The 57,671-nt window shown below is 56.8% G+C and carries 51 protein-coding genes (2 of these 51 only partly in view); 19 read left to right on the top strand and 32 right to left on the bottom strand.

Annotated elements, in window-relative coordinates:
- Window positions 1–276, bottom strand: partial view of a hypothetical protein gene (locus IC761_RS27520; protein ID WP_246791332.1) — the start only. Its footprint begins 603 nt before the window's first position; only the first 276 of its 879 coding nucleotides appear in the window; the start codon lies at window positions 274–276; its stop codon lies beyond the left edge, outside the window.
- 217 nt (window positions 277–493) lie between these two features.
- Here IC761_RS27520 and IC761_RS27525 point away from each other — a divergent pair, with 217 nt between their 5' ends.
- The gene (locus IC761_RS27525; RefSeq protein WP_195804893.1) at window positions 494–919 is read left to right on the top strand and encodes a hypothetical protein; all 426 of its coding nucleotides are present in this window, start codon (window positions 494–496) and stop codon (window positions 917–919) included.
- Between the two features lie 930 nt (window positions 920–1,849).
- Here the strand turns inward: IC761_RS27525 and IC761_RS27530 are convergent.
- Window positions 1,850–2,248, bottom strand: a complete 399-nt coding sequence (locus IC761_RS27530; protein WP_195799819.1) for a hypothetical protein — start codon at window positions 2,246–2,248, stop codon at window positions 1,850–1,852.
- 170 nt (window positions 2,249–2,418) lie between these two features.
- Between IC761_RS27530 and IC761_RS27535 the strand changes: the two genes are divergently transcribed.
- The gene (locus IC761_RS27535; RefSeq protein ID WP_195799820.1) at window positions 2,419–2,673 is read left to right on the top strand and encodes a hypothetical protein; all 255 of its coding nucleotides are present in this window, start codon (window positions 2,419–2,421) and stop codon (window positions 2,671–2,673) included.
- A 735-nt stretch (window positions 2,674–3,408) separates the two neighbouring features.
- On the opposite strand, the gene IC761_RS27540 is transcribed toward IC761_RS27535, so the two are convergent.
- A complete protein-coding gene (locus tag IC761_RS27540; RefSeq protein ID WP_195799821.1) occupies window positions 3,409–3,798 on the bottom strand; it encodes a hypothetical protein in 390 nt (129 codons plus the stop codon).
- A gap of 539 nt (window positions 3,799–4,337) precedes the next feature.
- Between IC761_RS27540 and IC761_RS27545 the strand changes: the two genes are divergently transcribed.
- On the top strand, window positions 4,338–4,652 hold the full coding sequence (locus IC761_RS27545) for a PilZ domain-containing protein (protein WP_438265056.1): 315 nt from the start codon (window positions 4,338–4,340) through the stop codon (window positions 4,650–4,652).
- A gap of 360 nt (window positions 4,653–5,012) precedes the next feature.
- Here the strand turns inward: IC761_RS27545 and IC761_RS27550 are convergent, their stop codons facing one another.
- On the bottom strand, window positions 5,013–5,300 hold the full coding sequence (locus tag IC761_RS27550; protein ID WP_195799823.1) for a hypothetical protein: 288 nt from the start codon (window positions 5,298–5,300) through the stop codon (window positions 5,013–5,015).
- 152 nt (window positions 5,301–5,452) lie between these two features.
- Here IC761_RS27550 and IC761_RS27555 point away from each other — a divergent pair, with 152 nt between their 5' ends.
- Entirely contained in the window at window positions 5,453–6,337 is an 885-nt protein-coding gene (locus IC761_RS27555; RefSeq protein WP_246791333.1) for a hypothetical protein, read from the top strand.
- Window positions 6,338–6,398: 61 nt separating this feature from the next.
- On the opposite strand, the gene IC761_RS27560 is transcribed toward IC761_RS27555, so the two are convergent.
- Window positions 6,399–6,569, bottom strand: coding sequence for a DUF3606 domain-containing protein (locus tag IC761_RS27560; protein ID WP_195799824.1), 171 nt, complete (start codon window positions 6,567–6,569; stop codon window positions 6,399–6,401).
- A 476-nt stretch (window positions 6,570–7,045) separates the two neighbouring features.
- On the opposite strand from IC761_RS27560, the gene IC761_RS27565 reads away from it, so the two are divergent.
- A complete protein-coding gene (locus IC761_RS27565) occupies window positions 7,046–7,477 on the top strand; it encodes a hypothetical protein (RefSeq protein WP_195799825.1) in 432 nt (143 codons plus the stop codon).
- A 66-nt stretch (window positions 7,478–7,543) separates the two neighbouring features.
- On the opposite strand, the gene tnpC is transcribed toward IC761_RS27565, so the two are convergent.
- On the bottom strand, window positions 7,544–9,130 hold the full coding sequence (tnpC, locus tag IC761_RS27570; protein ID WP_438265151.1) for an IS66 family transposase: 1,587 nt from the start codon (window positions 9,128–9,130) through the stop codon (window positions 7,544–7,546).
- A 913-nt stretch (window positions 9,131–10,043) separates the two neighbouring features.
- Entirely contained in the window at window positions 10,044–10,238 is a 195-nt protein-coding gene (locus IC761_RS35955) for a hypothetical protein (protein ID WP_246791334.1), read from the bottom strand.
- A gap of 382 nt (window positions 10,239–10,620) precedes the next feature.
- Between IC761_RS35955 and IC761_RS27575 the strand changes: the two genes are divergently transcribed.
- A complete protein-coding gene (locus tag IC761_RS27575) occupies window positions 10,621–10,779 on the top strand; it encodes a hypothetical protein (protein WP_438265057.1) in 159 nt (52 codons plus the stop codon).
- A 132-nt stretch (window positions 10,780–10,911) separates the two neighbouring features.
- Here IC761_RS27575 and IC761_RS27580 read toward each other — a convergent pair whose 3' ends face one another.
- The 4 genes from IC761_RS27580 to IC761_RS27595 are packed head-to-tail and all read right to left on the bottom strand — an operon-like array spanning window position 10,912 to window position 16,382.
- Window positions 10,912–12,522, bottom strand: coding sequence for an adenylate/guanylate cyclase domain-containing protein (locus tag IC761_RS27580; RefSeq protein WP_195799826.1), 1,611 nt, complete (start codon window positions 12,520–12,522; stop codon window positions 10,912–10,914).
- A 4-nt stretch (window positions 12,523–12,526) separates the two neighbouring features.
- Window positions 12,527–12,895, bottom strand: a complete 369-nt coding sequence (locus IC761_RS27585) for a response regulator (protein WP_195799827.1) — start codon at window positions 12,893–12,895, stop codon at window positions 12,527–12,529.
- Between the two features lie 24 nt (window positions 12,896–12,919).
- Entirely contained in the window at window positions 12,920–15,697 is a 2,778-nt protein-coding gene (locus tag IC761_RS27590) for a response regulator (RefSeq protein WP_195799828.1), read from the bottom strand.
- A 13-nt stretch (window positions 15,698–15,710) separates the two neighbouring features.
- Window positions 15,711–16,382: a Tll0287-like domain-containing protein gene (locus IC761_RS27595; protein ID WP_195799829.1), complete on the bottom strand. Its 672-nt coding sequence runs from the start codon at window positions 16,380–16,382 to the stop codon at window positions 15,711–15,713.
- A 490-nt stretch (window positions 16,383–16,872) separates the two neighbouring features.
- Here IC761_RS27595 and IC761_RS27600 point away from each other — a divergent pair, with 490 nt between their 5' ends.
- Window positions 16,873–17,166 (top strand): putative quinol monooxygenase, encoded by a 294-nt coding sequence (locus IC761_RS27600; RefSeq protein ID WP_195799830.1) that lies wholly within the window; start codon window positions 16,873–16,875, stop codon window positions 17,164–17,166.
- A 463-nt stretch (window positions 17,167–17,629) separates the two neighbouring features.
- Here IC761_RS27600 and IC761_RS27605 read toward each other — a convergent pair whose 3' ends face one another.
- Window positions 17,630–17,851, bottom strand: coding sequence for a hypothetical protein (locus IC761_RS27605; RefSeq protein WP_246791335.1), 222 nt, complete (start codon window positions 17,849–17,851; stop codon window positions 17,630–17,632).
- A 162-nt stretch (window positions 17,852–18,013) separates the two neighbouring features.
- Between IC761_RS27605 and IC761_RS27610 the strand changes: the two genes are divergently transcribed.
- Window positions 18,014–18,307, top strand: a complete 294-nt coding sequence (locus IC761_RS27610) for a hypothetical protein (RefSeq protein ID WP_195799831.1) — start codon at window positions 18,014–18,016, stop codon at window positions 18,305–18,307.
- 15 nt (window positions 18,308–18,322) lie between these two features.
- Here the strand turns inward: IC761_RS27610 and IC761_RS27615 are convergent, their stop codons facing one another.
- Window positions 18,323–18,559, bottom strand: a complete 237-nt coding sequence (locus IC761_RS27615; RefSeq protein ID WP_195799832.1) for a helix-turn-helix domain-containing protein — start codon at window positions 18,557–18,559, stop codon at window positions 18,323–18,325.
- 94 nt (window positions 18,560–18,653) lie between these two features.
- On the opposite strand from IC761_RS27615, the gene IC761_RS27620 reads away from it, so the two are divergent.
- The 3 genes from IC761_RS27620 (at window position 18,654) to IC761_RS27630 (ending at window position 21,650) form a co-directional block, all read left to right on the top strand.
- Window positions 18,654–19,505, top strand: a complete 852-nt coding sequence (locus IC761_RS27620; protein ID WP_195799833.1) for a YqaJ viral recombinase family protein — start codon at window positions 18,654–18,656, stop codon at window positions 19,503–19,505.
- A gap of 77 nt (window positions 19,506–19,582) precedes the next feature.
- The gene (locus IC761_RS27625; RefSeq protein ID WP_195799834.1) at window positions 19,583–20,338 is read left to right on the top strand and encodes a helix-turn-helix domain-containing protein; all 756 of its coding nucleotides are present in this window, start codon (window positions 19,583–19,585) and stop codon (window positions 20,336–20,338) included.
- 151 nt (window positions 20,339–20,489) lie between these two features.
- Complete coding sequence (locus IC761_RS27630) at window positions 20,490–21,650, top strand: ERF family protein (protein WP_195799835.1); 1,161 nt, start codon at window positions 20,490–20,492, stop codon at window positions 21,648–21,650.
- 1,903 nt (window positions 21,651–23,553) lie between these two features.
- Here IC761_RS27630 and IC761_RS27635 read toward each other — a convergent pair.
- Window positions 23,554–23,919, bottom strand: a complete 366-nt coding sequence (locus tag IC761_RS27635) for a hypothetical protein (protein WP_195799836.1) — start codon at window positions 23,917–23,919, stop codon at window positions 23,554–23,556.
- Window positions 23,920–25,514: 1,595 nt separating this feature from the next.
- Here IC761_RS27635 and IC761_RS27640 point away from each other — a divergent pair.
- The gene (locus IC761_RS27640) at window positions 25,515–25,724 is read left to right on the top strand and encodes a hypothetical protein (protein ID WP_195799837.1); all 210 of its coding nucleotides are present in this window, start codon (window positions 25,515–25,517) and stop codon (window positions 25,722–25,724) included.
- 1,717 nt (window positions 25,725–27,441) lie between these two features.
- Here the strand turns inward: IC761_RS27640 and IC761_RS27645 are convergent.
- Window positions 27,442–28,764 carry a UDP-glucose dehydrogenase family protein gene (locus IC761_RS27645; RefSeq protein WP_195799838.1) on the bottom strand — a complete coding sequence of 441 codons (1,323 nt, stop codon included), beginning with the start codon at window positions 28,762–28,764 and terminating at the stop codon, window positions 27,442–27,444.
- 843 nt (window positions 28,765–29,607) lie between these two features.
- On the opposite strand from IC761_RS27645, the gene IC761_RS27650 reads away from it, so the two are divergent.
- Entirely contained in the window at window positions 29,608–30,156 is a 549-nt protein-coding gene (locus IC761_RS27650; RefSeq protein ID WP_195799839.1) for a hypothetical protein, read from the top strand.
- A gap of 1,771 nt (window positions 30,157–31,927) precedes the next feature.
- Here IC761_RS27650 and IC761_RS27655 read toward each other — a convergent pair.
- The 5 genes from IC761_RS27655 to IC761_RS36200 form a co-directional block, all read right to left on the bottom strand.
- The gene (locus IC761_RS27655) at window positions 31,928–32,134 is read right to left on the bottom strand and encodes a hypothetical protein (RefSeq protein ID WP_195799840.1); all 207 of its coding nucleotides are present in this window, start codon (window positions 32,132–32,134) and stop codon (window positions 31,928–31,930) included.
- 173 nt (window positions 32,135–32,307) lie between these two features.
- Complete coding sequence (locus IC761_RS27660; protein ID WP_195799841.1) at window positions 32,308–32,673, bottom strand: hypothetical protein; 366 nt, start codon at window positions 32,671–32,673, stop codon at window positions 32,308–32,310.
- A 794-nt stretch (window positions 32,674–33,467) separates the two neighbouring features.
- Entirely contained in the window at window positions 33,468–33,812 is a 345-nt protein-coding gene (locus IC761_RS27665; RefSeq protein WP_195799842.1) for a hypothetical protein, read from the bottom strand.
- Window positions 33,797–34,345, bottom strand: a complete 549-nt coding sequence (locus tag IC761_RS27670; RefSeq protein ID WP_195799843.1) for a transglutaminase-like cysteine peptidase — start codon at window positions 34,343–34,345, stop codon at window positions 33,797–33,799. The genes IC761_RS27665 and IC761_RS27670 overlap by 16 nt, the downstream gene beginning before the upstream one ends.
- 305 nt (window positions 34,346–34,650) lie before the next feature.
- The gene (locus IC761_RS36200; RefSeq protein ID WP_195799844.1) at window positions 34,651–35,352 is read right to left on the bottom strand and encodes a class I SAM-dependent methyltransferase; all 702 of its coding nucleotides are present in this window, start codon (window positions 35,350–35,352) and stop codon (window positions 34,651–34,653) included.
- Between the two features lie 302 nt (window positions 35,353–35,654).
- Here IC761_RS36200 and IC761_RS27680 point away from each other — a divergent pair, with 302 nt between their 5' ends.
- Window positions 35,655–36,638 (top strand): cellulase family glycosylhydrolase, encoded by a 984-nt coding sequence (locus IC761_RS27680; protein ID WP_195799845.1) that lies wholly within the window; start codon window positions 35,655–35,657, stop codon window positions 36,636–36,638.
- A gap of 271 nt (window positions 36,639–36,909) precedes the next feature.
- Here IC761_RS27680 and IC761_RS27685 read toward each other — a convergent pair whose 3' ends face one another.
- The 4 genes from IC761_RS27685 to IC761_RS27700 all read right to left on the bottom strand — a co-directional run bounded on the left by IC761_RS27685 (window position 36,910) and on the right by IC761_RS27700 (window position 41,235).
- Window positions 36,910–38,322: a mannose-1-phosphate guanylyltransferase/mannose-6-phosphate isomerase gene (locus IC761_RS27685; protein ID WP_195799846.1), complete on the bottom strand. Its 1,413-nt coding sequence runs from the start codon at window positions 38,320–38,322 to the stop codon at window positions 36,910–36,912.
- A gap of 346 nt (window positions 38,323–38,668) precedes the next feature.
- Window positions 38,669–39,400, bottom strand: a complete 732-nt coding sequence (locus IC761_RS27690; RefSeq protein ID WP_195799847.1) for a hypothetical protein — start codon at window positions 39,398–39,400, stop codon at window positions 38,669–38,671.
- A 156-nt stretch (window positions 39,401–39,556) separates the two neighbouring features.
- Window positions 39,557–39,988, bottom strand: a complete 432-nt coding sequence (locus tag IC761_RS27695; RefSeq protein ID WP_246791336.1) for a hypothetical protein — start codon at window positions 39,986–39,988, stop codon at window positions 39,557–39,559.
- A gap of 989 nt (window positions 39,989–40,977) precedes the next feature.
- Entirely contained in the window at window positions 40,978–41,235 is a 258-nt protein-coding gene (locus IC761_RS27700) for a hypothetical protein (RefSeq protein ID WP_246791337.1), read from the bottom strand.
- 143 nt (window positions 41,236–41,378) lie between these two features.
- Here IC761_RS27700 and IC761_RS27705 point away from each other — a divergent pair, with 143 nt between their 5' ends.
- Window positions 41,379–42,494: a hypothetical protein gene (locus IC761_RS27705; RefSeq protein ID WP_246791338.1), complete on the top strand. Its 1,116-nt coding sequence runs from the start codon at window positions 41,379–41,381 to the stop codon at window positions 42,492–42,494.
- A 398-nt stretch (window positions 42,495–42,892) separates the two neighbouring features.
- Here IC761_RS27705 and IC761_RS27710 read toward each other — a convergent pair whose 3' ends face one another.
- On the bottom strand, window positions 42,893–43,078 hold the full coding sequence (locus IC761_RS27710; protein WP_195799848.1) for a hypothetical protein: 186 nt from the start codon (window positions 43,076–43,078) through the stop codon (window positions 42,893–42,895).
- A 338-nt stretch (window positions 43,079–43,416) separates the two neighbouring features.
- The gene (locus IC761_RS27715; protein ID WP_195799849.1) at window positions 43,417–46,587 is read right to left on the bottom strand and encodes an Ig-like domain-containing protein; all 3,171 of its coding nucleotides are present in this window, start codon (window positions 46,585–46,587) and stop codon (window positions 43,417–43,419) included.
- A 605-nt stretch (window positions 46,588–47,192) separates the two neighbouring features.
- Here IC761_RS27715 and IC761_RS27720 point away from each other — a divergent pair.
- Window positions 47,193–48,296 (top strand): glycosyltransferase family 4 protein, encoded by a 1,104-nt coding sequence (locus tag IC761_RS27720; protein ID WP_195799850.1) that lies wholly within the window; start codon window positions 47,193–47,195, stop codon window positions 48,294–48,296.
- Between the two features lie 13 nt (window positions 48,297–48,309).
- Here the strand turns inward: IC761_RS27720 and IC761_RS27725 are convergent, their stop codons facing one another.
- Both IC761_RS27725 and IC761_RS27730 read right to left on the bottom strand, forming a co-directional pair.
- A complete protein-coding gene (locus tag IC761_RS27725) occupies window positions 48,310–49,275 on the bottom strand; it encodes an NAD-dependent epimerase/dehydratase family protein (RefSeq protein WP_195799851.1) in 966 nt (321 codons plus the stop codon).
- A complete protein-coding gene (locus IC761_RS27730; protein WP_246791584.1) occupies window positions 49,272–50,327 on the bottom strand; it encodes a glycosyltransferase family 4 protein in 1,056 nt (351 codons plus the stop codon). Before IC761_RS27730 ends, IC761_RS27725 begins: the two co-directional genes overlap by 4 nt.
- On the opposite strand from IC761_RS27730, the gene IC761_RS35960 reads away from it, so the two are divergent.
- Complete coding sequence (locus tag IC761_RS35960) at window positions 50,286–50,669, top strand: hypothetical protein (protein WP_246791605.1); 384 nt, start codon at window positions 50,286–50,288, stop codon at window positions 50,667–50,669. The genes IC761_RS27730 and IC761_RS35960 overlap by 42 nt on opposite strands.
- Here the strand turns inward: IC761_RS35960 and IC761_RS27735 are convergent.
- On the bottom strand, window positions 50,624–51,931 hold the full coding sequence (locus tag IC761_RS27735) for an O-antigen ligase family protein (protein WP_195799853.1): 1,308 nt from the start codon (window positions 51,929–51,931) through the stop codon (window positions 50,624–50,626). The two genes, IC761_RS35960 and IC761_RS27735, sit on opposite strands and share 46 nt — an antisense overlap.
- Window positions 51,924–53,165 (bottom strand): glycosyltransferase, encoded by a 1,242-nt coding sequence (locus IC761_RS27740; RefSeq protein ID WP_195799854.1) that lies wholly within the window; start codon window positions 53,163–53,165, stop codon window positions 51,924–51,926. The genes IC761_RS27735 and IC761_RS27740 overlap by 8 nt, the downstream gene beginning before the upstream one ends.
- 99 nt (window positions 53,166–53,264) lie before the next feature.
- On the opposite strand from IC761_RS27740, the gene IC761_RS27745 reads away from it, so the two are divergent.
- Window positions 53,265–54,641 carry a lipopolysaccharide biosynthesis protein gene (locus IC761_RS27745; protein ID WP_195799855.1) on the top strand — a complete coding sequence of 459 codons (1,377 nt, stop codon included), beginning with the start codon at window positions 53,265–53,267 and terminating at the stop codon, window positions 54,639–54,641.
- On the opposite strand, the gene IC761_RS27750 is transcribed toward IC761_RS27745, so the two are convergent.
- A complete protein-coding gene (locus tag IC761_RS27750) occupies window positions 54,620–56,044 on the bottom strand; it encodes a GumC family protein (RefSeq protein ID WP_195799856.1) in 1,425 nt (474 codons plus the stop codon). The two genes, IC761_RS27745 and IC761_RS27750, sit on opposite strands and share 22 nt — an antisense overlap.
- 710 nt (window positions 56,045–56,754) lie before the next feature.
- Between IC761_RS27750 and IC761_RS35965 the strand changes: the two genes are divergently transcribed.
- A complete protein-coding gene (locus IC761_RS35965) occupies window positions 56,755–56,931 on the top strand; it encodes a hypothetical protein (protein WP_246791339.1) in 177 nt (58 codons plus the stop codon).
- A 76-nt stretch (window positions 56,932–57,007) separates the two neighbouring features.
- On the opposite strand, the gene IC761_RS27760 is transcribed toward IC761_RS35965, so the two are convergent.
- Window positions 57,008–57,671, bottom strand: partial view of an Ig-like domain-containing protein gene (locus IC761_RS27760; protein ID WP_195799857.1) — the final stretch only. 4,247 nt of this gene lie beyond the right edge of the window; only the last 664 of its 4,911 coding nucleotides appear in the window; the start codon falls outside the window, past its right edge; the stop codon is at window positions 57,008–57,010.

Consider the following 57,671-nt stretch of genomic DNA (forward strand, 5'->3'; position numbering starts at 1 on the left):
ATAGCCTCCGACCGCCGAGGAGACCATCGCCATCACGATGAAATAAAGACCGGTGCCGATCTCAAACGTCGTCGACGATACCCCCGACCCGGCCCACGGAGAGACCACAGCAAAGCCCAAGCCTGCTCCGAATGAAAGGAGCAGAAGCGTGAGCGCGCAGGATGCCGCGGCGCCCGCAAGAACGGCAGCCCAAGACACGCCAGCAATCGTTGGTTCAACCAATTCCGATTCCGTCCGAACGGATTGAGGCGACATCGCTTCCATCTTCGCTTCCATCTTCGTTTCCTCGCGATTGACTTGATCTGCTCAAAGAATGCGCATCGGAAACAGAAGTTCCAGGACTGAACTCAGGGTGCGCGGCAACGGAAAAAACACAGCGTCAAGTCGACCACGACTGCGGCGCCGCCAACCCTTTAACCATCATCCACGAGCCGCACCCTTGTACAGGCGGAGGCCCGGCTGTGCTGCGGCGCTAAGGGTTTGCTCCTCACGCATGCCACTGCTGAGCGTCATGGCTGCGGAAAACGAAGGTCCGCCGGTTCAAACTTGGCCGGCCAACGACCTCGTACTCGAAGGTGACGCCCTCAAGATCGTTCTCGTCGACTTGCGCTTCCGCCGCAGCGAAAAGGGGAGACACGATTGCGTCGATGACACACCTGTTGTTTCGGAACGGTCGCAGCCGGTCCGCTTGCGCGCGTCGATCGCGTTCAAGAGGAACGCTCCTAGGTTTAAAGGTTTTTATCTTCAATACACGGGAGCAAACATGAGCCAGGAAACACCCAAGGACGATCCGCGGCAACGGGCCGACCAGAAGACGCACAAGCAGACGGATAAGCCATGGAGGGGCAATCCGGAACAAGAGCAACGAAACGAAGCCGACGTCGACCTCGAAAATTGGCAGAAGACCAATACACACTAGGCTAGGGAAGCCATCAACAGAGCTGGAGCTTCACGATGAGTAAACTACTTCCGATAGCAGCCGCATTCTTCGTCCTGTCGATTGTCGGCGCCTCGGCGCAACATGCCGGTACCCCGAGCGGACGAGGAGCAGTCACCGGAGATCCTGCGGCCAGCTCGACGGTACCGAGCAGAGATCCTCGTGGCACCACAGGCTTATCCCCCAGTTCGCGCAGCGGAAGCGGCACCTCCACGTCTGGCGGCAAGGACGACAATGGCGATCAGGGCCGAGACAAAATGCCGGACAGCAACATGACTGTCAGGCCGGAGGGGCAGCAATCGGAAAGGCCCCGCTAACGCCCGTGGCGGTCGTCGCGATTGACTTCGGTTGTATCGATCGCCAACTGATGAGATCGTAGCTTCCGCCCCGTTCACGGACAGGCCAGTAGCAATCTTTGCGGCGAAAGATGCCTTCGCGGTGCACGAGCCTGAAGCGCTTCGAAAACCGCATTGCAGTCTGGACAGACAGATATGACGCGTGTCGGGTCTGAGTTGGAACGGTCGAACCGTGCCATCACCTCCTGCGCGCAAGCGGAGACTAGGCGGTTCGGCGCCAGACTTGGAGAGGCATTAAACCGAAAATGCCTGTACCGGGTGCGTCCATATCGGTTCCCAAGTCAATGCTCTTTTGATTGCCGAAGTTCCGATTTCGCGAAAGGGCCGCCATTGCGGGCCCTTGGCGGCCCTTCTTTCTAATTCCCAAAACGTCGAGGGGAAAGTGGAGGCGCCTTTTCCCTGAGGGCTTTGTCACCGGAATCGTCGTTGTCCGGAGAATCACTGGAGTGTAGGAATGTCCGCAAACGCGGGGGCGTTCCTATGAAGTTGCTAACCGAATATCTTGAGCGCGCAGTCCAGCTTGAACAGATGGCGGCCGCTGAGCCGGATTCGGTGTTCAAAGAGCAGCTTTTGCAACAAGCAAGAGCCTATCGGAAGCTTGCAGCCAAACGGGCGCAAGACTACGGCCTTCCGCCTCCGAGTCCGCCTGCAAAAGGGTAGCGAGGTAGACAGCAGCCTCGTCATTGCGCTGGATAGGCGTGCCGAAGGTGGGGAGGTTGATCGTGTTCTTCGCACCAGGCCTGCTCGCACATTCGCACCTGAACATACGCACTGTTCTCCCGGTAACGGGGTCAAGCATAGCCCGAACGTGTGCGAGCTTCTTTCCACACAGGTTGCAGGATCCGACGCGGCCGGGGTCGTAGCTGGAAAAAACTTCGTTCTTAAATTCGTTGTTCACGGCGATTTCCACAAAGAGGCGCCATTCTATAAGTGACAAAGTGAACATTCGTTCCATCAAAGGCTTCAGAAGCCACAATCTGGGTAGGTCTAGCATGGGCCGGCTGCCGATAGAATTTGCGTCCGAACTGGCTGGATGGGAGCGGATGTTGCAACGTAGTTCAGGCTGGAACGATTTGTCGCATCCGCCCGTTTGCTTTCATCTACAACGTAGCTTGGAGCAGAACGATGAGGAAGTTTTTGTTTGTTGCCGCGCTTGTTAGCGCTGTCGCCGCGCCCGCATTCGCGGAAGAGATAGGGGTCCGGGCGGGTCCGGTTGGTGCAGGCGTCACGGTCGGCGAGACCCGTGATCGCCCAGTCGAGCGTGATCACACCACGGTCGTGAAGGAGCGCGAGCCCACGACTGAGAGTAAGACCGTCATCAAGAAGGAAGACAGTGACGGCAATCGAGAAAAAACCGTCATTCATCACGACAATGACTAAGGCGCAAAAGCCCCGGTTAACCGGGGCTTTTTAGTTATTTGAAGCGCTTGGGCCGCGCGCGCTTAGGATCGTTCATCTCACTTCGCGTCAGCGATCGCCAGCGGACTAAATCATAGCTTCCAATCTCATTCCAGGATCGGCCAATAGCGGGCTTTGCACCGAACATGCCTTTGGCGGATGCGCGAATGAAGTGCCCTGTAAGGCGCAGGGCAGTCTGAACAGACGAATACCACGCGCGCCGCCTCCGGGCTTGACTCTCGTGTCCTACCCACAGCGGAGAGACGGCCCCGGCTGGGGGGCTTTTGGGGGGCTGGAGGCCGGGACCGCTCCGCCAGCTCGGCGGCGAGCCAGCAGCAGAACAAGCACTGCGGCGCGCAGCAGTTCCCACCGCGCGCGGATTGTAGTTGCCCGATGCAGCGGGGCCGCCGGTTCACGTTGGCTGGACTCGTCGGCTCACCAGGTCGGCGGCAATTTCTTTGGTTCTCGGATCGAGAAATACGAAGGCCGCAACGACACGAAATCGTTGCGGCCCGCGCATGATCAAAATGAAACCGGGTAAAAAAGATCCAAGTAAAATATGCAGCCAGCCCCGGTAAGGACGCTTCTAACCGAGCTTCGTTCCCGACGCGAGTCCTTTTCGCAAGTTCCGAAAATGAAACCGCCAGGTCCCTAATGCAGCTTGGACTGAGTGAGGAAAGGCGGCGCCGGGGGGTGGCTTCCGCTGGAGGCTCCATGTTAGCAACTTATCGTGCCGTGCAGATCGCGCGGAACGTCGCGGTGCCGGCCGCAGGAGCTTGTCTCTTCAGCGAACGCCTGCGGTCGTTCGCAGTCACGTATCTCCGGGAGGATCGCCGCCGCGATCCGTTCGGCTGGGTTGTTGAGCACGATCTTTGTCCGCTGGTTGCTCTTGGCCTCGGTCGTCGCGTACAATTCCTTGCTGGGCCCCTGATCGACTCTCAGGCCTCGGCATGCCCGCTTGTCCGCCATGTTTGCCGCCCATGTCCTGGCGGCCTTCCAAATCGTTTTCTTTTGGCATTTTATGCTCCGATGGCTCACGGCGAGATCCTTCGGAACCGCCGGACCGAAGCAAGCTTCGGCGCTTCCCGTGGCACCGACGATCAACATAGCGGTGCGGTCATTGTCCCAAAGCGGGGCGCAGGCCACGGTTCCAAAGTCATAGCGGTTTCAAGGGGTCGTCATCGGGATGCACACACTTGTCCGGGTAATTTGGCGCAATCTTTTTACCCGCCGGCTCCCAGGTCGTCGGGTTACTCACATGGCGTCGCCGATCTCTATGCCGTATCGTGCCGCTAACTGTTTGCATCATTGGGCGCGTTCGTCAGCGGGCCCCGTAGTATGAACTATCGATACGGGTGAGCGTCCCCCCTTGGCATGGGAGCTGCGACGTCGAAGCCAGCCGTTAGGCGTGAAACTTGGTTCAAGTGCTTGTGCATGGAGCGCGACATTCTCAAAAAGTCGATCGCGATCTTTGCCGGAACCCGACATGACCTTCCGCTTCATCGAGGACCAGCGGGACGCCTAACTGAGCGTTCAACATTTGGTCTATGCATGTGAGCGGCTGGGTTCAAAAGTGCACACAAGGGCACGTTTTCCGATCGACAAACTCTTAGCAATTCTCTGCAAAGCTGATGGCGGAGGAGACAATGCCGAACAGAGACCCGCCGCAAAGGGTCGCCTTTGAGCGACCGTTACCTGCTCAAATGATGGCGATCGATGGGACCTGGCAGCGCCCGTGCACAATCAAGGACATCTCTCAGGACGGTGCGACGCTTCTCGCCGAAGCGTCGATCGAAGGGCTCGCTTTGAAGGAGTTCTTCCTCCTCCTCTCTTCCACAGGCCTTGCTTATCGCCGATGTCAGTTCGAGGGGGTGAACGGAGCCGATATCTTGGTGAGCTTCTTGCGACCAAACGACAGGTGCAAAAAGATGACGCGCGATCTGGAGCAATTCGTGCGGTGAGGGTTTTCAGTTCTTTGACCCGCCGTCGTGCCATTGGCGAAGAGTAGGAACCGTGGTGCATCCTTCAATGTTGAAAACCAGCGGTCGTCCCACGGTCGCGGCCTATCATGTTGGAGCACCCAAATGCGATCGCAGGAATTGAAAATTGCGCTGTTCTTTTCCGGGATCATTGCTGCCGCATGTTTCGGCGCAGCGGCGATCGCGGCCCGGCTCCTCTGATTTCGGCTCAACCGGAAAAAAGCCGGCTCTGTTGCGGGCTTCAGACTAGACCAGCAAGCGAGGGTATTATGCATTGGCAGCCTGCAATTCACCAAGTGCGCTCACACGTCGTGCTGCTGGCGCGCGACTTAGACCGAAAGTCTACCCTCCCGTGGCGTCGGTGTGCTGAAGCATGTCTGCCGCTCGACGGCGTTGCCTACGGGCTCGGCAGTCATAGCGTTCCAATGCCGCCAGGCGCCGCACCTGTTCCAGGGACGGCGACTGCAGACCCAGCGTTGCAAGCAAGGTTTTTCGTACAAATGCAACTCGCAGCAACTGCGCTTGGGCTTGTGCAATTTCGAGCACCGCTATCTGCTGTAACCGGCTGGCGCCTTCCGGGGGCATAAGCTGCGCTAACTTGTATTCCTGTATCCCGTCTTCGTCTCTCATGGAGATCGCGCGCTCCGTGGAGGAACCCCTAAGCCCGATTGGCATTGACATCGCGAAGAGGAGGACTCCGCATGGACGGAATCATTTATCTCGTTGGCTTGATCGTTATCGTCATGTTCATCTTGTCGCTGCTCGGTCTTCGGTAAGTCTCAATGACCATTGAACCGCTCGCCACGATCGAAACCGAGACAATGCCTGCAACCGGACTTCCGAAGCCTTGGGGTCTTCAGTGGACACCCATCGTTGTCGGCGCCTTCGTCGCAACGGCGCTCTCGCTGATTTTGGTTTCATTTGGGACGGCGCTTGGGCTTGGCATGGCCTCCGCCGCGCCAACCTGGAGGGATGCCTCAGTTGCTCTATGGCTGCTGTCAGGTGTTTACTTGATCTTTCAGTCCCTGATCAGTTTTGGCTGCGGCGGCTATTTCGCCGGGCGTGTTCGACCACCCTACTCGTCCGCAACCGATGATATTAAGACGCGCGACGGATTGCATGGGGTCGCTGCATGGGCGCTCGCAGTCTTGATAGGAGCTGTTCTGACCGCCTTGATCGCTGGCGTCGCAACTCGGCCGTCATCAACAACGCAGCCGCCCTCTGCCACCGAGCCGTCCGTGCTGAGCTACGAGCTGGATCATCTCTTCCGCGCTCCAAGACGGCCGCAGAACGTTGATCTGACAGGCGAGCGCGCTGAAGCGGCGCGGCTTTTGGCAACCGCTTCGAGCCACACTGGTGTGCTCCCCGAGGATAGGGCTTATCTTGTTCAGCAGGTCTCCGCGCTAACCGCGCTTTCACCAGCCGATGCGGAGAAGCGAGTAGACACCGCTCTAGCCAATGCCAAGACGGCGATCTCAAGGGCTCGCGCGGCAAGCATCATCCTCGCCTTCTCGACTGCTGCGGCTTTATTGTTCGGCGCTGTAGCAGCTTGGGCCGGCGCAGAAGCCGGCGGACGCCACCGCGACGGTGAGCCGATTTCCAGATGGATGGCTCACTCCAATCGGTGGCATAAGAGTCGCGTCACGGATCCCCGCCCACTGCCTTAGTTCGATTGCTATTAGGGATCGCGGATAGGAGCAGTTGTTCGCGATCTTCGTGCTTCAATCGCTACCTCGACAATTCATTGCGGACCGCTGCAGCGGAGTTGCCGATTTTATCAACAAGGTGCTGCAGCCTGCTCTTCGTTATGCCGAGTTCGTGGGTCCAGTATTTGACCTCGTAATCGTCGCTCATGTTGATCTTGCTGCGGTCCGGCTGGACGCGCTTGCCGAAGGGCATCCCACGTCTCCCATCGGGGAGAACCTTAATCGTCTGTCGATGTCCCTAAAAACGATGCCTCTGCCCATGCCGTCGACAAACGGCAAACTCCCGAACCCAGGTAGCTCGCAGTCTTGTCAGTGTCTTGGGACAATTCTAATTCGTCTGTCGAGGCGCGATGTCGCTTTGTCCCGCAAATGTCCCCCCGGAATGTCCCCTCGCCAACACTCCATTGCCGGTGGGTCTTGCTATCGTGGTGCTGACCGTCACGTCCGAGGTGGCTCACAGTCAAGAACGCGGTCGCCAGTATCTTGGAGGCACGTCGAATTCGTCTCATCGAGGCACGATGGTACCCGTCCGGCGACGGCCCTTGGCTAGGTCCCCTTTGGACGGAACGGGACGCGCGGCACCCGGATGCGATGACTACTTGCGCCATGCTATCAGGCAGCGATAATCGCCCGGAGAAGCCCCTCCCGGAGAAGCCCCAGGAGCTTTCTATGATCCGCGCCTACTTCAATGCTCCCGGCTACCGCGCTGTCCGGTTCGACGCCTCGCCATGGTTCGAGATGGCGGGACTCAATGATATCCGCAGGCTCGTCGACAAGAAGTGGAGCGGCAAGCCGGCCGAAAAGGCTGCCAAGGGGGTAATTGAATTCGACGGCTACACCGAGCTCTACGATACCCTGGTCTGGGCACGGACCCACGACGGCATTGACGGTGCGCCGTTAGAGCCCGAGTACCATATTGACCCGGCGGACGGGCTGGCTTGGCTCGCTTACAATCGCCCGGAAGTCCACGAGGCGATCCTGACGGAATTTGGCGGAGATGTCGCCGCCTGCGAGCGCTCCAAGGCCGACTGGGCGGATCCGAGGGATCCTGACGAGACCACCTATCTCCGCTGCACCGAAGAGCGTCCGGCGTACCGGTAGGAGTTGGTCTGCTGCCCTGCAATCCCGAGGCTCGGGTCGCTTAGCTAGGCGGATGGCTGACTCCGCTCAAGCCGCGTGAGCGTGGTTCTGACGGCGCCAGTTCCAAGGCAGGAGTTGGTGGATGCGCTTGGCAGGGTGATCCGGTAGGCGGGCCAGCACGTCGGCGAGCCAAGCCTGTGGATCGATGTCGTTGAGCTTGGCGCTGGCAACGAGGGTGTAGATCGCAGCTGCACGCCGGCCGCCCTCATCGGAGCCGGCGAAGGTCCAGTTTCTTCTTCCTACGGCGACCGCCCGTAGCTCGCGTTCGGCGGCGTTGTTCGACATGCAAAGCCGTCCATCGTCGAGAAAGCGGGTAAATGCATCCCACCGGCTGAGGCAGTAATTGATCGCCTTGGCCGTATCGTTGCTCCTGGAGAGCTTGGCGCGCTGTTCGCGCAGCCACGCTTCCAGCTCGACGAGCAGTGGGCGGCTACGTTCCTGGCGCACCCGCAATCGATCCTGTGCAGCAAGACCGTTGATCTCACGCTCGATAGCGAACAGGACATCGATGCGCTTGACCGCTTCGGCCGCGATCGGCGCCTTGGTGAGCCGTGCCAGATCAAAGAACTTGCGCCTACCGTGCGCCCAACACGCGGCCTCGATGATCGGGCCGCCTTTGCGATTGGGCTCGTAAAGCCTGCTGAAGCCGGCATACGCGTCGGCCTGCATCAGTCGGGCATAGCCCGCCAGATGCTCACCGCCACGATCAGGCGAGTAGAAGAATACGGCCGCCGGCGGATCCCGCCCAGCAAACGGGCGATCGTCGCGTACGTAGGTCCAGAGCCGGCCGGTCCTGGTCTTACCCTTGGCCAGGACCGGCACCGTGGTGTCGTCGGCGTGGATGCGCTCGGCTGCAAAGACATGGCTCCGGATCACGTCAACCAGAGGCGTCAAGGTTGCCGCGGAGGCACCCACCCAGTCCGCCAACGTAGATACCTCGAGGTCGATGCCTTCACGGTGGTAGACGTCGCTCTGACGATTGAGCGGTAGGTGCAGGCCGTACTTGGCAAAGAGAACATGGGCCAGCAGCTTGGGCCCTGCACGCCCGCGCGCAATCGGATGCGAGGGGGCCGGCGGCTGGGTAATCGCTTCGCAGGCCCGGCAGACGAGCTTCTCCCGCACGTGCTGGATCACCTTCCATTGGCGCGGAATGAGCTCCAGCATCTCGGTCACATCCTCGCCGATCTTGCGCAATCGGTTGTCGCCGCAGCACGGACAGCTCGCAGGCACCGGATAGACAATGCGCTCCCGAGGCAAATGCTCCGGCAGCGGCCGGCGCGCCGGCCTGCGGCGCTCGAACGATGGCACCGCAATCTTCTCGGCTGCCACCTGCGCTGCGGTATCAATTTGCGCTGCGTTCTCCTCCAGGTCGGCGAGTTGCAGCTCGAGCTGGTCCAGCAATGCGCCTCGCTCGGAGGACTGTCCGAACTGCTCTTGCCGGAGCTTCTTGATCGTGAGGGCGTGCGCGATCTGATCGTGTTCTGCCAGGATCAGGCTGCAACCACAACGTGAAGTTCGCAGCTGAGTACGTCGGCTGATGGCAGGACGAGATCCGGCTTTCACAGCATGAGCCGCGGTTCGTCTGCAGGGCATGCGGCATGCGGGGGCGATCATAATCGCAGGCAGCAACAGCACAGAACGTGCCATCCTGCCGAGACCTGCAATTAGGAATTCGGAGCCGCTCGACTAATCTCCTATGTCATGGTTGTATAACGTTACGGCCAAAACCTTTTGGGGAGTAAAATGGGAAACCGCCGCTTGATCAGATTTCTATTATTGGCATTCATGATTGCTCCAACTGCCGCCTTAGCTGATTGCCCTCCCAGCGTTGCGCAGCAAACAGTACAAAAAATGAATGCAAAAGGCCGCTATTCAGCCCTCCCAGGTGGACTGCAAAAAAATGGCATGAAGGGCCAAAATGTCACGTTGATTTCGGTCGGCAACGACCTGGTCGGCTCTTGTTCTAGGCGAACGTGCAGTTGGCTACCTTAGCCGAGATCAGACCCAAGCGCGCTGCCAACGATCTGCAGCAAAAGGAAAAACCCGCCGACCTGGAAGCCGACGGGAGTTGGTAAGCCAGATTATTGCGATCGGCGGGCACCGATCGGAGAATCGAACTTAGCATCAGGAGCTCTCTGGCGAAACTTGAAACGGTTCCCGTGATCTGATCACAACGCTTGCCTCTAGATCTAGACTCAGGCTTTAATCGTAGCTGCCGGAATTGCTTCTGTGGGGGCTAGCGTGCACGGCGAAGCCGGATGCATGATTTGCAGTCAGCCTCGACTGCTCAAGGCGCTTTTTCCTGTCGCCAAGGGCTTCGAGCTGAAACTCTACCAATGCGCCAGTTGCGCTAGCACTTTGTGGCTTGTCACCAGAGTGTCCGCGCCCAATCGGCACAAGGACTGGCTTCTTCCTAGGCCACACGTCGAGACCATCGACGCCGCATTGAAGGCCGCCTCACGTGTGGAAGGCGTCCACTGAATGGCCCGTTAGCGTGAACGGCGGACTCTGATCGGGAAGATCATCGTTACCACATGGCAGGAGGATTCAGGGCTCTGCGTCCCGCCGCTTTCAGGGCATCTGTCGAAAGCTCCCCTTGAGCCGCCGCCTCCAGGATCTTCGACGCGACGTGAGTCCTGGCGCCGGTCTCATTGACCGGAATGTTCTCGCAAACTTCCTCAAGCACCGCTCTGAGCAGAGCAGTCGTTTCCGCACTGAACATGCACCAACCTCAAAGCACAACGAGAACAAAGAACGCCACGCAAGCGCAATATGGTCGCTCGCGGACGTGTTCGTGCATTCCGGTCTGGGCACTGAAATCCCAGGACCGACGATTTGGCACATGTCCGTCAAAGTATTATGACGCTAGGATTCTGGCGTTGCAGCTCCGCCCCCGCCCCGCTCGCGAAAGCCGGTCCAGTCCCCGCCTGAGGCTTTCGTTTTCAATAGCAAAGACGCCGCTCGCTTAAATGAACGCGAGCGGCGGCTTTCCAGCCCCGAGGGGGATGATGCAAAACCCCGGTATCTAATAAGTTCACCATAGATTGGTAAAGGTTCAATGTCGGTGGGCAACCCGTAAATTTACGGGCGAGCGCTAGCAACCATTGACTCGCATTGCCAATGACCTCGCCTATCTCAGGATCATGCCCACCGCGTTCGAGTTCTGCCTGCCCACCGCCGCCAAGACCGTGCCCGACGGCCCCGACTGGATTCACGAGATCAAATATGACGGCTATCGCCTGCGCGTCGAGCGCAACGGCTAGAACGTGCCGAAAAGGCATTCGGCGGTACGGGTGAGGCAATTGCAGCAAGGGTTCATTATCGCCCAGTAATTCGACCCACGCCACTTCCAACCTCTGCCGCCGAAGAAGGGCGACAGATCACTGCCACACGCTTTAGATCCGTGATCTGAGAAAAAAGGTTAAGAGGAGCCCCTTGCCTTTAACTTCGATCTGCCCTCGCGGTTCGCAGTGAAACACTCCCGCAACTCTTTCGTAGGTGGCCTCCGAGATTTGGATATGGTCGGGCTGGCTTGTCGATTCAAGCCGGCTCGCCAGATTAACGGTGTCGCCCCAGACGTCGTAGATAAACCGGTGCTGGCCAATGATGCCGGCCACCACATCGCCGGAATGAATTCCAATTCGGGATGACAGCGCTATTCCGAACTGCTTGCCGGTCTCGCGAACGATGTCGATCATACCGAGTGCCATGTCCGCCACCGCAATCGCATGATTAGGCCGCGCATCAGGAAGGCCACCCGCGAGCAAGTAGGCGTCACCGATGGTTTTTATCTTCTCGAGGTTCAGCGACTTCGCCAAAGCATCGAAAGCGGAGAACAGGTGATTAAGAATTTCAATAATCCGCGCGGGCGAAGAGCCGCTGGCCAAGCTGGTAAAGCCAACCAAGTCCGCAAAAAGGATCGTCGCATCCGGGAATCGGTCCGCGATCGCCACCTCGCCTAGTCGCATGCGGTCCACAACGCCTGCTGGCAGAATGTTCAGCAACAGCGCGTCAGATTTGCTTTTCTCAATCCGCAACTGGTCAGTGAAAGCCTGTTCGCGATCGCGTAGCCGCTTTCGCTCGAGAGTCGCTTCGATGCGTGCAGTCAGCAGCACGGGATTGAAGGGTTTCGGAATGTAGTCCTCGGCACCCGCTTCGATGCAGCGAACGGTACTGTCGATCTCGTCGAGTGCCGATATCATGATGACGGGAATATTCCGCAGCGCCGGATCCTCTTTCAAGCGCAGCAGGACTTCAAAGCCGTTCATATCCGGCATCATCAGGTCCAGCAACACCAGATCGAACGGCGTCTGTGCTAGCAAGTCGAGCGCACTCGCCCCCCCATCGACCATGCAGACAACGTGACCATCGCGGCTGAGCCTGCGGGACAGCAATTCGCGATTGGCCAGGATGTCATCAACGACGAGAATGCGACTCGGTTGCGATTGAGGGCGGCTGCGGGCCGGACCGATCGACGCGATAACCTGGCCGACGAGGTCCTGCTGCGACGCGACGAAAAGTGGCAGACTGTCGCGCATCCCGATTGCGCCTGAGTCGGTCATCGCCACCAGCCGATCGACCTGCTTCAGCAATTGCTCGGCAGCAGAGACCATCTTCCCGGCGTCGTTGAGCAGTTGTTCGCGGCCGTTCTCGCGCGCATCCTCAATGATCAGTTCGCTGTATCCCTTGACCGCATTCAAGGGCGTTCGCAAATCGTGGCGAAGCTTGGCCTTGAACTGCACCAGATCAGGCTCGGCAGCGGTAGACCCTTTGAGGGTCGACGCGACGAGCCGATGAAGTTCTTGCTGGAGCGAAAGTCCTGCGGTGCGAATGCGTGCAAGATCCGCGACCAGCGCATCGTCATGGTCGCGGCGCGCGTCATCCATCAGGAGCTCAGCAATCTCGATAATGACCTGAGTCGAAATGTTGAATTCTTGCCGGACGAATGCCTCAAGCGCACGGTCGAAGCGGGGATCTGGTTCGCCTGTAGTGGGACGAGCGGTCATGCCATCAACTTGGCGGCAACAGAGCTTCTATTTTTTCCAGCAAACGCGACATTTCGATGGGCTTGGTATCGTAGTCGTTGCAACCCGCCCCAAGGGCCTTCTCCTTGTCGCCGGACATCGCATGGGCCGTCAGCGCAATAATCGGGATATGCCCCGTCGTCGCGGATGCCTTAACCTGCCGAGTTGCCTCCCAGCCGTCGACAACGGGGAGGCTCATGTCCATCAGAATCAGGTCTGGTTGTTCGCTCTCAGCCATGTGGACTGCCTCGCCACCGTCGACCGCCATCACTACCTCGAATCCCTTGCGGACAAGACGACGAGAGAGCATGTCCCGGTTCATCTCATTATCTTCAACTAGCAGTATCTTGGCCATTTTTTCCGCCATCAGGTCATGCCGTCACATCGTCGCCAGCGGCGGAACTCGCCTCCCCACCGCGTTGCTGATCGCAGTGGCTATATCCGTGTCGATCGATGTCCGCTTCTCGATAATCGTCTGCGCCCGGCGAACCAGAAGATCGCGCTCCTCCGCCGACAATTGCTTCGCCGTAATCACCACGACAGGCACATGACGCCACTCGGCATGGCGATCAAAAGCATCGAGAAACTCGAATCCATCCATCTCGGGCATCATGAGATCAAGAAGGATCAGCGCGGGAGACGGATTTTTGGCGAGCCAGTCGAGCGCAAGCCGGCCGTTCGTAACCTCGACAAGGGGAATCTCAAACTTCGCGAGCGTGTGGCGAATGGTCTGGCGTGTTGCTTCATCGTCCTCGACCATAAGGATCGGTCCTTCGTGCGGGACCAGTTCGCGCAGCCGCGCGGACAGCGCCTGGCGATCAACCGGTTTGGTCATGACATCGGCCGCGCCCAGCGAAAGGCCGATGCCGCGATCCGGCGCAACCGTGACCATGATGACCGGGATGTGACGGAGATCCGGGTCGGCCTTAAGGCTGGTCAGGACGGCCCACCCGTCGGTCGTCGGCATCAGCACGTCGAGCGTAATCGCATCTGGGCGCAATTCGCGGGCCAGATATAACGCCTCTTCGCCATTGCGTGCAGGAATCACCTGATACCCCTCGCGCTTCAGATTGCTCGTGAGCAAGTCGCGCGCCGCCTGATCGTCGTCGACGACAAGCACCGTGATGGCGCTGCCGTCGATCTCCACCATCGCCAAACCTGAGTCAGGACCGGGCAGAACTGTCGTCGGGGGCAGGTCTTCGGCTATCTCGGGAAGCAGGATCGTAAATGTCGACCCCTTGTTGACCTCGCTGTCAACCGTGATGTCGCCACCCAGCAGCCGGCAGAAATGCCTAGTAATCGCGAGCCCCAGGCCGGTGCCCCCAAATTTCTTGGTGGTCGAGGCATCGGCCTGACTGAACGCCTGAAACAAGCGACTAAGCTGCTCCTGCGACATTCCGATGCCGGTATCCGAGATCGCGATGTGGAGCGATCGGCTTTCGGCAAGGCGCTTGACCACCAGAGTCAACCTGCCCTTTTCGGTGAACTTGTTGGCGTTGCTCAGCACGTTAAGCAGACTTTGCTTCAGCTTGGTTCGGTCAGTCCGTACGGCGCCGATATCGTCCGCCAGGAGAATGTCGAACGAATTGCCATTTTTGACGATGAGCGGGGAGATGATGGCCCGGACTTCCTCGACAAGCGCCGAGACATCGATTGGCTCGAGGAAAAGCTCCATCTTGCCGGCTTCGATCTTCGAGAGATCGAGGATATCGTTGATCAGACCAAGCAGATGACGCCCCGCGCCCTCAATCTTCTTCAGATCCGGCACCAGTTGTTCCTGGTCGTTGTCGGCTGCATCTTCTTGCAGGATTTCGCTGTAGCCAATGATTGCGTTGAGAGGCGTTCGCAATTCGTGGCTCATGTTGGCAAGGAACTGGCTCTTGGCCTGATTGGCGACCTCTGACAATTCGCGCGCCTGCTCAAGTTCCATATTGCGTTGACGCAATTCCGTGATGTCCGAATAGACTGCGACCGTCCCGCCTCCCTGGATGCGGCGTTCGCTGATGCGGATGTATCGCTTTCCATAGCTGTATTCCGCGAAACCGTTGGGCTGCCGGTGCTGCGCCATCCGCTCGGCAATCCATGTCTGGGCACTTTTGCCTCCGAGATCGACGAGGGACCGGTCAACAACGGCGTCCAGAATTTGCCTGAAACTGGTGCCCACCGTGAGAATATCCGAAAGACCCGGATAAATAGAGCGGAATTGCTCGTTGAACAGGACGATGCGGTCCTCCGCATCGTAAAGAACGAAGCCCTCCGATATGGTCGCAATCGCGGCGGCGATCGTTTTGCGTTGCGTCTCAGCTTCCGCCGCGAAACGCTTGCGCTCTGCAAGACTGGCCCGAAACAGCGTCAGCGTCCTGGCCATCGCGCCGATCTCATCGGGACCGGCTGGCGGGATCGGCACCGAAACGTCGCCGGCGTTGAGGCCGTCGATGGCACCGATCAGATGGCGCAAGGGGACCGCGATGGAACGCAGGATCAACAGCGTCAACAGAACGCCGATTGCAAGAATCAAGACGTCGGCGATCATCGTCCCGCGGGTTGCCGACGAGACGTCGGTAATGATCTGCGCGCGTTGCGCATTGAGCTCGCCACGCAGTTCACTGATCAGCGAACTTAAGAGCTCGTCAACTCTGATGCTGTGGTTGCGAGCTTCCGCCAGGAGGGAGTTGCCGATAATACGCTGATCGCTGGTGTATTTGTCGACCGCCCGGCTCGCAACGCTCTCGAATTTGTCACGCTCGGCACGGACGGCTGCCACCAACTCGGGCTTGAGCCGGTCAAGTCGATCAAGATAACCGTCCATGCGACCGCGCGCGCTCGCGGCGTTGCGTTCAGAGACGGTAAGGAGGCTGACCGCCAGATCCGTCATCCAGTACCGCATCTCGCCAAAGGCGATACGGCTCCCGTTCGCCGAGTCGATGATCGCGCTCAGCTCGCCCTCGGTCGTCACAGCCGCTGAATTGTGCGCGAGCGTGCGGAGAAGGTACAGATTGGTGGCCACCAGCAGACACAGCAACACGCCTGATAGTGTGATTAGGCGCGTACGAATGGTCAGCCGTGATAGCAGGTCCATCCATCCATGCCTGCGGCTTTCGTCGCGTCCTCCTGCCTGCGTGAGATTACCTAAGGCGCGGTCGGAGGGAACGGTCATGGTCCGCTCGCACCTATTTAAACAATGTGATGCTGATGACGGCGCCGAGATCGCCTTCCTTACCGCCCTCCTTCGGATACCCTGTGATATCCATCTGCCCCTGCGGCGACCCGTGGCAGCTGAGACAGGAGTTCGCATAATATTCGGGCATCATCATACGAAACGCCCCTCGGCCATTGGTGCTCACCGTCGCGGAATAGGCTTGCCCGCGTGGCCAGTCCGCCTGCAGCAATTTGTTGCGGATCACATCCGCCTCCCACTCATCGGGTCGCGCCTTGCGGTTGCGCACGAGTTGCTCGGGGGCGGTTACCTTGATCTGCGCAATTTCTTTGGCCCGGGTTGCGAACGCTTCGTTGACAAGCCTTGCAAACACTGCGGGAATAAATGCCTTGAAGCCCACCCCCTTTGCGTTGATCGTCGCCTGGTTTGCGTCCGTCGCTTCGATGATAGCATCCATCTGCGCATGCAAAAGCTTTCCGACGCGCGTTGCCGGATCGACGGTCTCGGGATCGATCGCCGAAGTCTTCTTGTACAAATCCAGGCTCTGCCGCAGCACGACCCGACCGGTGAGGCCCTTGTCGCCGATGTTCGGGTCATTGATGAGCGCTTGATTGTTGGAAATGACCTGGCGCGCCGCACGTAGGAGGCCCGCAAGATTATTTGCCACGACTGCATCATCGTCCATGTCGGTAGTCGCGCCCGACGGAGAACCGGGGAAGGCGCCAAGGCCAACAAAGAAAAATGCAATTGCACAGACAATGTGCCCAGCCGCCGAGCTTCTTAATCGGACCACGGAACAGCTCCACTTAGACGAAATCACATGATCCGACAGCAAAAGCGCTGCAATTGCAAGCCTCTACAACATTTAATATCAAGCGGCCGCGCCCTTGAGAGCATGCTTATTACACGAGATCGGCGGTGGGATTGTTAGTCAGTTCACACCTCGGCTGGGGAACGCGGCCTGAAGTGGTCGAGTTTCAGTGACTGGGCGTGGAACCGGCGAATTCATGTCGCTGCTGGAGCGGCAAGGGATTCCATTCGAGTAGTTTCGCGCCCTGCGCCAGCCTGCGTCCATCGCTCACAACAAGAGCGAAACCCCACTGTTCGCCGCGAGCATAGAAGGCTGCGCTGCGACACTAAGCGCGATCGTTCATCCAAGGAAAGGAACAGCAACTATGTCCAAACTTGCAATCATGGGAACTATCGAAGTCGCAGCCGGCAAGCGGGACCAGGTCGTGCCGCTACTTATGGCGCATCGGGCCCGTTGCCTCAAAGATGAGCCCGGCACCCTTCAGTTCGAAGTGGCGCTTCCTCGCGACGACGATTCGAGGGTGCTCCTCTACGAAGTCTACCAAGATGATGCCGCCTTCGAGATGCATCGGAATTCGGCGTCCATAGCACAGAGGCGGCAGGAGACTGAGGGAATGGACGTCAAGGTGATCGCGACGAGGTGCACACCCGTCGAATAGTCTCTGAAGGGTAGCGAACGGCCCGCCTAGGTGTGAATACCGATCAAACTTTCACCTCTCAATCAGCTCACGCGCGGATCTAAAGCCTTGATTATATTAGTGCGAGAACAGCGACCCCGACGCCGATCGGCGTCCGACCCACGCCAAATGACACCTTAGTCGCCCAATCCCCTGAGGGTCATTTTTGACGATCTCATCCGGATCGTCGGCAGGTTGATGTCCAGCTCAGCTCGTAGGTGTCGATCCCAAGGTCGAGCCAGAAACGTTGTGATCGGCCAGGCTCTTGTGATTCAAGCTCCCAAACTGGCAGCCTGAATCCGGGGTACGAACTCGCGGACCATGAATGGACTGCCATCAAGACCCATGCTGCCAAACAAGCCGTGGTGTTGGGACGCCGCGTGCCGCGAGTACGATCAGCTTGCGGTCATCTTTCAGGGGTCCAGCGGCGGCTTCGCATCATCGGTCATTCCCGTTCGCTTGCAGGCCATTCGATCGGTCGGCAATGGAGGCCGCGACGGTTGATCTCGTGCAACAGCCGCTCCGCGCGATCCCTTGCCGGCCGCCCTACAAGACGGGTGCCGGAGGACACATCGGCCCGGACCTCGTCCCGAATGAACTCGTACATCCGCAGGATGAAATGGTCGGAGAGACCCTCGAATTCAGCCATGCCCGTCTCGGGTCTCATGAGAATATCCACGTCACCAGGCGCCAACTCGCCCACAAAAGTCCGCCGATCCACACAATCATCGCGAATCCGGCAACCCCAAGAAACGCGATGGGCAGGATGTAATTTCTGATCTGCGATGCCTCGCCGCTTAGCTTGAAATTTTTTTGTGTTCTATCGAGCATGTTGACCCTGCCGGCTGCCGACATACCGGACCGGCAGGACCGCGACAAACGGCGGCTGCGATTAACCTCACCGATCAACCTTAAGGGCGGGACGCGGCATCAAAGTTCTTCGATGACGATGGCAGCAAACACGCGCGGCGACATCCCGCACTTCGATCGCAATGCTTCCCATCCTGAAGTCCGCCGCTTCGACGTCACCGACGTGTTTGAAAGCGTCTTCGTAAACGAAGTCGCGTATCCGTCCCGGCTGCTCAATGACGATGTTCACGGATTGCTGGGCAGGATCACTTAGCCTAGCCCAGGCAAGTTAGGGCGTCAGCTTGCGCAGCCGGACGCCCGGTCCCTCGCCGTTCTCCTCGATGAACAGCACTCCCGCCGCTTCGAAGGCCAATCTCACGACCTGGAGGGTGGAACGCCGTGGTTCATGACTTCCGGCCTCAAGTTGCCTGACAGTCACGATCCCGACCTTCGCACGATCTGCGAGATCCTGTTGGCTCCAATCTAGGAGACCACGCGCGGCACGACACTGCATTGGAGAAATCATTTTCGACCACCTCTGGAGGTATATGTCGAAAAGCGATTGATTTGTCCAAAATATCCATTATAGTCGTATATGTCGTTTTTAGATGGTATCACCGATGGTCGGCCGCACAGAGCAATGGAAGTCGCGAATTGGGTTTATCGGAGGATCCGATGCCCTAATTATTATGGGAGATGACCATGACAAGCTGATCAGGCTTTGGCGTGAAAAGCGCGGGGAGGTCCTTCCGCTGGACCTCAGCAATGATCTGGTTGTCCAGCTCGGCACCGTCACCGAGGACCTAAACCGGACGTGGTACGAGCGTACGAGTGGCCACACAGTCCAAGATGTCCAACGAAAGGTCAGACATCCGATCCACAAATGGATGGGTGCGACGCTCGCCGGCCGCGTTCAACAAACCGGCGCGGTGTATGAAGCTAAGTTTATGCTGCCCTCGGACTTCTCCGAAGAAGCCGCGGCCAACAAATACATGGCTCAGCTTCAACACAATATGTGGGTGATCGCCGCGCGTTCGGCGGTCCTCTCCATCATTACCGGTTGTGGCAAGTGGGTCGAGGTAACCATCTACGCCGATCCGCTCTACCAACACCTTCTTCTGACGGCCGAGAAGAAATTCAGGCGCTGCGTTCAGACCGGCGAGCCGCCGGTGTTGTTCGATATTGAAACGCCCCGCCCACGGCTGGAAGCGATCAAAATTGTCGATATGACCGCATCCAATTCCTGGGTCGAGCTTGCAGCAACCTATCTCCGGACTCGCGAAGCTCACGGAGATCACGAACTTGCCAAAACCGAATTGGAGAAGCTGGTCCCTGAGGACACAAAGGAAGCCGTCGGCCATGGCATCAAAGCCCGGCGGTCCAAGTTAAATGCCGTCAGTTTTGAAGTTCTACCGGTACAGCTCGCGCACCCGTCTTCTGGTGAGCATATCGGTGTGATTGCGCCGCCTTAACGCGCGCTCCTGTCAACGAGCCCAACCGTCAAGCAATTTTATCCACCATATTCGCAAAACCCACCAGCACAACACCGATGAACAACGAATCCAAACTGCAGAAAAATCGTCGCGCACTCTCACAACAAGCGTCCAACCCGCCGAAGGTGCGCCTGCGACCGTCGACGGGATCATCGATCCCAAATGAGAGCCGCTTGAAAAGCGCTCCACCTCCAAACTCAATTCGACACTATCGTCGGCGAGCCGGCCTCACGCTGGCACACCTTGGAAGGCTCTTGGGCGTTAGCGGCGAAACCATCCGCCGTCTTGAGGAGCGCGACACGTGGCTCGACGCAGAGCGAGCTGCAGCGATCGCCAAAGCGCTCGGTGTGCCGAAGGAAGTTCTGGGTTTCAGTAACGCGCCCGACGCTTATGCATGGGCAGCCAAAGCAGTCCCTGTCATCGGATCGGTAATCGTGGATGACCTGGTTAAATACCGCAAAACCGAGCGTCGCGTGGTGGGCGGCTCCCACTTGCCATCCGATTCGGTCGCTCTCGATATCACACGGGGAAAGCTGCGGGGCTGGATGCTCTTCTATAGGGAAGGCTTTCGCGAGCCGATGAGCGAGGAGGTGCTGAAGCGCCAGGGCCTGGCTCCAAAATTTATCGTGACCCTCAATGACGGCACGACTTGGTGGCGGACCATCAGGCCAGCCTCAGAGCAACATCTATTCCACCTCGATGCGCCTTTTATGCAATCGGTCAATCATGTCGAAATCGCTTGGGTTTCCGAGATTGTAGCGTTGCAGGTCCCGCTGTTCGATCTTCCGGCCGGCATTAGTGAGAAGAAATAGATGTCGCGCGTCATCAGATTTCTACGAAGCCATTCCGAGTTAATGAAAATGCTGCCGGAGGGAGCCAAGCAGGCAAACACTCACGAGCCCAGGGCAAACGACCTGGGGTCGCGTGCCATCATCTCCGAGAGACTAATGTTGGAGGCAGTCAATGCATCAATCCAGTGAGCGTATCGGAACCATCGCAGCGGCCCTCGCTCGAGCCCAAGCCGAACTGAGCAACCCGGAGAAAACCCTGACCGCGATCATCCGGTCTCCGTTCCCGCGGGAGCAGGACCGAACCTTTCGCTATGCCTCCCTCGCGAGCGGCCTGGACATCGTTCGTAAGACGCTGAGCCAGCAGGAGATCGCAACGATCCAGACTACTAGGATCGAGCCGACCGGCCAGATCCACCTGACTACCCTGCTCGCCCATGCCTCGGGCGAGTGGATCTCCTCGGACCTGCCGGTCTGCCCCAGCAAGGACGTCGAAGCCCCGCACCGGATGGGGGCGGCGCTGACCTACGTCCGACGTTACGCCCTGTTTGCCCTGGTCGGGATCGCCGGCGAGGACGATCTCGACGCGCCCGACGTCATCGTAGGCGCTCCGGCCGCCACCGATCCAGCAAACGCCCCGCGGCTGAAAGGAAAGCCGCCAAAACAGGTTCTTAACCGTGCTCCGATCCTCCCGCCCGAACTATCAGCCGAGCTCCTGGACCGGCTGCTCGTTGAACTCGCCTCTCAGGAAAGGGGCGACAGCTTGCTCGAATGGGCCAGGGCCAGCCTCCCCTTTAAGAACACCCTCCTGGAAGAAGACGCCCGCATCCTGGAAGCTGCTTACCGAAAGAGGTCCAAGGAAAATCTCCCACCCGAGTTCAATGCGGCAGAGCGACAGCCGGCGCCATCATTCAACGTATTTCAGGGGAAGCCGGATTCGCTGGGAACGCAGATCGCCGCCGATCTCGTCGCCAATGCGAGCCAGACCGGTCTCGCCTTTCCAAAGGAGCCAACTCGAAAGCGGAGCAAGGGGCACCTAAGGTTCGTTCGCAGCCAAGCCTGTCTCGTCTGCAACAAGAGACCTACCGATGCGCATCATCTGAAGTTTGCGCAACAGCGTGCACTTGGATGCAAGGTCAGCGATGAATTCACCGTTCCGCTTTGTCGTGCTCATCATCAAGATTTGCACCGGCATGGCGACGAGAGGTCATGGTGGACCAACATGCAGATTTCGCCCCTGCCGATCGCGACGGAGCTATGGAAGGGCAGTCCGATTCATGCTCCAAACGAATCAAACACAATCACTCTCGACGCCCCACCGCTACTCGGATTGTAGGCGCAACGCTCATGAGCGAGCGCTTCGACAGCTAGCTATCATAGCCTTGCCCATCGAGTTCGAGGCCTTATGTCCAGCACCCAAATTTCTACAGAGGGAGAGCTTGAGCGCTATCGCGCGCTTCAAGCGGCTTCCTTTAAAGCCGTGTGTCGCCCCTCAGCGTCAGCGTTCCGTAGGAGTGCGACGAAACAACTGCTTCCCCCGTTGCATGGGATTCTCGGAACGGGCAATCGCGATCTGCAATTTTGCCGCCCTGGTCCGTATTGAGGATTGGCTACGTCCCATCTGCTCGGCTATTTCGCTTCGTCCTAGGCCAGACAGCACCAATTTCCGTAGCTTGGAGTCTTCTTCGGTTGTCCAGGGTTGCGTAGCCAATCTTTGTTCTCGCTAGCTTGACTTATGTGGTGTTTTAGCTTCGCAGACGCCCAGCCAAAAGTCGATTCGTCCGTTTCCCTCAGGGCTCGGGAACTAACAGCTTAGCCCAAATAGAGAACCCGCCCTGTTGCTCAACCAGCCCGAGGCCGCCATTAAGGTTGGCAAGTTGTGGGCGGTTGGCGTTTTGAGGGCGAGCCAATTTATGAAGGCGAGCGCGCCGCGAACGATGGTGTAGAACCATCCGAGCGTGGCAACGGCGATTAGCGATAAATCCGACTGTAAAGGCGCGGCTAGAGCGCTGTTGTTGGTCTCCTGAAGCCTCTCCAGTGGCCGTTCTGCCCACTTGGTGGTCTTTCTTTGCTCGATCGAACATGCCGAGCGTTAAGTGTGAGCTATTCAGATGATTGTTTCTGTCGGTCGACGAGGTCGCGGCGAATATGAAGCAACACGCTCAAGCGCAGTTCGGTCCAAAGCTCGGCCATGTCGTTTGCTTATAAAGCTCCGGGCAGTCGGCGGCCGCGCCGCCCTACGAGCGGTCCATAGACGCAGGACGCACGTCATCAACCTGAGCTTCAAATTCACCTGAATCGCAAGGTTAAGTGCGGAGCATCAACGTCGAAGCCATTGATCAACGGCACCGGCGGCTGTGGCGCTCTTCGTTTCGATTGAGCGCAACCCGTCACTCCTAGTCCAAGAACTCGATCAACGCATCATCTCCATCGTGCCGGCGGACGACGCCGCGTCTCCACGTAAGGGAGAGTCAGGCCAAGGTCGTTTGCCCGTCGTCTAAGTGCGGCGCTCGCCTGGTCAAGTTGGATTGCGATCGCGTCGATGGGACGACCTGCGATGATAGCTTCGCAGAGAGCAATATCCTCGTCTGCACTCCAATTTCGCTTAGGGGTTCGCTCACCGCTGGGGACGTTTTTGCTGCCCTATAGGTGAGGCCAGCGTTAGCGCCACCGGCCTTGGCGACGGCCTAAGGTACGGCTTATATTTAAGGTAAACGGCCCGTCGTCGGCGCGAGATCAACTCGCGCGCGCCATATCCGGCAGCGAACGAAATGGCAGCGATGGTGAACAGAACTAGCAGGCCACTCATCGAACATTCCCTACGGAAACGAACGCAAGCTGGGTGTCGGTTACGCCGCCGCTTTCGCTGGTTCACCGTTCAGCGAGTGGCAGTGTTTCGCGCTCAACTCATCTAGGCGACGCTGATCGGAAGGGTTCCTGAGGTCGTCGCATTGATTGGCGAGTTCCTCGTACTCGAAAGTCTCCTCAGGCGACAGCCCGCTTAGAATGACCATTCCGCGAGTGTTAATTTCAAAGCAAAAGTAAACTGCGTGCATTGGAAGCTCCAACCAATTGGACCAATGGCGCAGAGCGAAAACCGCTCTTAAAGAAGATTCAGAATGTGGCGCAGAAAAACTGGGCTTCGTGCGGTCTCCGTCCTGGTTATTCTCAATGTTAGCCGCTTACTTTCCAATGACAATCGACAAAATAAGTGCGGGTTCGCCATGTTTTTGCCTATCTCAGGGGCGCTTTTGCTGAGTTCCAATCCAATCTGCACACCTTTTGCGAAGCCCCTGCGTGCCGCTTGAGCAAAGGGTCGAAAGTTGGGTTCCGATGCCGCCGTAATCCGTGAGTTCGGCCAGTCGCATCGCGCCAAAACTGAGTGCAATGAGGATGACCAACTTGGTGACGATTAATATTCCGAAGCCTTTGCCCTCCTTGAGGCCGGCTTTGGCACGTTGACTGGAGTACCAGGATCGGCTGGCCATCGATTTCGCGAGGACCAGCAGCGCGTAGAAAATAGCAACTGCGATCAGCCAGAAGGCTAGGTGGTAATAGCCATAGCGATAGCAAACGGCCGCGATCGCAGCGACAGCGACTTCCATGTGCGGCACTCCGGTGCGGCACCCAACAATGTTGACTAATTTAGAGCCAGCCCAGTCTAAGGCGAAGAGCCAATTTAGTCGCATTGCGCGGTTCGTTACGGCCCCTGCCGCAGCATCAAGAAAGCCTTGGCCGAAGATTTATGGCTGCGAGGCCCGCGGCGGTAATACGGAACGAAACACCTGGTGGCGTATCGCTTCGCTCGATCCATCCGTTACGGAGCAGCTGATGCGCGATCCGCGGAGTGGGCGGAAGCGACTTCGCTCTGACCCAGTCGCCATGGCGAAGACATTGGAGGAACCGGCGGTGGTGATGATTAAAAGCAGGCATCGGTTGAGTCGTTTACTCAAGCGTTTGCCGCGTACGCTTACGAGCCTCACTTCCGAATGACTGTGCACTTGTACACGTTCCTTAATCGGAACCAACGCGGAGGCCAGTCCATAGGTATCTTGTACCGATCCGCTGCTCGGGCGAGCCAGCGCGGAGAAGATCTTCCATCAGCGAATGCTGGGGCTCTCTGTCTGCCGATTCGCTTTTGATCGCGACAGCTCTGTTGATCACACACACAGCATTCGTTTCTGCGGCTCCACAACTAGATGCTTCGCGTGATCGATACTCATTAAGAGCAATGTTCCGGGCTCTGTGTCGCTCTCTAAAATCGTGCAGGTCATGCCGCGATAGAACATCTCCGTTGAAACGCGGTCCGACGATCCGGAGTCCCAAAGGCCTTTCCGCGCTTTAGAGCCTGTCATTCAAGCGCCCTTGAGTTGACATTTGCGATCCTCTGCCGAGAAGGTGAACGATCGGATCGGTCGGGACTCTGCGCTCCGTGAATACAATCAGCCCGAATTCGTCTTCAGGTCAATCGAATGCTTGGCATATGTCATTTCCAACGAAGGCAAGCGAGCCAATCGATCCTTGCAGAGTCAATTAACGAGACGTCCTTCTGAGATAACTGCGTCAACCAGACCTAGTGTTTGCTCGAACTCTGCCTGTATTGTTGCCCATGCGCTCCGGGTTCGGGCTTGCGCTTGGCTGTCGGTCTCTCGATTGGTCTGAACAAGTACAGCACGACTGTCGACCGAGCCCACGCAGTGGCAGCGACCATGGATGAAGCGATCGCCAAAATGGGAGCCGCGAGCGAGTTCTGCATGTTCAACGCGGCCTTCAATGCCACCCGAAAGGTCAATCCACCGTCCGGTACCAGGGCTACCTCCAGGCTAGGAAACCAGCTATGCTGGGAGGCAGTCACGCGGGAGGCTGGGCGATGACGGATCGTGTACCGACGGATGAAGAACTAAGTGCGGCGGTGACCGCTGCCATTAAGCAATGGAAGAGGACCCGTCAACTTCCATGTCTCTCGTCCAGCACAGGTACCATGCTTAACCAACTGTTCGTCGCGGGCCTCCACACCGTATTGGTACAGCGGGCTGAGGCCGGTGAGCGATCCTAGGCTATGCGGCGCTCAGCCCAAACTATCGCGATGCTTGCGATCCTTGTGATAGGATTTAAGTCCGCTCGGGCCCAGGAGGCGTTTCCCCCAATCCGATCAGGCAAGGTACGCGCAAATGGCGCCGTTCTCTGCCAAACAACGGCAATGGTCGCGTTTGCAACGGAGATGCTTCGGAAAAGCAAGGCTGCACCTGACTTCAAAGCGATGCGCTGCACTTTGCTATTGGAAGGCACGCCGGTTACTATCCAGGAAGGGCAAGGCGGCGTGATCGTCACGGCCGAAACCGTCTTCGGCAAGACCTTGCGTGGCGTATCCGACTTGACGGCAATCGACATTGCTCCGACGAGCCCCTGAGTTTTGCGACATGGAAGCGGCCCGAAGAATCCGAAAATGGGGTCCTGGAATGGTCCAATGCATGGAGGCAGCGGTGCGCTCAAGGGGTTGTGAGCGTAGCCGTGCCTCAGAGCAGCCTCGAATACGGGCTTCAGTCTCGCGTCGGCCAAGATCTCTTTCGCGGCACTAAAGTCAGCGACCGGTCGCCAATCGAGCCCCTTTTTCGGTTCGGGAAGGGTTGAGGCATTAAAGGCGTAGGCCGTTCGGCCTACCCGGTCGCCAGCCGCGCCGCGCTCGACGAACTTCTGCAGTCGGTTGATCTCTCCCCCTCGCTCTGCGATTGCAGAACTGTGCCGTGATCAGAATGCCCGCGCTAGGCCCTACGTTCGCTGGTCCTCTGAGCGGTAGGCCGAGCGGAAACCGACCCCGGCTTGGTGGCCTCCGGGACAGTAGAGCCGGGGCATGAGCCGGTCCATTGTTTTCCGGTTGGCGCAGGGCCGCGGCAAGTACGGTAACCAGACGTCAAAAGGCAGTTCGGCACGATTGCTTGTCGCGGATTGGCGATGAGTATCGCGGTACGTATAGGCATTAAGAGAACATGCCTGCTGAAGATTCGATTGGACACCTCAACCAGTGCGTTCGGAAAAGGTCGAACTTATGGGCAGACAGCAACGAAGGCAAGCGTAGAGACGGACGCCTTCGTCACAGCTGCATCCATCGGTTAGTCGTGGCGGGAATGACTGATCGAAGGAATTGGCGGTAAATCGCATCCAAAATGACCGTCAGCATTGTTGACCCCCGTGTTTGTCTCGAGACAAAAAGAGTAGGACCGGTTCATTTCAAGATCGCTTCGTTGAGCTGGGGAACTGGTGTCGAGGGCCTTCGTTGGCTTCCTGTAGCTCGCGCGAACGGCGTATTTTCGAGCTCAGTTACCGCTTTGATAGTCTCGTCACACAGTATTATCTGCCCTGGGATGTGGCCGCGGTCGGTACCCCTGACCGCAATCCATAGTTCAGCTGCCTGTCATCTTGACGACGTGACCGACCACCTTGCCCGCAGCGCTCTGCGGGTCGGCCTGCGCATACGCAGTATGTCCAGTTAAAGCGTCGACGACGTTCGATGCTAGCGGGGCGCCGTCCGGCGAGACCGAGAGCGGACGCGCGTGACTATCACTTCTGAAATAATCGGGAACTACAACACGGTGGACATGATCAGAAATAATAAGATCTGAACCCAACCGTTGGTACTCTCCCGAGAACAGGAGGTGTGTATCTGGGACCCGAATGGTCGGCGCGCCTTTCCCGTCCATTGCGTCAAAAGCAAACTGAGCCGCATGTTCATGAGAGGCGGCCAGTAGAAGCGTTCCGCTGTGATTCACGGAGGCCCCTGAAAAAAAATGAATAAAATATTAAATCTGTAAATCTGCGACAATGTTGCATAACATTTTTGCCTCGAAAAGGCCCAATTGGCTTTGTGCAACCTTAAGTCTTATCCGGGGGGCCCAAGGGCGTCGCGTTACGCCCAGTCCAGCTGGGGGGTATTATAATACGCCCCTCCCCCACCCCATTCAGCGCGAGCGCTTGGACGACCAAGAGCAAAGACGCCGGCAGTTGCGCCCTATTGTCTGCTCGTGGATCACGCCACGGCGATCTTCGCCGCAATACGCGACGGCCGATTTCCAAAGCTGGGACGTGCCGAAATATTTGCAGCGTGCCATTCCAGCCGAAGGCCGTAGGGGCTAGATTTCGATTGGAGTCGAGGACCGTCCAATACTCTCATAGACGAAGCCCGCAGCAGTCATCTCTTCGGGGCGATAGATGTTGCGGAGATCGACAACAATCGGCTGCCCCATGATGCTCTTCAGCCGGTCGAGATCGAGGCCTCGGAACTGCGTCCATTCGGTGACGACGACAACCGCATCGGCGCCCTGCGCGCAGGCATAGGCGTCGTCACAATAGGTGATGTTAGGCAGCTCACTTTTGGCCTGCTCCATGCCGACCGGATCGAACGCCTTGACCTTCGCGCCCATGTCGATCAGGCCGGTGACCAGCGGGATCGACGGCGCATCGCGCATGTCGTCGGTGTCGGGCTTGAAGGTGAGGCCGAGCACGGCGATGGTCTTGCCGCGCAACGAGCCGCCAAGGGCCTGGCTCACTTTGCGTGCCATCGCACGCTTGCGGTTCTCGTTCACGGCGAGCACGGATTCGACGATGCGCAAGGAGACGTCGTAATCCTGCGCGATCTTGATCAGCGCCTTGGTGTCCTTCGGGAAGCAGGAGCCACCGAAGCCCGGACCCGCGTGCAGGAACTTTGTGCCGATGCGGTTGTCCAGGCCAATGCCGCGCGCGACCTCCTGCACGTTGGCGCCGACTTTTTCCGAGAGGTCTGCGATCTCGTTGATGAAGGTAATCTTGGTCGCGAGGAAGGCGTTCGCGGCGTATTTGATCATCTCCGCGGTGCGGCGTGCGGTGAACATCAGCGGTGCCTGGTTCAGCGACAGCGGGCGATAGATGTCGCCCATCACCTTGCGACCGCGGTCGTCGTCGGTGCCGACCACGACGCGGTCGGGGAACTTGAAGTCGCGGATCGCCGCGCCCTCGCGCAGGAACTCGGGGTTGGAGGCGACGACAACGTCGGCCTTGGGATTGGTCTCGCGGATGATGCGCTCGACCTCGTCGCCGGTGCCGACCGGAACGGTCGACTTCGTCACCACGACGGTGAAGCCGGACAGCGACTGCGCGATCTCCTTCGCGGCCGCGTAGACATAGGACAGATCGGCATGACCGTCGCCGCGCCGCGACGGCGTGCCGACCGCGATGAACACGGCGTCGGCGTCGGCGACCGGCTTGGACAGGTCGGTGGTGAAGCTCAGGCGCTTGGCCTTGACGTTGTTCGCGACCAGCTCGTCGAGGCCCGGCTCATAGATCGGGATCTCACCGCGATGAAGGCTAGCGATCTTCTTCTCGTCCTTGTCGACGCAGATGACGTCATGGCCGAAATCGGCAAAGCAGGCTCCGGACACCAGTCCCACGTAACCCGTACCGATCATCGTGATGCGCATTGCAGACCCATGCTGCTGACGACAAACATTTCAGCGAACACTAGTACATCTCCTCGTCCAATCGCACGCCCAACAATCAGGCAATTTGCCCGCCCTACAAAATAACTTTAACGAGCTCCACTACGCGTGCGGAGTCGTTCGCAATGCTGACGGCACCAAGGGGCGGGGACGCCGCGTGCCAGCGCCCTCGCGACATACCTCGCCGAGAAAGTTGAAGATTGGAGCGGGCTAATAGGGCGCGCGCGATGCAGTCGACGGGATGGCCTTAAGAACCGATTTTTTCCTTACTCGCGCGACTCGCGCGCTGTTAGCGCGAGTGCCGAAAATGACAGCTAACACTCGTCCACTCTGAGCGCGACCTATTTCACTAAGGCGCGCTCGCTGAAGGCAGATTACAAACCTGAATAGCGGCTATCGGGCTGAATAATCTCTTTTAGATATGCCGATCCGTAGCGCATCAGCTGCCGCTTGGTCTTCCCTGTGGAAGCGAGCAGATCAATATAATTCGCAACTTTCTGTCGAGTGACGACTGCCACCTCGTGACTGGAAGACCTCAAAATTCGATCCACAACATCATTCATATGTGCACCGCAATTACTGCATTGCAGCAGCAGAAAAACTCCGTGTCAACAAGAAAATCGTTGACCGGACACACCACCGGACCGGGCATATTTGTTGCTCTTCAGATAAACAGGAAGCGGTGGAACGTCTCGGTGCACGAAATCGGCTCTGAGCACCAAGCTGATGATGGCGCGTCGATCAGCCGCGAGCCAGATCGCAAGGACTAGCGTAGCTCGAGCAGCCAGTCGAAGCGATATGTGAGGGGTCTTTCTGAAATACGCAATGCAGTTCAAGCAAACAGCAGCAGCCACATTATTCGTTGCGTTTTCGCCGATCATCGCAACTGCTGGATCAGAGCAGCAAGGATTTGTCGACCTGCTGGCGCTTATGTCAGGAAGCTGCAAGATCCTCAAGATTGCTGGACACGATTTCGCCTGTAAAACTGTCGCGTATGCTCATAGCGACAACGGCCGGGTCATCTTTGCGGTGGCGATCGACGACCCCAACGACAATAGCCGAGTTATTTCGTTTTCCGGTGAGAATGGAAAGCGCGCCGACGACAACTCTTACGAGCTTCCCATTGATCGCGTGCTGCTCAATTCGAACGATCGACCAAAAGTCGATGGTCTGCCGGCACCTATCGAGCAAGCTTCTAGTGGGGTCTGTCGCCAGACCGGAAATTTTGCCGCCAAGAAGGTGACTGACATTACTTGCACAGCCACTGACAACGACGGTCGCAAGTACGAATTGCTGTTCGTCTCGGATGGAACGCCCGTCAGCGTACGACGTATCAGGCTGACCGCCCCCTCAATTGCAGACCCATTTAAATAAACCGAGCCGATGAGCAAAATCGATCTTCAGTAGCGCGACCCGCACGTCGGGAGTGCCCTCACTTCAGAACTTGCTTCGAGCTCAAGTTTGCGTCAATTGTTATGCGACGCGGGAGAACGCTCATGTTTTTGCGAAGCAGTTTCGCATCGCGGCTCAATTGCCAACTGTCCTTCAAAAAGCGCCTTGTGCTTATGCTGAAGGTCATCACATTTTCACTACAGACCTTCGGTGGGTCTGTAACGGCACAACAGCTGCCCAGGTCCAGTGCTTGGGATGGCTTAGGTCAAGACCCACCCCCTCTTCCGCACGCCTCGCAGCGTGCGCCACGTCCGCACGCTGCGCCGAACCGAGATCAGATAAGCCACGGTCTAACGACCGGCCCTATTCCGCCGCAAGAGGACATACGCTCGCCGTCATGGACGCTCGAACGCTCGGCCGAGGACGATCTTGAGAATCGGAAACTTAAGCGAGCAACTGAGATTTGTAAGGGCTGTTAAGCCGAAGCTTATCCACCATCACTCTACCTCGATCAGATCTATCTCATCAGCGATTGCACGGTCTGCAGGTCTCAGGAAGCTTGCATGAAGGGTGATAGGTCCCTTCGACCCGTCGAGCAGCACTCGAACTTTAGATCGCGTTGCGCAACGCCCAAGCACGGTGCCTCGCTTCCCGCTTAGACGCTTGCCCGCTGACTCTCGAACAACGATCAACTGACCTGAAAAGAATTGGTTTGCGTGCACTACGCTCAGCTTTGCCATTTGGACCCAACTGTTCGAGGGACGCGTCGATACGTGGGCCACGAGAAGCACAAGCCTCCTGTGCAAAATCAATTCTTGAGGGGCGTCAGACGGGCATACCTAAGCCACTGATGGAGGGCACACTTCGGCATAGGCGCGCGAGCCCACTCAAACCCGCAACATTTTTTGTAATACTCTTCGGAGATGCTTAACGAACGGTAAAAAAGGGCTTTATCTGTACGAGATTTGGGCCCGTCGCGAACTGGCAGCCAATAGTATCCGGTCCTAAGCTAAACTGAATTGAACGACCAACGACGTTCGAGCGCTTATTAACGGCACAGCAATCGTCAATCAAACTAAGCCAGCGACTGGCGCGTTAGGTCGGCAGCGGAGTGTCTTTCTTTGCTTTGAGTATTTCGTACTCGACCCGATCGGTGACGAACCGGAACGAGCCATTTGGCATCGCGAAAACCGCGAAAAAATCTTCATCATTTGTATTCCTCGAAGCGGCTTCACCTTGCCGTTCAGGACACGACCGAATAGGGAGCGCCATGGAAAATACTCCAGAAAATAAATTCCAAAAACGTACGCCATCTGGGTTAATTGAGATTTACTGAACTTGGAATCTCGACGCCCTTCGACGTCCGAGCTGATGGAAGATCAAGCGCCGGCGCAAAGCGTGGCGGAATTATGCGAGGCGCCGGCACCAACGTCCCGGTATGCGACATACCTTTCCTCTGCGGTAAAGCCCGGATGGCCGCTCCTTTAAGGCCGCTTCGATAGTCGCCGGTTCGCGAGCCACTAAGAACGTTTGCCCGCAACACGCCTATGTCTCCCTAAAGAATGGTTGGGCGTCGGGGCAGGAGAGGCCGGCCGCAGGTATGGCTTGTATCTCAAATACACCGATCGTCGTTGACGAGAGATGACCTCGCGAGTGCCGTATCCGGCAACAAACGAGATGACTGATGCAGCGAGTAAGACCAACAAGCCACTCATCCACGCCACCTATCGAACCAATGCCAGCTTCTCTCGGATTATGCTGCCACTGTCGCCGGCGCGTTCCGCAGCAAACGACAATGCTTCGCGCTCAACACGTCTAGCCGCCGCTGGTCTATCAAGCTTCTCAGCTCGTCGCATTGATTGGCGAGTTCCTCGTATTCGAAGGTCTCCTCTGGCGAAAGCCCTCTCAAAACAACCATTCCCTGAGTATCAACTTCAAAGCAAAAATCGACTGCGTGCATTGGAACTCTCCAATCATAGTGACCAATTGCACAGAGCGAAACCGCCCCTCAAAATTTCAAACGTCTCTCAGAAAACTCCACGTCCCTCCGCTCTGGCCCATGCCCGATGTTAACCGCTCCTGTTGTAAAGGCAATCGACAAATAAACGCAACTTTGTCAAAGCCTTGCGCCCGTCAAGGGCGCTTTTGCGACATTCGTATCCAAGTTGCACAATTTTTAAATAGGCCCTGCGTTTTGTCTGGGCAGAAGGACGCGATCTGATTTCGGATGGGCTCGTAACCCGCTGGCTCAGCCAGTCTCATCATCCCCAAACTGAGCATGGCCAGAATAGCCATCTTGATAGCGAGCAACGCGCCAAATCCTTTGCCCTCCGCGAGCCCAGCTTTGGCTCGTCGCTGGAAATACCATGCTGGACATGAGATCGACTTCACGAGAACCAACAGTGTGAAAAACAAGGCGACAGCGATCAGCCAGAAGGCCAAACGATAGTATCCGTAGAAATAGCAAGCTGCAGCAATTGCAGCGATAACGATTTCCATTGCGCCGAACTCGATGAAGATTCGTCAATTTAGAACGAATACAGACCTAAGCGAAGTGCAATTTGGTCGCACCGACTCGTTACCCAGTGTTGCTACGTCACGATTTGGCAATGCTTTGCGAACCGGAGCAGTAGTGACGAAAAAAGAGAAATGCGGGGCGGCCCCAGGAAGAACCGCGGTTGAAAGCAGCACAAGTACCTCGAGCGGCGACTGAACGCTCCTCGCAACGATTGTACAGTTGTGCATACTCCTCGACCAGAACGTGGGGCGCCGGAGCTCGGCCACCTTCCGCGTGAGCCGACACGCTCACGCAAATTCGGTAAGACGCCCATCGGCGCTAAGCTTCGTCATCTCGCCAGGCGCGTCCGCTAAAAATGACGTCACCGAGGACGAAAGAGCACCAAAGCCAACAATACATCCGCAGACATGTTGCCGATAGGAAAGCTGACAAGACCGAACGATTTGACGAGGAAGCAGCGTCGATTGTGAGAGCAATGCGCTGCGCCGACGTCGCGACTGCGGCCGATTGTGGCGATGTATCAACCTCATTATCTCGGACATTCTTGAGGAGGCCCGGATGGCCGTAGCAATCGGCGTATTGCATCCCAACGTTTCGATCGCTCACAGCTTATCCGAGCGCGACCTCATTGATCGATCTCAATCACCCGAGCAATTGACCAGTGCGCGAAATCTCGCCTTGCACAGGCCCGATCTATCGTCAATCACTCAGTTGACATCAATAGACCCCGGCTTCGCGAAAGCAAGAAGCGCGATCAGAATGATCCGGCCAAGTATCACATGTGTGCCGCCAACTTGCTGTGGTCCGAAGCGGCGCGGCCGATCACATTTATGCAGTCGCCGTTGCCATTATCGATTTGCACGCGGGTCACATAGTCTCTTTCCGTCTCTCCGATCATCTCTTTCGTCTTAGCGGTCACCTGCGATGCAAAGTAAGACCATTCAAGCCTCCCCACGCTGATCGGCAGGCTTTTTTGTCCCATCGCTTCGTCTGTTCCGACCTTCTGCTTGATTGTCGCTCGGTCACAGCTTTGATGAACTCTAGCTACCAAAATTTCCTCAATGTGCGGTGGAGTATTGCGTTCAACATGCAATCGAATGCCTCTCAATTGCTTGGCCATTCTCCATTCCAGGACGTCGCCCAAATATTCGGGTTGCTTGTTGTTTGGGCCCGCACGAGAAAATATCTCTGCCTCATCTCTCCGAGCGACAACAAACCGTCTCGCAAATTGTCCAGGACCCAGGTTGCCGAAGGACCTATAACAATCAGCAACAGATGGTGCTCATGGGAACTTCGCAGCACAACCTCCGCCAGCAATAGCCGCGAGGATGGCCAGCCGGCAGCGAGAAATGCGTGCCGCTTGGTGACTGCGAAATCGCCGCAGTCACCCCGGGGCGGATAGACGTTCCATTCGTGATCCGAATGAGGATCAGGGACGATCATGGAATTGATCAAAGAGTTGATATTTTGCAGCTGCCGCAATTGCGCCTCATCAATCTGCCGATCGGCTGTAGAGCGACATTCAGCGGGATATTTGATGCAGAACAGAGTGTACTGCATCGGCGGCAGCGTCAACAAATCGGCCCGAACGGGCGATGATCCGACGATTGCGCAAAACATGAGCATTCTTGCCACGCAAATGGGCTTAGACATGATCCAGTTGCCCTCCTGAAATTTAAGAACACGCTTTCAAATGAATGTAATTCAGTGCACAGAGCAGATTATGTGCCAGCGCTGAGGCCGGGTTCCGCGCTAAACAAAATCAGCCTCGCGGGAGGATCGCACCGGGAGACGCATTCCTATGTAAGAGGTCCTAGTGAGCAGGATGCGCATCACCCCTAGGTACCGAAATCGGAAAGAACGCCGCAGGGCCAGCCCGGAAGACGACATCGGGCAAAAATGCATGAGGCTACATGGACCAATAGCACCACCAAAGCTTTTGGCGCATCTATCTTAAATCAGGACGAGGGGGAGACCGTCGGCTCGTAACGAAATGCAAAATACCAGCCGGAAGCAGCCCAACTTGGCAGCCGGGATGCCAATTCAGAGTCGCGTCGGCCGCCGGTAACGAAGTCGGAGTTCTGCTGTTCAAGGGGTGTGAAGCCCGCAGCTGCGGTCAGTCGCATTAGGCGTGTCATTGTAAACCACTGGCAATGATCCCATCCGCTGCCCCTAACATAAGGTTGCTTTCCGAGAAGTCGGCGCAACGGATTCCATCGGGACAAATAGGCCAACGGGTTAAGATGCCGACGCGTGAGCTCGTACCACCCGTAGCCATTTGGCGTAGTCAAGATCAAAAGTCCCCCGGATGTCAGATTGCGGGCCGCGTTGGCTAGCAGTTGCTCGGGTTCGAGAAAATGTTCGATGACTTCGGAGGCAATAACGACATCGTAAGGCGCTCCATCAGCGAACATACCCGCGTGCGCTAGTCGTGCGTCTAATCCTCTAGAGCGGCACGTATCAATGTCCGCCTCACAGTTGTCGACACCAACTACTATTTCGTAGCCGTTCAAAGTCCTCAGGATATGTCCCGGGCCGCAGCCCAGCTCGAGGATCTTTCTGGCACCAGCGACATGCAGATGCCTATGGATGAACGTCAGTCGTTTAACGTCCACAGGACGAGTGCCCGTAGTATCTATCTCTTTCGGTAGACTATACATTGCTAACCCCCAAGAATTCTAATCCTAACAGCGACGTAATGAATATATCAATCTAGAACTCCCGAAGTCGCATTCGGCTTAGCCCGACGAGTTGCATGAAAATATGACGGCGTGAATTTGCTCCAGAGCGGGATTTTCGCGACCCGCGGCGTCGAAAAAATTGCAGCATAGTCCGCCGGATCGGTTTACGAGTAGAACGCTCGCCTCAATAGTGAGCACAGCGTGGGATTCCTTAAGCAAGGAGTTTAGTTTTGTATCAATCGAGAGCAGTTGCGGGGGCGCTGCGAGCCAGGCCTGGCCTGTTGGCAGGCGTTACCGGTGCGCTGGCAATGTTATTGTTCTGCTCTGTCTCGTGGTCATCTCCCGTTCAAAAAGGCATGAACGCTGGTGACCTCTTGTTCATGAGCCCGACGCAGCTGCGAGCGCGCTTCGCAGATATGCAGGTGACCGGCGTAAAATGGTTGAGGGTAGAATTCGACTGGAGTCGCATACAACCAAACGATCAAGATAATTATGCGCTCGAGCAGCACGACAGAATTGTGAATTTGGCCGAAGAGTTCGATATTTCCGTTCTTGGCTTGATCTATTTCTGTCCCGCGTGGGCTAACGGGGGGCACAAGCCTCCAGCTTCCCCTCCGGCTGACCCGCGTGATTTTGGTCGGTTCGCTTCAGTCTTGGCAGCTAGATATTCGGCCGCAGGACTGCATCACTGGGAAATCTGGAATGAGCCGAATCTTGGCATCAGCTGGGGTCCCTCGCCCTCTCCCACGGAATACGTTGCTCTGCTGAAGGCGGCGTATGTTGCGATCAAGAAGGTCGACAGCAGTGCGACAGTCGTATCAGGCGGCCTGGCTCAGCCTTACAATACGAGCACCACGATGCGGGCAGCTGATTTCCTGGATGCCATCTATCGAAACGGGGCGAAGGAATTCCTAGACGCGGTTGGAAATCATCCCTACGGCAACTGGGAGAAGATGGATGGCCCAAATGGGCTACGATCAATCATGTCCAAGTACAACGACCAAGACAAAGACATCTGGGTCACGGAGTATGGCGCTCCAACAGATGGAAAGGGATCAGTCGTCGTCTCGGAGAGCGCCCAGGCTGCCCTCCTTAAGGACGCTTTCGATCGATCAACGACGCAATCAAAGCTTGGCCCGATTTTTTGGTACAACTACAAGGACTGGTGCCCGAAAGGCAAAGATGATCCCGATTGTTACTATGGGCTATTGAGGTTCGACGATTCTCGAAAGCTTTCTTACCTTCAGTTCATGGAGATACATTAAGGAGGAAGCTCGGCCGGGCGGGACGCCTGTCTGCGGGTTACGCGAGCAAGAAGATCGAGTGGTCGGCAGTCATTCGATGCGATCGACAACCATCATTCCGGTCGCTGCGGCGAGACACAAAACTCCCTTTCTCGGGAAGGCTGGAGCGTTCTCTCTGGTCGAGGCCGACCACAATCCGCAAAGCAGTTCACGAGGATTCTTTCTCGCCCGCGGCCGCGAGATTTACGGGCCACCGCGCTCAGCGATCGCGCAAGCTCTTAATGTTACGCCCTCACGACCTTTGATAGTCGTCTTCAATCCGGATGATGTCGTCTTCCCCGAGATAGGAGCCGGTCTGGACCTCGATCAGTTCCAGCATGATTTTACCGGGGTTCTCCATCCGGTGGACCGCGCCCATCGGGATGTAGATCGACTCGTTCTCATGCACCGTCTTCACCGTTTCATTCACGGTGACGCGGGCCGCACCGCGGACCACGATCCAGTGCTCGGCGCGGTGATGGTGCTTCTGCAGCGACAGCCGCCCGCCCGGCTTGACCACGATGCGCTTGACCTGATGGCGCTCGCCATTATCGACCGACTGGTAGCTGCCCCAGGGCCGATGCACCTTGAGATGCTCCTCGGTGACCTTCGGCGCGACGGCCTTCAGTTTCGTCACGAGACGCTTCAGCCCGTTGGCATCCTTCTGGCGCGAGACCAGCACCGCATCCGCGGTCGCCACCACGACGAGATCATCGACACCTTCAAGCGCCACCAGCGCATGGTCGGTGGTAACGTTGCAATTGCGCGAATCCTCGAACACGGCGGTGCCGTGTGCCGAATTGCCCTGCGTATCCTTGGCGGACAATTCCCACACCGCACGCCAAGAGCCGACGTCGGACCAGCCACAGGACACCGGCACCACCGCGGCGCGCGAGGTCTTCTCCATCACCGCATAGTCGATCGAGATCGCCTTCGCCGCGCCGAAAGCCTGCGGCTCCAGCGTCACGAAGCCGAGATCGCGGCCTGCGTTGGTGACAGCCTTGGAGACCGCATCCACGCTCGCGGCATCGACCTTGCGATACTCGTCGAGGAGGACGCTCGCGGGGAACATGAAGTTACCGCTGTTCCAGAGATAACCCGAACTGACGTAGTCCGCCGCCTTTACTGCATCCGGCTTCTCGACGAAGCCTGCAACCGCGCGCACCTCGCCGGAGATCACCTCACTTAGGCTAATGTAGCCGTATTCGGTCGCCGGCCGTTCCGGCTTGACGCCGAAGGTGACGATGCGGCCGGTGCTCGCGGCCGCGAGGCCCTCGCGGCAGGCCGCGACGAAGGCGGCGTTGTCCTGCACCACATGGTCGGCGGCGAGCGCGAGCACGATCGCCTCAGCGGCACGCGTCTGCGCGAACACCGCACCGGCTGCGATCGCTGGGCCGGAGTCGCGGCGCATCGGCTCGAGGATCACGTCGGCCTCGATGCCAATCTCGGCGAGCTGCTCCAGCACCATGAAGCGGTAGGAGGCATTGGTGATCACGATCGGGCGGTCAAACAGTTCCGCATCGGAGACACGCAGCAGCGTGTCCTGGAAGGTCGAGCGCGGGCCGAACAGCGGCAAGAACTGTTTCGGGCGCACCTCGCGTGAAGCCGGCCAGAGGCGCGTCCCGGCACCGCCGCACATGACTAACGGGATGATGGCTCGTTGCACTTTCAGCTCAAACAAAATTACTCGGCTACGTTTCTGTAACAGGTAATACTCGAAAGTCGATGAATTTCAAACGAAACTGGAAATAACGATAATGCAGTTTTGCCCCCCTGCACATTTCTGAAGCATCTACGCGTATTTCATGGGCTCAAGACGACCAGTTCCCCGTCAACAACAACGAGTTCGCTGCGTCGCTACACACCTTCGTTGCGGCGATACGTTCATCGGACCAATCGCCATAAATCGACGCTTGTGAACAAGCCCTGAAGGCTCGCAATTGACTGACATTAGAGAGCGAGCCATTTCGAGAAGAGCTTCTATTACAGTCGCCGCACGTCGCCCCTCGAGTTCAACGCTTGGGCCCGCTGAGCTGATCAAAGATGCGATGCAGGCTGTCAGATTCTTCGATGCTTACAATCGACCGACGGGTTCGTTCGGCTTCGGCGGAGCCGATAGGTGTCACGGGCAACGTCGTGCCAGATTGGCCAAACTGAGTTGACGCCCTGGGTGATTGCGCTCTGGAAATTGGTTCCTCAGCAGCAAACAGCGAGCTATCAGCTTCCTTATATAACGGATCGTCGACGCCAAGACCTTCTCCAGGACCTTTGCAGCTTAGGCAACCAGAAGTCGACGCGTGCTCTTGAATTGCAGCCGCCTGTCGAACGGACTCAATGATTAGATTTAGTATGAAGGGCAACAGAGCCTTGTTATTGAAAAAGACATAGATTTTTGCAAATTTATCCACGTAGCTTGAGCCGTACTGCGCAAGCGTCCGTTCAATTTGCGCAAGCTCGGGATCTCCAACGACGATCGATTTCCATCTAAGTCCCTCCACGGATTTTTGACTTCCACCAACAGGATCAACGGTCGGCGAAACACTTTTTCCCATAGGGACCACTACAGCGTGAAACGGCCCTGCCGTCTCTTCCTTCTCATGACTGCCAGCAGTCATTGGTCTTCTTATCGCGACCTGCGTGAAGATCAACCCGAGACCCATCACAATTAATCCAAGCGGCGCCCATGCGATGGTTACGCAGAGGGAAAGTCCCGCGACAAAAAGTATGATTCCGAGAAAAAACATCCAAAATAAAAGCGACCCGTCGGTGAACTACTTTATTCATTCCGCTTGATGACCGCAAGCGAACTTCGAGCAATACTAGGCATCGACTCTGCGCCCAATCTCGCAATTGGGCCACGCGGCGCAATGACCTTGTTGCGTGATGCGCGCAAGAGGGTCTCAATCGGGCTGGCTAACGACGCTTACCATCAGCGGCGCAGTTGGTTTCGACACGGTGATTTGAACGGTGGATTTCCCTTCGTCATGGCGGTTCTTCCCGACGACAACCAAAGTGAATTTATCAGTGCCTGTGAAATCTGACCTAGCGAAATAACGAAACCCCGGCCCGACCATAAGGAGATCGCCGTTCTTCGGCTTCTCCACCACCGAAACACTGAAAATTTGCATCGTCGACCATCGTAAACCTTGGATACAATTTGCTCCGGGGGCAATCGTCATCGACCACTCAATTGTGTCGCCCGCGAGCCTGTAAGGCTTATTGTCACGAAGGCAGTTGGGCGTAGCCAAAGCCGAAGTCGCGGAAGAAAGCAACGTCAGCGCCGCGACGGTGGAAATGTTGATGGAGATTCGTGGCATTTTCTTCAGTCCCATTTCGTGCGTTGCGCCCCATAATGAAGTACGCAACTAAACGATATTTAAGGGACCGAGAATCAAGTGGCTTGTTAGTAAATTCGCCATTAAGAGGGCCGGAAAAGGAGCTAGCTTAACATCCGTCTAATGACTAGACGATCTTGGACTGGCCGTGTCGACCAATTGGCGCGAACATCGAGAAATTGGTATTACACTCGATGCTCCCATCCAGCTTTTCAAAGATAAGCCCCTTGAGTGTTCAAGAAAATCCTGCCGTATCCGACTACCAAGATCGTGCCTAGGTCCAGCCTTCCTAGAATTTGCCTAACACTTTGAGGACTGCATTCGGTCGACATAGATATCGACGTACTTAACTTTCGCTGAAGCTACACCCCTCCTGATTTAGCGCTCGTGCTTTGCCCGTCTCGGCTTGCGGTTACCTTCGAACCGTTTATGTTTGGGCCTTGTTTGGTAGTGACGATCTTCATGGGCCTGGTAGCGGCATGAGTTGTCGCATCTCAGGATTTGGCCCAACATCACGACGGCGTTTGCTGACAAGCTCGTAGAACTCCCCCCACTTTGCTCCTTGCGATCAACTCTCCTAACGATGAAAAATCACTGCGTTTTCATTATCGACCTCATCACACTGAACCGCTCGTTGCCGAGGCTCAAACGGCATCGTCTCAAGGTTGCAGTCAGCGGACTGAAAAAATGAGCTCTTACAAACTAACTTGGCTTCTTGGAGCAATAGCTTTCACTGGAATGCTTGACCCATGTTTTACCTCCGCGTTTGCTGGACCTCGCGCAGAGACCGCACGAAAGTGCATGCACTATTCCTATCTCGTCTATCCATACATGCGCCCGGGATCAACTCGTGGAAGCGGCGCCCGCCAAGCCTACTTTAGGGATTGCATCGACAAGGACGGCAACGTACCGGAGCCGCAGCCGCCGCGACAGGACTGAACGCTTCCACCACACGGACAATGAGCACTCGGCAGTCGGGCAAACTGTTACTTCACATCGTTGCTGTCGATCTTACCGCCATTGGCGACACACTTATCGAAATAGGCTTGCTGATCGCGACCGCTTCCTTTCGCGCTCCCAGCAGCCGGGTTTCCGGGTTCGCGAGGCGGAAATTGCTTGGTCATGAGCGCGCCGCACTTTCTGGCCACCTCGGCGGTGACGGCCGATACTGGAACACCGGTCAAACCAACAATAAGGCACGCGAAGCCCGCAGCGACAATTTCTCGCTTCGGTTGAATAGTCATCACCATTCTCCTTTGCAGAACAGGCATGCATCAGGTCCGCGTTAGATGCCACTTCTTAAGCCAGCCGCCAACCAACACGTTAGTTTCTTTTGGGAAATTTTGAACATTGAAATAAGATTGCGAGGCGTCATAAGAGTGCCTGGATGAGCATGAATTCGCGAGAACTGCGACATGGCGATGACGACGGCACCAATCAAACCTCCAACGAGGTCCAATTCGCGCTCGTGATCGCCCGCATGATCGAAACCGTGAAGACCGATCCCGAGCTTCTCCGCCAGACGGTTTATGACTTGGCGCGTCACAAGCTTCAGGAGCAGCTCGTCGATTCGGATCCGATCGCTTTCCGGCAGGCCGAGCGCGCGCTCGAAACGGCAATCCGGGGAGTTGAGGAATTCTCAAAACAGCCCGTTGGCATAGCTCTATCTTCGGTGCCGAGGCTCAGTTCGGCTTTGCCGTCTCAGTTGCAGGTACGGGAGACGGATTCCATTCAAACCGGTCCGGACGGATTGCCAGCGCGGCCAGTGATAGGAGCCCGTCGCCACCTATTGGGGGGCGTCATCAGGAGGACCGGTTTAGTTCTAGTGGTCGTCGGAGCAGCCTTGGCCATCGTGCAGCAACGTGAACGGCTGTTGACGTTAGGCCATTCGTTTCGACTTCAGGTATCCGAGACCCCTCCCGACAAAGTAGTGGCTCCGTCCGCCACAACGGCTACTGCGCCGAGAAATCCTCCGCTTCCCGCTTTCCCGCGGCCTGACGATTACGGCGTTTATGCCTTTAGGGACGACATCTTCACCGAACTGCAGCTGATACCCGGCAGGGCACCGGATGCTCGGGTCGCGATCTCCGCCGCATTCAAATTGCCCGCCAAAGTGAATCTGCCGGACGGACACCCCGAATTCGTTGTCTATCGACGAGACGCCGCCAGCAACATCTCGGAGCGCGCCGAAGTGCGCGTGATCGCCCGGATTGCACGCGAATTCTCCAGCGAAGCGGCGGGCAAGCGTCTTGACGAAAGTGACGCTTGGGTCATCAGGAGCTTCTCCTACCCTTATCGTGCCGCTCCAATTCCGGATAATCCGGAGATGTATCGGCTCCGCAGCGAGGACCCCGCATTGGAACTTCCCCCCGGCCACTATGCTCTTATCGTCAGGAATCAGTCTTATTACTTCAGTGTCAATGGCGACATCTTGGATCCCCGGCAGTGCATCGAGCGGGTGATCACAGCAAACGGCACCTTTTACGCAGCATGCAAGAGGTAATGATGTAGCTATGGCTTCTTGCCAAATTATCGACGAAACCCAATTCGTATGCTGTAGTTGGTTCGACAAGCTCCAGCGTGGAGGTTTCCATGAATTCCTCGAAACTTCTTCTGGTTTCCGTTGCTCTTTCGAGTCTGGCTACCGAGGTGTCGGCCCAAGGCACGCAACAGAATGGCCGGCCGCAGCAGGGGTATTCTAATCAAGGCTATGCGTCGGGCTCGAGAACGCCTGTCGCGACCCAACCAAGCAACAATCCATTTCGCAACCCGATTGGGCAAGGCGTACCTCCCGCAGCCTCTGCTAACTCAGGGCTCAATAGCAATCGGACCTTTGCTCCGCGCTAGAGGCGTAGCTGCTCGTCAGGAAAGCTCAATGACGACGTCCGGCGGCAGAAAGGGCTATTTAGGAGTGACGTCAACCTCAATCGAGGACTTACCGCTGATGCGTGACGACGTTCCCTCAATCACAAGCTTGAAATGGTCGTCTCCTGATCCCGCGGGCCCGGAAAAATAGCGGAACGAGGGGCCTTGCACGGCAACGCGGCCTGATTTCGGCGGATCGACGATGCTGACTGTGTCGATCATGATCGTCGACCAACGTAATCCCTGGATACATTCAGCCCCGGGCGCGATCTTGATTGACCACTGTATCGTGTCGGATTGAAGCTTGAACGGCTGCGGATGGAGTATGCATGTGCCTCCAGCGAATACTATCGCCGGATAGAAGACAAAACCCTGAGTGAAAACCGCGAGAGCCAAAAATCTTCTCACAAGCTTCCGATCTCCAATGCGGCGGCCCTGCGCAAGCCGGTAGGTCAGCGCGATTGGCCAGCCCTCAGTCCGTACGCCCGACGCTCGTCGACTTGGGCGCGCGCAAGACGGAACAAGCTACCTTCACTATGATCCTAGGTAATTCTAACGCATCAGACGTGCAGTAGAAAGCCGTCGTGCACAGCGGGGTGTGGGATCTCCGACGCCAACTGCACGTTATGATCGAAATGGGTGTCTGTTGGGAGCGCGGCGGCAGGCTGGAAATGTGAGGCCAATGCATTGCTGAGACTTACCGGTACAGGCTGCGAGGACGCAACGGCGAAATTGAATCCGTCTGCCGGTGGATCGATGACGAGCGTGCCTCCCTTTCCATCACTCGAGAGATTGAACGTGGAATGGGTATAGTCGCCGACCAGCGTCAGCTTTGCGACATGGTTCTGCGCGTCCGAAACCGTCAGCACACCGCCCGATGTATTGCCCGCGTAGGAGACCTGCGTTCCCGTTCCGAACGAGATGTCCCGCAGATCAAGAATGTCCGAATGCGCAGAGCTGCCGTCACCAGTCAGACCGTAGATCTTTCCCGTAAACTGCGTCGCATGATCTAGCACCAACGTACCGGTCTCACTGGCGAACGTGATCGAGCCCGAAACCCCGCCCGTCAATTCGAGCGTCGCGCCTGCTTCGATTTTCACCGCCTGGCTCATGTTGGTGAGGTCGAGGACAACTTTGCCGGAGATGTCCAACACACTCGATGCCGTGTTGATCACTCCGTCACCATTGAGGTCCTGATGCATCACGGTCTCGATCGCCTTCAAGGCGTCGCCCGTTCCAGAAACATTGCTGAGGAGATTGGAGGTGAAGTTGCCGTTGCTGTCGGTGGCCCACACCGTGTAGGCCCCAGTATAAATGTTCTTCCAGGCAACGTCGTAGCCGCTGGAGGTCGCCTCCGCCCCGATCGCCGTCCACGTGCTGGTGGGCCCCATTGCATAGGCAGCGCCGCCGGATTTCAACACGACTTCGGTGCTGCCTGAAGACAGATGCAAATAATTGCCGGACTGTGTCAGGCTCGTTGTGCCGGCGCTCTCCAGCAAACCGGCCGTCGTCCCCGATGTTGTGCCGGAGGTATCAGCAGTGCCAGCGTTGACAGCTGCACCGGATATCCCGGACGACGTAGCGGAATGTGATCCGATCACACCGTCGCCATTAAGGTCCTGCTGAAATAGCGTCTCGATGGACTGCAACGATGCACTCGTTCCCGAGACATTGCTCAGCAAATTGGAGGTGAAGTTACCGTTACTGTCAGTGGTCCACACCGTGTAGGCGCCGGTGATAATGTTCTTCCAGGCAACGTCGAAGCCGCTCGAGGTGGCCTCCACCGCGATCGGCTTCCAGGTGCTGGTCGGCCCCATCAGATAGGCCGTACCATTGGACTTCAGCAACACATCGGTGCCGCCCGATGATATCCAGAGGCGGTTGCTGGCCTGCGTTAGGCTAGCATTGCCGATGCCGTCGATTAGCGTCCCCACGATCGGATCGAGCGCGGCTGAAGGACCGCTCACATTTCCTGCGACATCCGTCGCAGTTGCTGTGAAGGCATGCGCTCCGTGGGTGAGCGCGCTTGTGGTGACGCTCCAAGCTCCGTTCGAGGCCGTCACCGCCGTACCCAACAGTGTGCTGCCCTCGTACAGCTTGATTGTGCTGCCTGCCTCGGCCGTTCCCGAGACAACCACCTTGTTGCCGGCGGTGAGCGTATCCGAGATCAGCGCCGGCGCTTTCGGCGCGGTCGTATCGATAGTCACCTTCACAGAGCTAGACACCACGCTGACATTGCCAGCTGCGTCAACCGCCTGCCCGGTGAAACTATGGGCACCATCAGTCAAGATACCAGTCGTAAACGACCAATTGCCCTTGCTGTCGACCGTAGCGGTGCCGATCTGCGTCGCGCCGTCGAACACCAGCACCTTACTACCGGCCTCCGCGGTTCCCTGCAGCGTCTGCTGGTTGGCTTTGGTGATGCCGTCGCCCGCAACACCGGTGTCCGATGAGAACGACGCAATACTCGGCGCGGCAGGCGGAGTGATATCGGCGCCCGGGTCTCCCGAAGCATTCCCGGTACCGATCTGAATGACGAGCGGATGATCAGTCAGAGAAACGTGAATCTGCGAGACATTGGTATATGTCGCAATCGGGCTGCTGCCGACCAGAGGATCGTAGACATAGACGACGGCATACGATTTTCCGAGATTGACCGTTACGTCGCTGGTCGGGGACGCGATCTCCTTCTGCTTGGTCGGATCCCAGATGACGTGCTCATCCCACAGCACCAGGTCGAACGTACCATTGTGCTTCTCCAACAAGAGCTGCTGGGCACTCGTCGGCAGATTGTCGAGACTGTAGCCCAGAGTTCCGGGCGTGAAAGGCTGCGACGCGCTGGGATCATTCAGAATTGTCGTGAGATTGTGTATTGCAGTGGCCACCAGCTTCGGGCTGCCGTCGTTGTTGAACAAGCCGAAATGCGCTTCCTTGTCGGTGAACTTCGGATCGGCCGCTTCATCGAAGAGCTCATACAGGAAAGTTTGCGCGACGCCGCTCTTGAAGGCGTCCATCAAGGTATCGAGCGTATACTTCGCCTGTACCGTCTGATCGACGCCGCTCATCGTATCGCTGGTCATCGTATCGTAGCCCGTCTCAGTGAAGATGACGGGCAAGCCGGCAGCATCCCACTGCGCGATCTTGATGTCGTTCTGAATGACCTGGTTCGGCGTCGTGCCGCTCCATACATAGGCGTGGATATTGGCGTAGTCGGCAGAAGACGACAGATTTCCAACCTGGCTATAGTTGGCGCTGTTCGACTGAGACAGCGTGAGGTTATAGACCGGCACGTCTTTCAAGGCCGAATCGGCCTGAACGCCGGCGAACAATGCGCGCTGGAATGCAGCCGCGCTCGATAACGACGAACTGCCATTGTAGGTGAAGGTCTGGATATCGACCTCGTTGGGGCCTTCGATACCGATCAACTGCCCCGGATGCGCTGCGACAAACGCATCGAGCTGTTTGAGGAATGTAGCTGGGTCAGTCCCCTGGGGCGTCAAGAAGTCGAACTTGATGCCGTCACTCGCCAACTGGGAATAGGCCGCCTGAGCATGTGCCGTCGAGAACATGCTGCCGTCGCGAACGCTCGAGACTCCGAGATACGCAAGCGAGCTCTCAACTAGGCCGACATTCTCGTACACCGTCCAGTTGCCCAGGTGAGTATTGACGCCAATCGACTGCACGAATTTGCTGGCGTCGATCGCGGTGACGTTTGATATGGCGGTTGTCATCTTATGGCCCTGCAGCGACGACCAGGATGGTTGTCGCGTCGAGGGCAAGCTAGCGGACATGAATTTCAACCAACTAAACGCGCGGTTCCCATTTTTACCGACGAAGGGATGTCAAAGTCGATTAGTTATTTCAATCGATTTTTAAGAAACTCGAAAATGCTTGCAGAATCAGCCCAGATTCTTTGCTCTGTTGCCTCCGCGGAGCGAGGATAAGTGGGATTCCCGTGCAAATACGGTATCGATGTTCGGCGAATTGGCCGCCCCTAAGGGACCGCCCAACCAGGCCGCGCATCGCGGCGCCCGCCGCCTTGAGATGAATCACTCTCCTAGCGCTATTTCTGCGCGTTATTTGACGCCTGTGAACCAGTGCGCACATCGTCGGCACGACGCGGGCGACCAGGAAGGGCCTCGTAGTTTTTGAATATCAGAATTCACATCGAGAGGAAAATTTATCGCCCACTTTCGCAACGGGGGTGCTGGCAAGAGACGACGATTTCACTCCGACGGCCCTGTTGCCGCTTCCATCGTCCGGCCGCATATTCTAATAATGTGCTTGGTAAAAAATCCGAGCAAGTTTGATCTAACTATCACGTCCGGTAGTAAGCATGCGCGTCGTTCACATTATGGCTGACGGAAATCCCGGTGGAGGGCCAGCCGTCGTGGATACGCTGTGCGCCGGGATGGCTTCGAATGGCGTGGAAGCTACCGTCGTCACTCAGACTGGAAGTTACTTTTTCGAGCACGCCCGCGCCAAGGGATGGAAGGCGTTCGGGCTCGACTTCAGCAGCCGAAAAAGCATCATCAAAATTTCTCGCGAGATTTTGAAGTTACTCGAGCGCGAGGCTCCGGACATCGTTCACGCCCATGGCGCGCGATCTGCGTTGCCGGTATCTCTAGTGCCACGGGCCAGGCGCCCAGCCTTTGCTTACACTATCCACGGCTTCCACTACGATCGGAAGGGCTTTGCTAGCCGACAGATTTTCAAGCTGGTGGAAAGATTATGTATCGGATGCGCGGATCAAATCATTCTTGTCGGCAAGGCAGATGAGGCCTTTGCCCATAAGGAAGGCCTTATCAACGACAGGCAGCGTTGGAGTCAGGTCTATAACGGCGTGGAGTTGCCACCGGGCGGTGACGTGTTACGGCCCGCCGAATTCGACGTCGCGTTCGTTGGACGACTGCACCCTCAGAAGAACCCGCTCGCGCTACCCGCGATTCTCTCTGCGATGAACCGGCCCGATGTAAAGATGCTGATAGTTGGCGGCGGTGAGCTCGAAACCGCATTGCGCGATTCAATCGGGAGGCTCGGAATTGTGTCCCAGGTTACGATGACTGGCACCAAATCGCGGATCGAGGCACTTGATCTGATGTCCAGGGCCCGTGTTTTTGTTTTGCCATCGCTGTGGGAAGGTGTGCCTGTTTCGATAGTCGAGGCGATGAAGCTTAAAGTACCCGTCGTTGCGTCAAGAATCGCAGGTAATCAGGAAATCGTCCGCCATGGACAAACCGGTCTTCTCGCGGATCCACACTCCCCGGAGGAATTCGCTAGACAAATCTCGTTGCTGTTGGACTCGCCCGAGCTTGTAAAGTCTCTCACGGAGCGAGCCGCTTCATTCGCGTCGACGACCTTCTCCGTCGAAAGCCAAATCGCAGCGCATTTTCGAATTTACGAAGACGCGATCCGGCGACACAACAGCGGTCGCACCTGAGTAACACCACGAACTAAAGGCGGCCTCGCAACTGTTCTACCAGACCGGGCGCGAGGTCAGGATTTTTCCATAGATCTTGCAGCGCGGCTGCAATCTCAACCCTAGGCGACCAGCCGAATTCAACCTGAATCCTTGCGATATTTGCTTGCAAGAACGGCCGGTCAACCGATCGGGCCCGCGAAACATCATGTTCGACAGCGATCGGAAGTCCGGTGAGCAATCGCAGTTGGTCCAGAAGCATCGAGACCGAATACTGCTTTCCGGTACCGAGGTTGACGAGTTTCGTCTCCCCGGCAGGGATATCGCCGTACAGGGCTACTCGCTCGAAACCCTCCGCCGCATCCTCGACGTGGATGTAGTCACGTTGAGGCCAGACATTTCCAAGCTTGATCGTAGTGGAGCCGGATTTCAGCTGATACACGATTTCAGGCAAAATGTGGGGGCTAGTCTCCCCCGGGCCAATTACGTTGAACAGCCGGACGATGGCACCACAAAGCCCCCTCTGCCGGACGAAGTAACGGACATATTGCTCGGCTTGCAGCTTCGTGAGACCGTACACATCGGCCGGCGCCACTACCGAATTAAGTTCGTCGTGCGGTGAATTGTCGGGCTGATAGACGGCACCACTGCTGGCGAAAACAAAACGCGCGCCCTCTGGACAGGCGCGGAGAAGATTCATCGTTCCGAGAACATTAACTTCCGCAGCGAGCGTGGGATCGCGTTCGCACTCGGGAATAAAATGGATCGCGGCAAGATGAATCACGATTTCGGGACGAAAGCTCTGTATGAGAGCGGCGACGGAGTGCCAATCCCGAATGTCAACCTTTGCCAAAGAAATACTGGCAATATCGCTCTCGTCGAAGCGGTTGCCAAACTTCAGCGAATCGAGCACGCAAACGTCGTGACTATTCCGCAAATTCCGTACCAGCTGCCGCCCTACAAAACCGGCGCCGCCGGCGACCAAAATCCTCTGCTTCATGCGACCTTAGCTTCACTGAAACTGCGGGAGTGCGACGCAGAGCGATTGATGGGAGTCGACCCAACCATTTCCTCGAAGCTCTCCGCGATCAGAGCCCAAGAAAGCGTCTTTGCAGACAAATGGCCCGTCCTTGAAAAGTGATCCCAATGGGCCATCAAGTCACGCACCCCCTGCGCAAGACAATCGGGTGTCGGTTGCGTTACAAGTCCACAATTGTAGGAACGAACGATGTCTTTCGTCCCGTTCATTTCGTAATCGCATGTCACGACCGGCAACCCGCTCGCCATCGCCTCCGCCACGACGCGCGGGAATCCTTCTCTCAGGCTCGAAATCGCCAAAACTTCAGATCTCGACAGTAGATCGATCTTGTCGTTTTCGGAGATCAAACCAGGTAGAAAAATACTAGAAGCATGGCGCGAAGCCATCGCGCGAGTCCTCACCTCCTCTAGCACAGGCCCATCTCCCGCGAGGGTAAGCGCTCCAGCGTACCCTTGGTCTTTCAACAGCTCGAAGGCGTCGATCAACAATGGAATATTCTTATGAGCCGTCATTCTCCCGATAAAACAGATGCCCGAGCGCCGGATGCGTGGAAGTGATTGGTAGTGCTCGACATCAAGCCCGCTCGGAAGAGAACGAACAGAACCGGAGCAAAAGCGTGCAATCGAACGACCCACGCTATCACTAACTGCCACGTTTCGCGCCACGATCCGTGGAAGCAGAGCCTGGATCACTCTGTAAAACAAACCAGTACGGATCTCGCACCAATGTATTACAGCTTTAGCGCGCTGAGATTGGGGAAGCGCAACTGCGTGCAGAAGAGGCCACTGATTCAAGAAGAGCACATCGTAGCTCGTCTCTTTCGCGACTCGGCGCACATGCAACGCGTATCTAAAGATCGTCGGCCACGCTCGCTTCATCGCTTTGAAGCGCGGGATCTTGTAATGAGCATCCATCGGATATCGAAAAACGACGATTCCGTCCATACTCTCCGAAGAAGGTAGGCCGGACTCATGCCCAATGCAATGGACGTCGACGGTATGTCCATTCTTCACAAGTTGGCGCGCAAGCCCTTCGAAAAAAAGCTCCTGCCCGCCAACGCTGGGAGCAAACAATTCAACGAATATCCCAATGCGCACGCCAACCGCCTTTCAATACACGCTACCGAAAAAGAGCAACATTCCTACGCCAACAGGAACCGCTGCTTGACCACAAACAATGCGCGAAACAGTCAAACTTGTGATTGTTTTATAACACATAATGGTCATCAAGTGAACGACAAAAATGTGGGCAGTTTTCATTCCAGACTGAGCACTGCCGCCTACTTTTCCGCCCGCAGTTTTCGTGGCTCTCAAGTGATCAAAGGGATCGCATTGTCGGCCCTAAGTTCCAGCTGACGTATTCGCCCTCTCAGATTGGCCGAGATGAACGCGAACACAAAAGTAACGACCGAAGTTGGGTCGAAAAACCGAATCTCGGCCACGTTCAAAATTAAGAAGAAGATTAAGAACCATTCCGAGAAGATCTCGGCGCCCCCGACGTATGGACGGTGACCTTTTGACGACCTGAGCAACGGCCCCAGTACGGCGACAAGAGTTGTCAGAAATCCGACCAACCCGATGTCGAGAAGGCACTGCAAATATCCATTGTGGGCGCTCAGTTCAAACTGCAAGGTCCTGTCCCAAAAGAGAGACCCGGGTGAGTTTGGCCCCAACCAAAATACACCGTATCCGTATCCTAGGAATGGCTTCGCGGCCGCCATCTCTAGCGCAAATTCCCAGATATTGGTGCGTCCGGACAGAGTCACGTCTCGGCCAATGACAAGCGTAAAGACATCAGGCGCGGCGACAAGGAATAGAATTCCCCCCGTGCAGATCAACCCTGTGAGTACCACCAATTCGCGAGGCCGCAGTCCCAAGCGGAACCTGGCGTAAGCCCAGCCGGTCACAAAGCCGATTGCTATCAACGGTGTCGCGGAACTCGCAAGCAACAAGGACAGAACACAGAGCCCGGCTCCCCCAACCCACAACATTCTGCGTCGCACGCGCTTCTGCACGGCGAGAGAGAGGAACGCGAGATATCCTATGCCGGCAAATTGCCCGAGAATATTCTTATGATTGAATAATCCGCGCAAGTGAGCGTTGGTATCCAACGCCTTGTCGGGCGCAATCAGCAACCACAAAAACGAGCCAACCAGGGCTATCGTAACCGCAATCTGCGCAAGCTTGATCAAGCGAAACAGGCTAAGTCGGGTAGCAACATACGTGCCGACCGCAAATGTTCCAACCAATCCAAGCACCTTTCTCAGCGTTGCGCCGGGATCTGAGGACCAGAGTGCTGAGAACAAACAGATTAAGATGACAAGAGCGGCCGGCCACCCCAACTGTTGGAGGTGTTCCCGGCGCCGGGTGCGCACCAGCAGATAAACTGCGCCGAAGAAAAACGGGGCGAGTAGGGCCTGCCGTATGATGTCCCCCGACTTATCGATGTTCATGACATCGAGGTAGCCAGGTTCATAGTCGGCCTGAAGACCGGTGATGCCCGGAACGATGTCGGCAGCGATCAGGAGATAGCAAATCAGTGTCGACGCAAGCAGCACATCGCTACGGCGAGCATTCGCGATTGATGAGAATGGCCCTACCGCCTGCGCCTCAAGCATCAACGTCGAGTCCGCTATCCTGTCCGCCCGGCAATGCAAACTCTATCAGGAGCGCCTTCGCAAACTCTCTTGGGTCGTCGGTAATGGTTGCACTGGCGAGCAATTTGCGCGGCAATCCGCGCACTCCCACAGGTGTGCTGACAATCCTCTTTCTAAACGATAGCGCCTCTAACACCTTGATGCTCACGCCTGTACCGGCGCGAAGCGGAACGGCGGCAACACGAATTGCGCGGTAGAATTCCGAAACATCGTTCAGATGGTCCCAGACGGTAACGTTGTCGACTCCCTCAAGGAGCGGCTCGACCTTGCTCGATATCCCCCCCGCAACCAGCATCCGAAACCCCGGTGCCTCCTGACGAATGATCGGTAGGATCACGTCACGTAGGTACAGGACGGCATCAAGGTTCATCACATCGTTTGATCCGATAAAACCGGCATCAAACGTCGGAGCTAGTTCCCCTTGGCTTGGCCGAGCCGCAGCAACGTAAGAGAACGGCTTGTGCGAGAGCTTTGCCGTTGATCGGTTGGTCTTGGCGTAGCCGGCAAACTCATCCGCAGATTCGACGCGCACCACATGACAAGCGTCAAAGATTTTAGCCTCTGCCCGTCGCGAACGCTCGATATCGATTCGCTCTAGATGATGCCTTATCCAGGCGTTTGCATGATTGCGCAGGATCTGCCTCAGGTTCAATTCGCCGAACAATCGCTGATACGTCCCTCTGTAAGCGACTGCACGACGGACAAAATCATCGTGGGCGCTCATCACCACTAGCGGCTTGCGCCCACGAAACAATCGCGGCAAAACCTGTCCAAGCAACTGGACCGATTGCGGCTTGGCCAAATATACAACGTCAGCTTGCCACTCATTCAATCGATTGGCAATTTCCCGCGCATTTTCAGAGTTGTTGGTAAACAATAACGGATGAGACGAGAGGACATTCCCGGTCAGTGCTCGCTCAACTTCTCTCCAGACCTGGCCGAAGATACCAAGCAATGTTCCACCTCGATTCCACCCGGGCAGTAAAAGAAAATCCGAAAACAGCTGGCCGTAAGCGGCATTCACCGAATTCAATCTCGCCAATTGCGGGTCTCGAAAGAACGAAACGCAATGGACCTTCCAACCTCTCTTTTTGTAAGTCTCAGCTATCGTATAGTAAATCCAGCCGGAGGCATTCTTCGACGGCAATGGCAGAAAAAGTTCGTCGGTTACGAAAATGATCGAGCGCTTCGGCATGTACTAACCCTGTGACGGCAATTCATCGTGGATCTGATTTCTGGATTTTGACAGCGAACTGCGTGCCGTCGAGAACCAAGGCACGAAAGGACGATCGGAATGATCCGCAACGCATTTATCAAAAGAGCAGTGGCTGCGTTAACGCTGCTATTCTCCGGCACATTTGTTGCGGCTCTATTGAATTTCATTGCACAACTTACGCTAGCCCGGTCGCTAGAACTAGAGTCTCTTGGTGCCATTGCTGCCTTGTCCTCGATGATCAACTTTCTTGCACTTGTCGGCATGGGAGGAATGAACTGGTTTCTCCTACAGGTCGTGGGCATGGAGAAGGACGCAGCTTGTCGCTGGTACTTTCCTGCCTCAAAATTGGTCGCATTGCTCACGGGGCTTAGCATCGCCGGCCTTGCGGCCTACACTCTCACCATTGCAAGATTTCTTCCCTCAGAACGCATGCTGCTGCTCGCAGCTTCGGTTCCGATGCTGTTGGGCCAGTTGGCAGTCGAGCTCACATCCGTTCGCTATCAAATCGAGCGAAGCGCTCACCAGGTCGCGTTCTGGCAAGTCGTCACCCCCCTTGGACGCGCCACGGTCGCGCTTGTCCTTAAGACATTTGCCCTTTCTAGCCTGCGTTCCGTACTCGTCGGATTTGGGCTAATGGGGCTGATCGCGCTCTTCTGGAGCTTAGCCATAGTGCCAGTGCGTTCATGGAACCGTCTATTGAGCAGCTATCGGCATTCCCATCCTTCTGTACTGGATACACTTCGTTCTGCAGGTCCATTTCTACTCTTTGGCGCTCTGTATCTCTTGTTCTTCCAAGGACCAATCGTAATATTGGAGTACTTTCGCGGCGGCGCGGAGACCGCGCAGTACAATATCGCCTTTCTGATCGTCTCCGCGACTCTGATGTTCCCTTCCGTGTTCTACTCAAAGTTTATCGCTGAAAGGACATTTCATTGGGGTCACCATGACCGACCAAAACTTGCCGCCGCTTTCTACTTGTCCGCGGCTCTGATGGCCGCGGTCGGCTTGTCCGCAATGTTGGCTCTTATGGTCAGTGCCAATTCACTGATCCCTTGGTTGTTCGGATCGAGATATGCTCCATCGATCAATCTGCTGCTTGTCATGAGTGTTGCGATCCCGGTAAGATTTCTACAAAGCGCATACAGCTCATTGCTCGTGACCGGGCCGCAGACGATCCCGCGAGTAATATATCTCGGCCTTGCAGCGCTCGCCTCGATCGCAGCGTCGTGCAGTTTCATTCCGGCTTTCGGTGCGATGGGTGCCGCTTATGCGACCGTCGTGGGTGAGTTTGTACTATTCTTGCTGTCCTGGCGTGGGCTGGTAATCCACGCACCGGAAATCCAGCCCTTTGGATGGATGAGCCCACATTTTATTCGCCAATCGGTATCGACTCTCAGTGACAGCGACGAGCACCAAGAACCACAGCAACCCACCTACCCGGGGAAGAAGAGATAGAAGCGCACCGTCCGCAGAAAGTTCGCAGCTATGTAGGTCGGTGGGTTTCGGTAGGTCGAAATTAACTGCAACAAGCAAGCCACCCCCACCGCCGTCACGGCCGACAGGAAGCCACCCACAGCGAGGAACAACCAAACACTGCGTCCCGCAGTTTCAAAAGGAATCGACGCCGGTTGCGCAATTTTGATGGCCGAAAGATTGTTTTCCGTCATTGCCGCCGCAATTCGCTTCTCTCCGGCGCGGGAGGTAATCTCTGCAAGTTCTTGTTCAGCCGACGTAAGCTGCCGCTTGAGGCGGTTGGTTTCGGCCTCGAGCCCGGCAAGGTTCACAAGGTCTTTCGCGACATTGTCCAGTTCTGCTGTGTGCGCTGATTCGGCCGCGCGAAGACCAGCGATCGTCATCTTCAGGGTCAAAAACTGCTGCGTAGCTTCCTGATACAGCTTGACCAGGAGCAAAGGCGGATCATCACCGAACAAGTTCTTGCTGTATGGAAGAGGAACAGCTGCTTCCGGCGCGGGTTTAGCAGGATCGCGAGCCTGCGAGGCCCGCGCAGCGTTAGGCTTCAGCTGATTGATCTGATCCTCGACAACCCGCAATTCCTCCTGCTTTTGCGCCAACTCTGTCCGCACTGTCGCCAGCGACTTTGCGAGGTCACTCTGGCGAGTGAGTAAGAGCTTTTTCTGTTCGTCAACCGCATATGTGCGATTTGCCGTCATGAAGGCCCCGAGTACTCCGGCCGCCGTTGCGACCCTGCGCTGAAGCTGATCCATCTCACCACGAAGAAAATCGGCAGCCGCAGCTTGCGTATAGAGTGCTCTGTACTTGCTAAGATAACTCTCCGTGAGCGCGTTCACAAAAGAGGCAGCAATGCGCGGATCTCCATGGCGAAAAGAAACTCGGATCATGCTGGTGCGTGGTTCGAGCTGCACCTTTAATGCCTGGGCCGCCAATTTGTAGGCGCGATCCTCGTTGTTCATCCTCTTTTGAGGTACGCCCAGATAGGCCAGCAGCTCAGAAAACTCGCTGTCGGGCCTCTTCGGGTAAAGCTTGTCGTCGCGGACGCTCTGAATAGCCGATCTAAGGACGAGCTCGCTGTTCAGTAACTCAATTTGCGAATTCACGAAAACGGAGTCGGACCCCAGATTACTGTCGCTTTGCTTGCCGTTATCGATGAGGAGCGACGCCGTCGCCTCATATTTGGTATCAAGCAGGGCGTGCAGCGCAACTGCAGAAATAACACCGGAAAAGAAGACCGCAGCAGCGATCAGCCAATAGTGGCGAAGAGCGCGAAGGACAAATAGCTCTAGGCTGCCGGACTGATCGGCCTCCTTTTCAGGTGCGTGGTGATCCTCAACTTGTGGTCGAAGAATAACGCGATAGTCTTGCCGCTCGAGACTGGTCATAGCAACCTCTGTCCGCCAGTCTGTAGACTAAAGCCCGCAACCGGCCTGAACAACGTCGATTGATGTTCAACTTCCATTGTGGTGAACCGGCCTTCAGCGTAAGCCATCTTATTAACTAACCTACTGACTTTGCTCACAGAAACACAAAGATTTTAGCCTCAAAACCAACCTTTTAAACCACCGGTCGAACTTGCACTGGCTAGATTCTCGGGATTATGCCTATTTCCCAAGCTGTGCCGCCAAGCCGATCCGTATCGAGAGTCACAGCCATGTCTCAGTGGCAACTTTCGTCGGCCCGCCTTCTGGCTTGGCGATGAGCCCTCCCAGTATTATTTGTCGTGGAAGTCCTTTTCATTCGGAGATCGCCGCCAAAATCGTCCGGCGAACACTACATCACTCCGTCAAGGCCAACTATTTCTTAACCATTATTTCTTAACCATGTCGAATTAAAACGCAAAGTGGGGATCTCGTAACGCGCACCACGCCAGCTTCGGTAAGCGGTTATGAACACTCGCATATTGCTTTTGCTGCCGCTGTTGATTGCTTTAGTTGGATGCGCATCGCAGCAGCCCCCGTGGAGGTTGCCGAGCGCCACCGCCAAGCTTGACCCCAGCCCCGCCTATGCATGGGACGGACTGGGGTTAGACCCTAACCAACACCAGTCGCACAGGATCGCGACGCAGCCTCGCAGATCAGAACCAGAGTCCAACGTGGAACGCGAAGCGGCTCTGGCCGAATTGCGGCCCTATTCAGCTGCCTGGTGGGTGGTCCACGACGAAATCGAGACCGACCGGGAGGCGAGACTCGCCAAGCGGCTGGTCATCTGCCAAGGATGCATGACTCCCGACAATCAACTCGACGCGACAGCCTCCATTGGCAAACGCTAGCACCTTATTGTCCCGACCCGCCGCGACTCGCCTTAGCAGAACGATCGACACAGGGGATATCGGCCGTGCGCAGTGCTCAGACATGCAAGATATATCCGCCCGTTGGGATTGCATGAAGCGAAGCCGAATGGACGTCCCCTACCGGGAGATCTGCGCCGATGCCAAAATTGAGGCCTTCATGGTGAGTCGTATCAGCCTGATTTCCGTGCGTGCCGTCTGACCAGACTTCTGCATAGCCACCGGCGTTTCCGGCCGGGACAGGAGTCGAAAGGACACTCGCTTGCGGCGTCGAGAGGCGCGTGAAATTGAATCCGTCTGCCGGTGGATCGATGACGAGCGTTCCTCCCTTTCCATCGCTCGAGAGATTGAACGTGGAATGGGTATAGTCGCCGACCAGCGACAGCTTTGCGACATGGTTCTGCGCGTCCGAGACCGTCAGCACACCGCCCGATGTATTGCCCGCGTAGGAGACCTGCGTTCCCGTTCCGAACGAGATGTCCCGCAGATCAAGAATGTCCGAATGCGCAGAGCTGCCGTCACCAGTCAGACCGTAGATCTTTCCCGTAAACTGCGTCGCATGATCTAGCACCAACGTACCGGTCTCACTGGCGAACGTGATCGAGCCCGAAACCCCGCCCGTCAATTCGAGCGTCGCGCCTGCTTCGATTTTCACCGCCTGGCTCATGTTGGTGAGGTCGAGGACAACTTTGCCGGAGATGTCCAACACACTCGATGCCGTG

This window comes from Bradyrhizobium commune (assembly GCF_015624505.1).
GTDB classification, from domain to species: Bacteria; Pseudomonadota; Alphaproteobacteria; order Rhizobiales; family Xanthobacteraceae; genus Bradyrhizobium; species Bradyrhizobium commune.

Bases quoted from the DNA above. Each gene is read 5' to 3' on its own strand.
- IC761_RS27535 (WP_195799820.1), top strand. From the start codon at position 2,419: ATGAGGAAGTTTTTGTTTGTTGCCGCGCTTGTTAGCGCTGTCGCCGCG.
- IC761_RS27640 (WP_195799837.1), top strand. From the start codon at position 25,515: ATGGTCGCGTTTGCAACGGAGATGCTTCGGAAAAGCAAGGCTGCACCT.
- IC761_RS27745 (WP_195799855.1), top strand. From the start codon at position 53,265: ATGATCCGCAACGCATTTATCAAAAGAGCAGTGGCTGCGTTAACGCTG.
- IC761_RS27595 (WP_195799829.1), bottom strand. From the start codon at position 16,382: ATGGACGATGATGCAGTCGTGGCAAATAATCTTGCGGGCCTCCTACGT.
- IC761_RS35955 (WP_246791334.1), bottom strand. From the start codon at position 10,238: ATGTTCAGTGCGGAAACGACTGCTCTGCTCAGAGCGGTGCTTGAGGAA.
- IC761_RS27560 (WP_195799824.1), bottom strand. From the start codon at position 6,569: ATGCCCTTCGGCAAGCGCGTCCAGCCGGACCGCAGCAAGATCAACATG.
- IC761_RS27550 (WP_195799823.1), bottom strand. From the start codon at position 5,300: ATGAGAGACGAAGACGGGATACAGGAATACAAGTTAGCGCAGCTTATG.
- IC761_RS27665 (WP_195799842.1), bottom strand. From the start codon at position 33,812: ATGGCCAAGCAATTGAGAGGCATTCGATTGCATGTTGAACGCAATACT.
- IC761_RS27720 (WP_195799850.1), top strand. From the start codon at position 47,193: ATGCGCGTCGTTCACATTATGGCTGACGGAAATCCCGGTGGAGGGCCA.
- IC761_RS35960 (WP_246791605.1), top strand. From the start codon at position 50,286: ATGCCCAATGCAATGGACGTCGACGGTATGTCCATTCTTCACAAGTTG.
- IC761_RS27625 (WP_195799834.1), top strand. From the start codon at position 19,583: ATGAACAACGAATCCAAACTGCAGAAAAATCGTCGCGCACTCTCACAA.
- IC761_RS27525 (WP_195804893.1), top strand. From the start codon at position 494: ATGCCACTGCTGAGCGTCATGGCTGCGGAAAACGAAGGTCCGCCGGTT.
- IC761_RS27725 (WP_195799851.1), bottom strand. From the start codon at position 49,275: ATGAAGCAGAGGATTTTGGTCGCCGGCGGCGCCGGTTTTGTAGGGCGG.
- IC761_RS27555 (WP_246791333.1), top strand. From the start codon at position 5,453: ATGACCATTGAACCGCTCGCCACGATCGAAACCGAGACAATGCCTGCA.
- IC761_RS27700 (WP_246791337.1), bottom strand. From the start codon at position 41,235: ATGACTATTCAACCGAAGCGAGAAATTGTCGCTGCGGGCTTCGCGTGC.
- IC761_RS27635 (WP_195799836.1), bottom strand. From the start codon at position 23,919: ATGGAAGTCGCTGTCGCTGCGATCGCGGCCGTTTGCTATCGCTATGGC.
- IC761_RS27715 (WP_195799849.1), bottom strand. From the start codon at position 46,587: ATGACAACCGCCATATCAAACGTCACCGCGATCGACGCCAGCAAATTC.
- IC761_RS27615 (WP_195799832.1), bottom strand. From the start codon at position 18,559: ATGATTTCTCCAATGCAGTGTCGTGCCGCGCGTGGTCTCCTAGATTGG.
- IC761_RS36200 (WP_195799844.1), bottom strand. From the start codon at position 35,352: ATGTATAGTCTACCGAAAGAGATAGATACTACGGGCACTCGTCCTGTG.
- IC761_RS27590 (WP_195799828.1), bottom strand. From the start codon at position 15,697: ATGACCGTTCCCTCCGACCGCGCCTTAGGTAATCTCACGCAGGCAGGA.
- IC761_RS27740 (WP_195799854.1), bottom strand. From the start codon at position 53,165: ATGCCGAAGCGCTCGATCATTTTCGTAACCGACGAACTTTTTCTGCCA.
- IC761_RS27650 (WP_195799839.1), top strand. From the start codon at position 29,608: ATGCAGTTCAAGCAAACAGCAGCAGCCACATTATTCGTTGCGTTTTCG.
- IC761_RS27585 (WP_195799827.1), bottom strand. From the start codon at position 12,895: ATGGCCAAGATACTGCTAGTTGAAGATAATGAGATGAACCGGGACATG.
- tnpC (WP_438265151.1), bottom strand. From the start codon at position 9,130: ATGATCGCCCCCGCATGCCGCATGCCCTGCAGACGAACCGCGGCTCAT.
- IC761_RS27705 (WP_246791338.1), top strand. From the start codon at position 41,379: ATGAGCATGAATTCGCGAGAACTGCGACATGGCGATGACGACGGCACC.
- IC761_RS27605 (WP_246791335.1), bottom strand. From the start codon at position 17,851: ATGAGACCCGAGACGGGCATGGCTGAATTCGAGGGTCTCTCCGACCAT.
- IC761_RS27540 (WP_195799821.1), bottom strand. From the start codon at position 3,798: ATGTTGATCGTCGGTGCCACGGGAAGCGCCGAAGCTTGCTTCGGTCCG.
- IC761_RS27565 (WP_195799825.1), top strand. From the start codon at position 7,046: ATGATCCGCGCCTACTTCAATGCTCCCGGCTACCGCGCTGTCCGGTTC.
- IC761_RS27580 (WP_195799826.1), bottom strand. From the start codon at position 12,522: ATGACCGCTCGTCCCACTACAGGCGAACCAGATCCCCGCTTCGACCGT.
- IC761_RS27695 (WP_246791336.1), bottom strand. From the start codon at position 39,988: ATGGGACTGAAGAAAATGCCACGAATCTCCATCAACATTTCCACCGTC.
- IC761_RS27600 (WP_195799830.1), top strand. From the start codon at position 16,873: ATGTCCAAACTTGCAATCATGGGAACTATCGAAGTCGCAGCCGGCAAG.
- IC761_RS27620 (WP_195799833.1), top strand. From the start codon at position 18,654: ATGGTCGGCCGCACAGAGCAATGGAAGTCGCGAATTGGGTTTATCGGA.
- IC761_RS27655 (WP_195799840.1), bottom strand. From the start codon at position 32,134: ATGCACGCAGTCGATTTTTGCTTTGAAGTTGATACTCAGGGAATGGTT.
- IC761_RS27670 (WP_195799843.1), bottom strand. From the start codon at position 34,345: ATGTCTAAGCCCATTTGCGTGGCAAGAATGCTCATGTTTTGCGCAATC.
- IC761_RS27735 (WP_195799853.1), bottom strand. From the start codon at position 51,931: ATGCTTGAGGCGCAGGCGGTAGGGCCATTCTCATCAATCGCGAATGCT.
- IC761_RS27610 (WP_195799831.1), top strand. From the start codon at position 18,014: ATGTTGACCCTGCCGGCTGCCGACATACCGGACCGGCAGGACCGCGAC.
- IC761_RS27645 (WP_195799838.1), bottom strand. From the start codon at position 28,764: ATGCGCATCACGATGATCGGTACGGGTTACGTGGGACTGGTGTCCGGA.
- IC761_RS27630 (WP_195799835.1), top strand. From the start codon at position 20,490: ATGCATCAATCCAGTGAGCGTATCGGAACCATCGCAGCGGCCCTCGCT.
- IC761_RS27710 (WP_195799848.1), bottom strand. From the start codon at position 43,078: ATGATCGACACAGTCAGCATCGTCGATCCGCCGAAATCAGGCCGCGTT.
- IC761_RS27690 (WP_195799847.1), bottom strand. From the start codon at position 39,400: ATGTTTTTTCTCGGAATCATACTTTTTGTCGCGGGACTTTCCCTCTGC.
- IC761_RS27750 (WP_195799856.1), bottom strand. From the start codon at position 56,044: ATGACCAGTCTCGAGCGGCAAGACTATCGCGTTATTCTTCGACCACAA.
- IC761_RS27660 (WP_195799841.1), bottom strand. From the start codon at position 32,673: ATGGAAATCGTTATCGCTGCAATTGCTGCAGCTTGCTATTTCTACGGA.
- IC761_RS27530 (WP_195799819.1), bottom strand. From the start codon at position 2,248: ATGGAACGAATGTTCACTTTGTCACTTATAGAATGGCGCCTCTTTGTG.
- IC761_RS27545 (WP_438265056.1), top strand. From the start codon at position 4,338: ATGCCGAACAGAGACCCGCCGCAAAGGGTCGCCTTTGAGCGACCGTTA.